The 45,789-nt window shown below is 62.6% G+C and carries 38 protein-coding genes and 1 tRNA gene; 18 read left to right on the top strand and 21 right to left on the bottom strand.

The genetic code is table 11. From position 1 onward, the window contains the following. On the top strand, positions 1-182 hold a 182-nt coding region (locus J8G26_RS16390; RefSeq protein ID WP_210570217.1), incomplete at its 5' end, for a hypothetical protein. An 18-nt stretch (positions 183-200) separates the two neighbouring features. Here the strand turns inward: J8G26_RS16390 and J8G26_RS16385 are convergent. Both J8G26_RS16385 and J8G26_RS16380 read right to left on the bottom strand, forming a co-directional pair. Then, positions 201-959, bottom strand: coding sequence for a 3-hydroxyacyl-CoA dehydrogenase (locus J8G26_RS16385; protein WP_087745041.1), 759 nt, complete (start codon positions 957-959; stop codon positions 201-203). 139 nt (positions 960-1,098) lie between these two features. Continuing rightward, entirely contained in the window at positions 1,099-2,151 is a 1,053-nt protein-coding gene (locus J8G26_RS16380) for an extracellular solute-binding protein (protein WP_087748230.1), read from the bottom strand. Positions 2,152-2,367: 216 nt separating this feature from the next. Between J8G26_RS16380 and J8G26_RS16375 the strand changes: the two genes are divergently transcribed. The 5 genes from J8G26_RS16375 to J8G26_RS16355 all read left to right on the top strand — a co-directional run bounded on the left by J8G26_RS16375 (position 2,368) and on the right by J8G26_RS16355 (position 8,994). Next, complete coding sequence (locus J8G26_RS16375) at positions 2,368-4,827, top strand: DEAD/DEAH box helicase family protein (RefSeq protein ID WP_210570215.1); 2,460 nt, start codon at positions 2,368-2,370, stop codon at positions 4,825-4,827. Between the two features lie 89 nt (positions 4,828-4,916). Beyond that, positions 4,917-6,377 carry a class I SAM-dependent DNA methyltransferase gene (locus J8G26_RS16370; RefSeq protein ID WP_210570213.1) on the top strand — a complete coding sequence of 487 codons (1,461 nt, stop codon included), beginning with the start codon at positions 4,917-4,919 and terminating at the stop codon, positions 6,375-6,377. A gap of 24 nt (positions 6,378-6,401) precedes the next feature. Then, the gene (locus J8G26_RS16365) at positions 6,402-6,704 is read left to right on the top strand and encodes a type II toxin-antitoxin system MqsR family toxin (RefSeq protein ID WP_210570211.1); all 303 of its coding nucleotides are present in this window, start codon (positions 6,402-6,404) and stop codon (positions 6,702-6,704) included. Position 6,705: 1 nt separating this feature from the next. Continuing rightward, positions 6,706-7,104, top strand: coding sequence for a type II toxin-antitoxin system MqsA family antitoxin (locus J8G26_RS16360; RefSeq protein WP_087745049.1), 399 nt, complete (start codon positions 6,706-6,708; stop codon positions 7,102-7,104). A 162-nt stretch (positions 7,105-7,266) separates the two neighbouring features. Then, positions 7,267-8,994 (top strand): restriction endonuclease subunit S, encoded by a 1,728-nt coding sequence (locus J8G26_RS16355; protein WP_210570209.1) that lies wholly within the window; start codon positions 7,267-7,269, stop codon positions 8,992-8,994. 85 nt (positions 8,995-9,079) lie between these two features. Here the strand turns inward: J8G26_RS16355 and J8G26_RS16350 are convergent. Further along, a tRNA-Arg gene (locus J8G26_RS16350) sits at positions 9,080-9,156 on the bottom strand. A 160-nt stretch (positions 9,157-9,316) separates the two neighbouring features. Here J8G26_RS16350 and ybaL point away from each other — a divergent pair. After that, positions 9,317-11,050, top strand: coding sequence for a YbaL family putative K(+) efflux transporter (gene ybaL, locus J8G26_RS16345; RefSeq protein ID WP_210570207.1), 1,734 nt, complete (start codon positions 9,317-9,319; stop codon positions 11,048-11,050). Between the two features lie 109 nt (positions 11,051-11,159). On the opposite strand, the gene J8G26_RS16340 is transcribed toward ybaL, so the two are convergent. After that, on the bottom strand, positions 11,160-13,019 hold the full coding sequence (locus J8G26_RS16340) for a M14 family metallocarboxypeptidase (RefSeq protein ID WP_210570206.1): 1,860 nt from the start codon (positions 13,017-13,019) through the stop codon (positions 11,160-11,162). 286 nt (positions 13,020-13,305) lie between these two features. Continuing rightward, the gene (locus J8G26_RS16335) at positions 13,306-15,066 is read right to left on the bottom strand and encodes a DEAD/DEAH box helicase (RefSeq protein WP_210570204.1); all 1,761 of its coding nucleotides are present in this window, start codon (positions 15,064-15,066) and stop codon (positions 13,306-13,308) included. Between the two features lie 243 nt (positions 15,067-15,309). On the opposite strand from J8G26_RS16335, the gene ettA reads away from it, so the two are divergent. Together ettA and J8G26_RS16325 are read left to right on the top strand one after the other, a co-directional pair. Continuing rightward, entirely contained in the window at positions 15,310-16,971 is a 1,662-nt protein-coding gene (gene ettA / locus J8G26_RS16330; RefSeq protein ID WP_087745059.1) for an energy-dependent translational throttle protein EttA, read from the top strand. Positions 16,972-17,031: 60 nt separating this feature from the next. After that, positions 17,032-19,221, top strand: a complete 2,190-nt coding sequence (locus J8G26_RS16325; RefSeq protein ID WP_210570202.1) for a DUF1631 family protein — start codon at positions 17,032-17,034, stop codon at positions 19,219-19,221. Positions 19,222-19,292: 71 nt separating this feature from the next. On the opposite strand, the gene J8G26_RS16320 is transcribed toward J8G26_RS16325, so the two are convergent. The 11 genes from J8G26_RS16320 to J8G26_RS16270 all read right to left on the bottom strand — a co-directional run bounded on the left by J8G26_RS16320 (position 19,293) and on the right by J8G26_RS16270 (position 29,886). After that, the gene (locus J8G26_RS16320) at positions 19,293-20,615 is read right to left on the bottom strand and encodes a TAXI family TRAP transporter solute-binding subunit (protein WP_210570200.1); all 1,323 of its coding nucleotides are present in this window, start codon (positions 20,613-20,615) and stop codon (positions 19,293-19,295) included. A gap of 53 nt (positions 20,616-20,668) precedes the next feature. Further along, positions 20,669-21,673, bottom strand: a complete 1,005-nt coding sequence (locus J8G26_RS16315) for a P1 family peptidase (protein WP_210570198.1) — start codon at positions 21,671-21,673, stop codon at positions 20,669-20,671. 44 nt (positions 21,674-21,717) lie between these two features. After that, entirely contained in the window at positions 21,718-23,919 is a 2,202-nt protein-coding gene (locus tag J8G26_RS16310; RefSeq protein WP_210570196.1) for a copper-translocating P-type ATPase, read from the bottom strand. Positions 23,920-23,960: 41 nt separating this feature from the next. Then, positions 23,961-24,353 carry a copper-binding protein gene (locus tag J8G26_RS16305; RefSeq protein ID WP_210570195.1) on the bottom strand — a complete coding sequence of 131 codons (393 nt, stop codon included), beginning with the start codon at positions 24,351-24,353 and terminating at the stop codon, positions 23,961-23,963. Continuing rightward, a complete protein-coding gene (locus J8G26_RS16300; RefSeq protein ID WP_210570219.1) occupies positions 24,350-24,808 on the bottom strand; it encodes a DUF411 domain-containing protein in 459 nt (152 codons plus the stop codon). Before J8G26_RS16300 ends, J8G26_RS16305 begins: the two co-directional genes overlap by 4 nt. Before the next feature lie 121 nt (positions 24,809-24,929). After that, a complete protein-coding gene (locus J8G26_RS16295; protein ID WP_210570194.1) occupies positions 24,930-25,427 on the bottom strand; it encodes a cupredoxin family protein in 498 nt (165 codons plus the stop codon). Positions 25,428-25,448: 21 nt separating this feature from the next. Beyond that, positions 25,449-26,831 carry a copper oxidase gene (locus tag J8G26_RS16290; RefSeq protein ID WP_210570193.1) on the bottom strand — a complete coding sequence of 461 codons (1,383 nt, stop codon included), beginning with the start codon at positions 26,829-26,831 and terminating at the stop codon, positions 25,449-25,451. A gap of 1 nt (position 26,832) precedes the next feature. After that, entirely contained in the window at positions 26,833-28,257 is a 1,425-nt protein-coding gene (locus J8G26_RS16285) for a TolC family protein (RefSeq protein ID WP_210570192.1), read from the bottom strand. After that, positions 28,254-28,649: a hypothetical protein gene (locus J8G26_RS16280; RefSeq protein ID WP_087745079.1), complete on the bottom strand. Its 396-nt coding sequence runs from the start codon at positions 28,647-28,649 to the stop codon at positions 28,254-28,256. The genes J8G26_RS16285 and J8G26_RS16280 overlap by 4 nt, the downstream gene beginning before the upstream one ends. 88 nt (positions 28,650-28,737) lie before the next feature. Continuing rightward, the gene (locus tag J8G26_RS16275) at positions 28,738-29,154 is read right to left on the bottom strand and encodes a hypothetical protein (RefSeq protein WP_087745081.1); all 417 of its coding nucleotides are present in this window, start codon (positions 29,152-29,154) and stop codon (positions 28,738-28,740) included. A gap of 87 nt (positions 29,155-29,241) precedes the next feature. Then, complete coding sequence (locus J8G26_RS16270) at positions 29,242-29,886, bottom strand: YitT family protein (RefSeq protein WP_210570186.1); 645 nt, start codon at positions 29,884-29,886, stop codon at positions 29,242-29,244. A gap of 303 nt (positions 29,887-30,189) precedes the next feature. Between J8G26_RS16270 and J8G26_RS16265 the strand changes: the two genes are divergently transcribed. From J8G26_RS16265 to J8G26_RS16255, 3 genes are read left to right on the top strand one after another with little or no spacing between them, the layout of a single operon-like run. Beyond that, positions 30,190-30,990, top strand: coding sequence for an ABC transporter permease (locus tag J8G26_RS16265; protein ID WP_087748232.1), 801 nt, complete (start codon positions 30,190-30,192; stop codon positions 30,988-30,990). 34 nt (positions 30,991-31,024) lie between these two features. Then, on the top strand, positions 31,025-32,026 hold the full coding sequence (locus J8G26_RS16260; protein ID WP_087745085.1) for an MlaD family protein: 1,002 nt from the start codon (positions 31,025-31,027) through the stop codon (positions 32,024-32,026). After that, the gene (locus J8G26_RS16255) at positions 32,023-32,715 is read left to right on the top strand and encodes a hypothetical protein (protein ID WP_210570185.1); all 693 of its coding nucleotides are present in this window, start codon (positions 32,023-32,025) and stop codon (positions 32,713-32,715) included. The genes J8G26_RS16260 and J8G26_RS16255 overlap by 4 nt, the downstream gene beginning before the upstream one ends. Before the next feature lie 87 nt (positions 32,716-32,802). On the opposite strand, the gene J8G26_RS16250 is transcribed toward J8G26_RS16255, so the two are convergent. Next, complete coding sequence (locus J8G26_RS16250) at positions 32,803-32,985, bottom strand: hypothetical protein (RefSeq protein ID WP_087745089.1); 183 nt, start codon at positions 32,983-32,985, stop codon at positions 32,803-32,805. Positions 32,986-33,460: 475 nt separating this feature from the next. Here J8G26_RS16250 and J8G26_RS16245 point away from each other — a divergent pair, with 475 nt between their 5' ends. The 6 genes from J8G26_RS16245 to J8G26_RS16220 all read left to right on the top strand — a co-directional run bounded on the left by J8G26_RS16245 (position 33,461) and on the right by J8G26_RS16220 (position 40,030). Continuing rightward, complete coding sequence (locus J8G26_RS16245) at positions 33,461-34,690, top strand: site-specific integrase (RefSeq protein WP_135149251.1); 1,230 nt, start codon at positions 33,461-33,463, stop codon at positions 34,688-34,690. Between the two features lie 337 nt (positions 34,691-35,027). Then, positions 35,028-35,597: an AlpA family phage regulatory protein gene (locus tag J8G26_RS19650; RefSeq protein ID WP_349238330.1), complete on the top strand. Its 570-nt coding sequence runs from the start codon at positions 35,028-35,030 to the stop codon at positions 35,595-35,597. Positions 35,598-35,611: 14 nt separating this feature from the next. Next, complete coding sequence (locus J8G26_RS16235; RefSeq protein ID WP_210570184.1) at positions 35,612-37,093, top strand: hypothetical protein; 1,482 nt, start codon at positions 35,612-35,614, stop codon at positions 37,091-37,093. Between the two features lie 210 nt (positions 37,094-37,303). Further along, positions 37,304-38,572 carry a phage/plasmid replication protein gene (locus J8G26_RS16230; protein WP_135149878.1) on the top strand — a complete coding sequence of 423 codons (1,269 nt, stop codon included), beginning with the start codon at positions 37,304-37,306 and terminating at the stop codon, positions 38,570-38,572. 86 nt (positions 38,573-38,658) lie between these two features. Next, a complete protein-coding gene (locus J8G26_RS16225; RefSeq protein ID WP_196995831.1) occupies positions 38,659-38,886 on the top strand; it encodes an AbrB/MazE/SpoVT family DNA-binding domain-containing protein in 228 nt (75 codons plus the stop codon). Positions 38,887-39,310: 424 nt separating this feature from the next. After that, positions 39,311-40,030: a glyoxalase superfamily protein gene (locus J8G26_RS16220; RefSeq protein ID WP_210570183.1), complete on the top strand. Its 720-nt coding sequence runs from the start codon at positions 39,311-39,313 to the stop codon at positions 40,028-40,030. Between the two features lie 226 nt (positions 40,031-40,256). Here J8G26_RS16220 and J8G26_RS16215 read toward each other — a convergent pair whose 3' ends face one another. From J8G26_RS16215 to dndD, 4 genes are read right to left on the bottom strand one after another with little or no spacing between them, the layout of a single operon-like run. Next, entirely contained in the window at positions 40,257-41,468 is a 1,212-nt protein-coding gene (locus J8G26_RS16215) for a DGQHR domain-containing protein (RefSeq protein WP_210570182.1), read from the bottom strand. A gap of 15 nt (positions 41,469-41,483) precedes the next feature. Continuing rightward, positions 41,484-42,011, bottom strand: a complete 528-nt coding sequence (locus J8G26_RS16210) for a hypothetical protein (protein WP_210570181.1) — start codon at positions 42,009-42,011, stop codon at positions 41,484-41,486. Between the two features lie 21 nt (positions 42,012-42,032). After that, the gene (locus J8G26_RS16205; protein ID WP_210570180.1) at positions 42,033-43,574 is read right to left on the bottom strand and encodes a DNA translocase FtsK; all 1,542 of its coding nucleotides are present in this window, start codon (positions 43,572-43,574) and stop codon (positions 42,033-42,035) included. After that, positions 43,571-45,640 (bottom strand): DNA sulfur modification protein DndD, encoded by a 2,070-nt coding sequence (dndD, locus tag J8G26_RS16200; RefSeq protein WP_210570178.1) that lies wholly within the window; start codon positions 45,638-45,640, stop codon positions 43,571-43,573. Before dndD ends, J8G26_RS16205 begins: the two co-directional genes overlap by 4 nt. Between the last annotated feature and the right edge of the window lie 149 nt (positions 45,641-45,789).

Genomic DNA, 45,789 nt, shown 5'->3' with positions numbered 1-45,789 from the left:
ACGCCGGGGGTCGCGGGTTCGAGTCCCGTCCACTCCGCCAGATCAAAACCGCTGCAGTCGCAAGGCTGCAGCGGTTTTTTTTATGGGCAATTTGTTCAACAAAGATCCCGCAGCCTTTGCAGCTCCAGGATTTGAACCAAATACGCTTGCAGCGCTTTATGGGTAAGCGCTGGCAGCTATAAATACAGTAGCATTTGTGTTCAGCGAGGAGCCAGACGAATGGCACCATCCAGACGAATTACCTCGCCGTTGAGCATGTCGTTTTCAAAGATGTGCTGCACCAGCTTGGCATAGTCCTGCGGCGTGCCCAGGCGGCTGGGGAAGGGCACGCCAGCGGCCAGCGCGTCCTGCACTTCCTGCGGCATGCCAAACAGCATGGGCGTGCCGAAGATGCCGGGGGCGATGGTCATGTTGCGGATGCCGCTCCTGGCCAAGTCGCGGGCGATGGGCAGTGTCATGCCCACCACGCCGCCCTTGGAGGCGGAATAAGCGGCCTGGCCAATCTGGCCGTCATAGGCCGCCACGCTGGCGGTGGAAATCAACACACCGCGCTCGCCGGTGGCCTCGGGTTCGTTCTTGCACATGGCCTCAGCGGCCAGGCGGATCATGTTGAAGCTGCCAATCAGGTTGACCGTGATGGTCTTGCTGAACACGGCCAGCGCATGCGCGCCGTTCTTGCCAACGGTTTTCTCGGCGGGGGCGATGCCAGCGCAGTTCACCAGGCCCATCAGCTTGCCCAGCGATACCGCCTTGGCTACCACGGCCTGGCCGTCGGCCTCGTTGCTCACATCGCACTTCACGAAGGCGCCGCCAATTTCCTGGGCCACGGCCTCGCCTTTTTCTGCCTGCATGTCGGCAATGACCACAGTGCCGCCCTGCGCGGCCAGCATGCGCGCCGTGCCTTCGCCCAAGCCCGACGCGCCGCCGGTCACGATGAATACCTTGCCCTTGATTTCCATGTTCTGTCTCCAGTGAGTGACGTTGACGTTCACGTCAATTATCACCGAAGGATTCACGCCCCGACGGGCAAAAAAATGCCCGGGCAGTGCCGGGCAGGATTCGAATGCCCCTCAAAAGGGGGTGTTCGCAGGGGCTGGTTTATTGAAAACCCACGCGGTCCAGCATTTGCTGCACCTTGGTGATGTTGGCACCCACCGCGCTGATCGGAATGGTTTCGCTCTTGAAAGGCTGGCCCTGCGTCATGGCCTTGAGCGCCGGATTTTCGATGTTCAGCCCTTTGGCTGCAGGCCATTCATTGTTGCCATTGGCAAAATAATTTTGCGCATCGGCGCTGGCCAGGTATTCAAGAAACTTCACGGCGTTGGCCTGGTTCTTGGCATGGCGGGCCACGGCGCCGCCGGCAATGTTCATGTGCGTGCCCCAGGACTGCTGGTTAGGAAACACCACGCCCACCTTGTTGACCACGGCCACATCTTCGGGCTTGTTGGAGCGCATCATGCGCGCCAGGTAATAGCTGTTGGTGACGGCAATGTCGCACTCACCAGAAGCCACGGCCTTGATCTGGTCGGTGTCGCCGCCCTTGGGCGCGCGGGCCAGGTTGGCCACCATGCCCTTGAGCCAGGCCTCGGCCTTCTGTTCGCCAAGGTGTTCTGTCACGGCGCCAAACAGGCTCAGGTTGTAAGGGTGCGAACCCGATCGAATGCACAGCTTGCCCTTGTTCTTGGGATCGGCCAGTTCTTCATAGGTATCCACATCGCTTTTTTGAACCCTGACCTTGTTGAACACAATCAGTCGCGCACGGGTGGACAGGCCAAACCACGAGATGCCGCCATCGGCGGCCGGCAGGCTGCGCAAGTTGGCGGGAATGGCGTCTTCGAGCACCTTGGAGCGGATTGGTTGGAACAGGCCGTCCATTTCTCCCCGGTAAAGCCGGGCTGCATCCACCAGCAGGATCACATCTGCGGGCGATGCCGAGCCTTCTGCTTTCAGCCGCGCCAGAATGCCCGCATCGTCCGCGTCCACCCGGTTGATCTTGATGCCGGTGGCCTTGGTAAAGCCGGTGTACAGGGCTTCATCGGTGGAATAGTGGCGCGCCGAGTAAAGGTTGACCACCTGTTCCTGGGCGATGGCGGCACCCGCTGCAGCAGCCAGGGCACAGGCGGTGAGCAGGGCTTTGACGGTCTTCGACATGGAATACATCTCTGGAGGTTGGAAACGATGGATGTTAAGGCAAACGCGAATTATTCGCAATAATCCATGCTCCGAGTCAGTGCATACCTAGCCGGAGCAGGCCTGGCCCCCGTGGATGCGCAGGCTACGGGTCTTCGGGTTGCCACGCGGTGGCGGTAGTATCCGGTAACAACTCAACGCCTTCCTTGCTTGCCCGAGGTGAGTGCGCACTGCCGAATGGACAAGACAAACCTCTCCGAAAGCGACATCTGCGACAAATTCATCCGGCCCGCCATGGTGGACGCGGGATGGAGCGGTCAGGACCAGATCTTCCGTGAATACCCCTTGCGCGCCGGGCGTGTCGTGGTGCGCGGCAGCAAGGCCTATCGCGACAAGAGCACGGTGCTGCGCGCCGACTACGCGCTGTTCTACAAGGCCAACATTCCGCTGGCTGTCGTTGAAGCCAAAGACAACAAGCACGCCATTGGTGCCGGCATGGGGCAGGCCCTGCAATACGCCCAGTTGCTGGATGTGCCATTCAGCTTTGCCAGCAACGGCGACGGCTTTGTGTTCCGCGATGCCACCCTGGCCACCGGCGTGCTGGAGCAAAACCTCAGCCTCGAAGAATTCCCCTCGCCGCAAGAGCTGTGGCGCCGCTACTGCGCCTGGAAAGGCTGGACTGCCGAGCAAAGCCGCGTCGCCGGTTTTGACTACGCCCCCAACAAAACCCCGCGCTACTACCAGCTCAACGCCGTCAACCGCGCGGTCGAAGCCATTGCCGCAGGCCAAAACCGCGTGTTGCTGGTCATGGCCACCGGCACGGGCAAAACTTACACCGCCTTCCAGATCATCTGGCGCCTGTGGAAGAGCGGCGCCAAAAAGCGCATCCTGTTCCTGGCCGACCGCAACATCCTCATCGACCAGACCATGGTCAACGACTTTCGCCCCTTCAAGGGCGCCATGGCCAAGCTCAGTCCCCATGCCAAGGGCGTGGAACGCGTCGATGCGCAGGGCACCGTGTCGGTTGAAGACGTTCAGCTCGCCGTCAACAAAACCACCAAACTGGTGGACAAAAGCTACGAGATTTACCTCTCGCTCTACCAGGCCGTCACCGGCACCGAGGAAGAGCGCAACATCTACAAGCAGTTCAGCCCCGACTTTTTCGACCTCATCGTGGTGGACGAATGCCACCGAGGCAGCGCCGCCGAAGACTCTGCCTGGCGCGACATCCTCACCTACTTTGCCAGCGCCACGCAAATCGGCCTGACCGCCACGCCCAAGGAAACCAAGGACGTTTCCAATACTGATTACTTTGGTGAACCCGTCTATACCTACAGCTTGAAGCAAGGCATTGAAGACGGCTACCTGGCCCCCTACAAGGTCATCCGCGTCGATCTGGACAAAGACACCTTCGGCTGGCGCCCCACGGCGGGCATGACCGACAAACACGGCCACGCCATCGAAGACCGCATCTACACCGGCGCCGACATGAACCGCAAGCTCGTGCTGGAGCAGCGCGACATGGCCGTGGCCGCCAAGATCACCGAATATTTGAAGGCCACCGACCGCTACGCCAAGACCATCGTGTTTTGCGAAGACATCGACCATGCCGCCCGCATGCGCCAGGCCCTGAGCAACGCCAACGCCGACCTGTGCGCCACCCAGCCCAAATACGTGGTGCAAATCACCGGCGACAACACCGAAGGCAAGCTGGAGCTCGACAACTTCATCGACCCCGAAAAAACCTACCCCGTCATCGCCACCACCTCCAAGCTCATGAGCACCGGGGTCGATGCGCAAACCTGCAAGCTCATCGTGCTCGACCAGGGCATCAAGTCGATGACCTTGTTCAAGCAGATCATTGGCCGTGGCACCCGCCTGCGCGAAGACCTGGGCAAAACCTGGTTCACCATCCTCGACTTCAAGCGCGCCACCGAGCTGTTTGCCGACAAAGACTTTGACGGCGAGCCCGTGCAAATCTACGAACCCGGCAGCGGCGAGCCCGTGGCCCCGCCCGATGCGCCCGCGATCTCCGATCCATCCCAACCCGTTCAGCCTGTCGAAGGCCCGGCGCACGACCCGCTGGGCCCCTTCGCGGGCGGCAGCGGCGCAGCGGACGGCCCCAAAAAATACATCCTCGGCAACAACGTCACCGTGATGATTGCCCGAGAGCGCGTGCAATACCTCAACGCCCAGGGCCAGCTCATCACCGAAAGCCTGCGCGACTACACCCGCATCAACCTGAAGAAGCGCTTTGACTCGCTCGACCAGTTTTTGCAGGCCTGGCAGCAGGCCGACCGCAAGGCCGCCTTGCTGCAAGAACTGGAAGGGCAGGGCGTGCTGCTCGAAGCCCTGGCCGACGAGGTGGGCAAAGACTTGGACCCCTTCGATTTGCTGCTGCACGTCGCCTACGACCAGCCCCCGCTCACCCGCCGCGAGCGCGCACGCCGCGTGCAAAAGCGCAACGTCTTCACCCAATACGGCCCCGTGGCGCGCAAGGTGCTGGAGGCGCTGCTCGACAAATACGCCGACGAAGGCATCGCCACCATCGAGAGCAACGACGTCTTCAAGATCCAGCCCTTCTCCGACCTGGGCAGCCCCTCGGAACTGGTGCGCAGCTTTGGCGGCCGCCCGCAATATCTGAGTGCGCTACAAAACCTGGAGCGCGAGCTGTACGCTACACCCCCGGCTGCTTGACCGTGGCAGCCTAATCACTCTGTTTTTGATAGCTGCTAGCGCTTATCCCATAAGCGCTAGAGCCCATTTTTGCTCAAAGTCTGCAACCCATGTCCAACCTCACCCCCGTCATCAAATCCATCCAGGACATCATGCGCCAGGACAGCGGCGTCGATGGCGACGCCCAGCGCATCAGCCAACTCACCTGGCTGCTGTTTTTGAAGGTGTTTGATGCGCTCGAAGAAGAGCTCGAACTCACGCGCGACCACTACCAAAGCCCCATCCCCGAGGCCATGCGCTGGCGTGCCTGGGCCGCCAACCCCGAAGGCATCACCGGCGATGCACTGCTCGATTTTGTCGATAACCAGCTCTTTGCCACCCTCAAAAGCCTCAGCGCCGACCCCGCGCGCAACCCGCGCGGCTACGTCGTGCGCGGCGTGTTTGAAGACGCCTACAACTACATGAAAAGCGGCCACCTGCTGCGCCAGGTGGTCAACAAACTGGGCGCCATCGACTTCAACCGCCAGTCTGAACGCCACCAGTTCAACGACCTCTACGAAAAAATCCTCAAAGACTTGCAAAGCGCCGGCAACGCGGGCGAGTTCTACACCCCCCGCGCCGTCACCCAGTTCATGGTGGACATGGTCAACCCGCTACTCGGCGAGGTGGTGCTCGACCCGGCCACGGGCACGGGCGGCTTTCTCGTCTGCGCCATCGAGCATTTGCGCAAGCAGGTGCGCAACGCCGACCAAGAGGCGGTTTTGCAAAACAGCATTCGCGGCGTCGAGAAAAAGCAGATGCCCCACATGCTGTGTGTCACCAACCTGCTGCTGCACGGCATCGAGGTGCCCAGCAACATCCGCCACGACAACACCCTGGTGCGCCCCCTGCGCGACTACACCGCCGCCGACCGCGTGGACGTGGTGCTCACCAACCCGCCCTTTGGCGGCGTGGAAGAGCCCGGCATCGAACAAGGCTACCCCGCCGACGTGCGCACCAAAGAGACCGCCGACCTGTTTTTGGTGCTCATCAAGCACATCCTCAAAGCCAACGGCCGCGCCGCCCTGGTGCTGCCCGACGGCACCCTGTTTGGCGAAGGCGTCAAAAGCCGCATCAAAGAGCAACTGCTGCAAGAGTGCAACCTGCACACCATCGTGCGCCTGCCCAACGGCGTGTTTGCGCCCTACACCGGCATCAAAACCAACCTGCTGTTCTTCACTAAAGGCCAGCCCACGCAGCACGTCTGGTACTACGAACACCCGTACCCGCCGGGCGTCAAAAACTACAACAAGACCAAACCCATCCGCATCGAAGAATTCGACGCCGAGAAAGCCTGGTGGGGCAGCGAGGCCGATGGCTTTGCCGCCCGCGTGGAAAACGAGCGCGCCTGGCGGGTCAATCTGGAGCAAATCAAGGCCGCCAACTGGAACCTCGACCAGAAGAACCCCCACGTCGGCGAACAAACCAGCCACGACCCCGAGGTGCTGCTGGCCGACTACGCCCGCCTGCAGGCCGAGGCCCAGGCGCTGCGCGACGAACTCAAGGGCATCCTGGCGCAGTCGCTGGGTTGAAAATAACCAAGTAGGTTAAAATTCATGGAAAAGAGCACACCGCATTGCAAGCTGACCGTCGTTCAGGGTTTGGTTCAGGCCGGTGCCGTGCGTGCCACGGGTAGCGCATTTGTCGGTGCGCGTGAACTGGGCATCAACGACCTTGCGGGCATGTGCGCCGTGGTCATGTCGCTGACCAGTGCCGACTTTTACAAAAGCATGACGACCCATGCAGGCCACCGAATCTGGCAAGACGTGTACCGCGCACGCACGGCCTGGGGCCAGGCGGTGTATCTGAAACTGACCGTCATTGACGATGTATTGATTGTTTGCTTCAAGGAGCTCTGACATGAAATGTCCCGTGTGCGGCGCCGCCGAACTGATTCATGACACCCGTGACGAAACCTATACCTACAAAGGCGAAACCACGGTGATTCCGGCCGTCACCGGTGATTACTGCCCCGCGTGCAGCGAGGTTTTGCTAGACCGCGAGCAGGGCGACCGCTACAGCGAACTGGTGGGCGCTTTCCAGCGCCAGGTCAACGCGGCCTTCGTCGCCCCCGGCTACATCACCGAGGTGCGCAAAAAACTCGCCCTCGACCAGCGCGAAGCCGCCGAAATATTTGGCGGCGGCGTCAACGCTTTCTCGCGCTATGAAACCGGCAAAACCAAGCCCCCGCTGGCGCTGGTCAAGCTGCTGAAAGTGCTGGACCGCCACCCGGAACTGCTCGCCGAAGTGCGGTCTTGAAGCAGTGGGGGGCCACAACACGTTTCCAATGAAAAACAGTCGTTTCTCATTTGAAAACATCCCCGTCGCTTTCCGAGCTGCTGCTCCCCCAGCAATAGCGGCGCAAGGTGCTGGCGTTTGTTTTTATGCAAAATCGGGCTCTAGCCCATACAGATCAAGCGCATGCTGCTATCAAATTTAGATTTACTGGCCACCGCCCCCGGCGGCGTGGCGCGTCTGCGTGAACTCATCCTGACCCTGGCCGTGCAAGGCAAGCTGGTGCCGCAAGACCCGGCCGATGAACCGGCGGGTGTGCTGCTGCAGAAGATTCGGGCGGAGAAGGATCGGCTGATTGCCGAGGGGAAATCCAAGCGGGACAAGCCGCTGGCGGAGATTGCGGAGGAGGAAAAGCCGTTTGAATTGCCGCAGACATGGGAGTGGGCACCGCTCGGCGAGGTAGTGGAAATAGTTCGAGGAATTACTTTTCCGGCCAATGAAAAGACCAAAGAAGAAGCGCCTGGTCGAATTGCCTGCTTGCGAACAGCGAACGTTCAAGAGCAGATTGAATGGGATGACCTGTTGTTCATCGCTGAATCGTTTGTTGGCCGAGAAGACCAAAAGCTTCAATTGCATGACATCGTTATGTCGATGGCGAACAGTCGTGAGTTGGTCGGCAAAGTGGCATTGGTGAAGCAAATTCCGCATTCCCAGGCAACTTTCGGCGGTTTTCTTGGGGTGTTGCGCCCATGGCAGCTGGAGCCACGTTTTGTCATGGCCTTATTGCGCACACCGTATGCGCGTTCGACGTTAATCGACAGTGCAAGCCAAACAACCAACATTGCCAACGTTTCGCTTGGTAAGTTGCGGCCTCTCGCTTTTCCAGTCCCACCCCTCGCCGAACAATCCCGCATCGTCACCCGCGTCGAAGAACTCATGCGCCTGTGCGATGCGTTACAGGCCAAGGGCCAGCTGCAGGCCACGCAACACGCCCAACTGGTCAGCACCCTGCTGGGCACGCTCACCGCCAGCGCCACGCCCGAAGAGCTGGCCGAAAACTGGCAGCGCGTGGCCCAGCACTTTGACCTGCTGCTGGACCGCCCAGAAGCCATCGACGCCCTGGAGCAAACCCTGCTGCAACTGGCCGTGCGCGGCCTGCTCGTGCCCCAAGACCCCACCGACGAACCCGCCAGCATCCTGCTGGCCCGCATGTGCACCGAAAAAGACCGCCTCATCGCCATCGGCCAGATCAAACGCGACAAACCCCTGCCGCCCATCACCGACGAGGAAAAGCCGTTTGAGTTGCCGGTGGGGTGGGAGTGGGTGAGGTTGGGTGAAATCGTGCTGATATCCAGCGGCGTGACATTGGGTCGTAAGACTGCAATCCCTTCGCCTGTTTCATTGCCGTATTTGCGCGTGGCGAACGTTCAGCGCTGGCACTTGAATCTATCGTCCATGAAGGAGGTCGTTATAGACCAGAGCGAGTTGGCCCGCTTTCAGCTTCTCAACGGCGATTTGCTCATCACGGAGGGGGGTGATTGGGACAAAGTGGGGCGCACTGCCATCTGGCGTGACGAGCTGCAAACATGTTTGCACCAAAACCATGTGTTCAAGGCGCGAGGGATTTCTACAGTCTGGAACCCTATATGGGCCGAGTTGTATTTGAATTCAGCGGTTGCGCGTGCCTACTTTGCTTCATCTGCGAAGCAAACCACAAATCTGGCTTCCATCAACATGACGCAGTTGAAGGATTGCGCGTTTCCTGTGCCTCCCTTGGCCGAACAATCCCGCATCGTCGCCCGCGTCACCGCCCTGCGCCGCCTGTGCGCCGACCTGCGCCAGCGCCTGGCCGAGCGCGAGGCCGTGCAGGCCCGTCTGGCCGAGGCGCTGGTGCACGAGGTGTCTTTGGCGTGAGACAGCAACAATAAAACCCGCCACGCCACGAAGCGTGCGGGTTTTGCGGTGTTTGGAGGCGGGCTGAAGCGCGGCGCCGATTTTTTGGCCTGCCCGGAGGGACTCGAACCCCCGACCTATAGCTTAGAAGGCTATTGCTCTATCCAGTTGAGCTACGGGCAGATGGATGTGGTGCAGGGCGCCTGGGCAGCGCCCCGAGGGGGTGAATCATACCCGGCGTGGGGCCTGCTTTATGCGCGGGGCCGCGCACATGGCCGGGGGGCGGTGATTGCAGTTATAACGATGCATCCATCCACCGCTGGCGACTTTCGCCCCATCAGCCATGCCGCACAGCCTGAACCTGATCAACACCATTGCGTCCGCGCTGGGCCTGGCGCTGGTGTTGGGTTTTCTGGCCACGCGTGTGCGGTTGCCGGCGCTGGTGGGCTACCTGTTGGCGGGTGTGGTGATTGGCCCGTATACCCCCGGTTTTGTGGCCGATGCCGCCATGGCCAGCCAGCTGGCCGAAATCGGCGTGATGCTGCTGATGTTTGGGGTGGGCCTGCATTTCTCGCTGGGCGACCTGCTGGCGGTGCGCAAGATTGCCGTGCCTGGCGCGGTGGTGCAGATCATGGTGGCAACCGCCTTGGGCATGGCGGTGGCTTGGGGGTGGGGTTGGAACCTGGGCGGCGCGCTGGTGTTTGGCATTTCGCTGTCGGTGGCCAGCACGGTGGTGCTGCTGCGCGCGCTGGAAACCCTGGGCATTCTCGACACCTACACCGGGCGCATCGCGGTGGGCTGGCTGGTGGTGGAAGACCTGGCCATGGTGCTGGTGCTGGTGTTGCTGCCGCCGCTGTCGGGTGTGCTGGGCGGCAATGCTGCCGCAGCCACGTCGGCCAGCATCTGGCAAACGCTGGGGTGGACGCTGCTGCAGGTGGGCGGGTTTGTGGCGCTGATGCTGGTGGTGGGGCGGCGGGTGTTTCCGTGGGTGCTGTGGCAGGTGGCGCGCACGGGTTCGCGTGAGTTGTTCACGCTGTGCGTGGTGGCGGCGGCGGTGGGCATTGCGTTTGGCTCGGCCGCGCTGTTTGGGGTGTCGTTTGCGCTGGGGGCCTTTTTTGCGGGCATGGTGATGCGCGAGTCCGAGTTCAGCCACCGCGCAGCGCAAGAGTCTTTGCCGCTGCGCGATGCGTTTGCCGTGCTGTTTTTTGTGTCGGTGGGCATGCTGTTCAACCCTTCGGTGATGTGGGAGCGGCCGCTACAGGTGCTGGCGGTGGTGGCCATCATCATCGTGGGCAAGTCGCTGGCGGCGGCTGCGCTGGTGCTGGTGTTTCGGTATCCGCTGCACACGGCGCTGACGGTGTCGGCCAGCCTGGCGCAGATTGGGGAGTTTTCTTTCATCCTGGTGGGGCTGGGTGCCTCACTGGGCTTGTTGCCGCCCGAGGGCGCCAGCCTGGTGCTGGCCGGTGCGCTGATTTCGATTGCGCTCAATCCGCTGGTTTTTCGGGCCATAGCGCCCTTGCAGAAATGGCTGCTGGCGCGCTCGGCCTTGGCGCGGCGGCTGGAGCAGCGCGACGACCCGCTGGCCGAGTTGCCCACCAGCACGGACGAGCGCTATCTGGCGCGCCAGGTGGTGCTGGTGGGCTATGGCCGCGTGGGGCGGCGCGTGGCCAGCGCGCTGGCCGCGCACGATATTCCGCTGGTGGTGGCCGAGCAAAACCGTGAACTGGTGGAAAAGCTGCGCGCACAGGGCATGGCGGCCGTGTTTGGCGACGCGGTAGACCCTGCGGTGTTGATCCAGGCCCACATCGCTCGCGCCTACATGCTGGTGATTGCCACGCCCGACACGCTGAATGTGCAGCAGATCATTGCCACGGCGCGCATGCTCAACCCCACCATCGAGACCGTGGTGCGCAGCCACGGCGAAGAAGAGGCGCACCGGCTCGAAAAAGAATGCGGCAGCACGGTGTTTCTGGGCGACGAAGCCCTGGCCCAGGCCATGGCAGGCCATGTACTGGCCCGCGCGGTTGCCCGGGGATTCAGTGCAACGGCGCCGGGGGCGCTGCATGAATCGGCTTGACTTGGCTGGATTTATAGCAAAATTGGCCTGTAGCGCTTGTGTATTAAGCGCTAGATGCTATCTTTTTTGATGTGGTTGCTGTCTGCCAGAGCGCGGCGTTTCAACACCCTTATTCGTCGCTGTCTTCAAAAACCAGTGAAGGCACCGTCATGACGCGGGCCGTGCTGGCCAGGTCGTCGATCAGGCGGTTGGCGAAGAAGCTGCTTTGGGTGTCGGGCTCCAGGGCCGCCACGGCCAGGTTGGCCAGGCCCTGGTTCAGCGGCACATAGAAGCTGCCGGCGGGCACGTCGATGGCGCGGCGCACGGGGGTTACCTGGATGCGAATGGTGCCGTCGCTGCCCGCGACGGTGCCGCGCACATCGGCGCGTTCGGTGGTTTCGCGGGCGGTTTCGCTGTAGGTGTCGGCCAGCACACCACCGGGTTCGGCGATGCGCAGCACCTGCACACCCAGCAGTTGCAGCCGCTCGACCGCCATGGTGGCGCTGGCCGCCAGCCAGTAGCCGCAAGGCCGGGCGCGTGTTTTCACGGGCTGCAGGGTGAGCGATGAATTCCAGTCCACCTTCAGGGTGCGGTCGGCGCCGGTTTCGGGGTCGAGCATGGTCAGCTCGCGCTGCGTGGGCGTGGCCTGCGCTTCCACCACCACCTGGCCTTTGCAGGCCTTGGAGGCGGTGTCGCGCACCACGAATGATCGCACTTGTTCCAGGTTGGCGGCACGCTCTGCGGTGCTGCGCAGGGCGCTGGTGATGGCGGTGACCTGGGTGTGCACGCGGCGCTGGATGTGCATGCGCCCCAGGCCCACGCCCCGGGTTTCAACCAGCAGGCTGACGCTGTTTTTCAGGCCATTGACGTTGCGCCCAGTGTCGGGCTGCGCGCCGCCCATGGAGATGCGCCTGTCGTCCGGCTGGGTGGAGGTGGTGTAGTACCAGTCGCTCGACAGGCCCTGGGACTGCAGCGCACCGAGCATGGGCTGGTGAAACCACTCCAGCGAGGCTTTGGTCAAAAATTCGGGGTAGTTGGCCGTGGTGGTGTATTGCAGCAGGGCGTCATAGCGCTGGATGGCATTGAACTTTTGCAGGTAGCGCCCGGCGGCGGTGAATTCGTGCGCATCCAGGACCACGATGGGGCGGTAATCGCGCACCACGCGCGCCAGTGCCCGGGCTTCGGGGGTTTGCAGCAGCAGGTGGTCGCGGTTCATGTCCACGCCGTTGGCCGTGGTGCGATTGCCGCTGGCCGCGCCATCGGGGTTGGCCCGGGGGATCACCACCACGTTGAGGCGATCGAGCAGGGGCTCCAGCAGGCCCTGTGCGAGTTCCCGGGCAACCACCAGCAGGGCTTCGCTGCTTGCGGGCTCGTCGCCGTGCTGCTGGCCGATGAGCACCACGGTGGAGCGGCCATTGGCCTCCAGGCTGGCGACATCGGTGCCTTTGGCGTGGGTCAGGAGCAGGCCCAGAATGGGCTCGCCGTGCTGCGACGTGCCAAGACTGAGAACGCTGGCCGTTGTTGACCCCCGTGGCGTGGCGCTGGCCACTTCGCGCAGCCACTGCCCCACTTCGGCGTTGGTGGTGAAGCTGCGCCGCTCGGGGGCAAGCCCGGGCGTGCTGTATTGGGTGGCAGGTTCGGCAAACCGCGCGGCCACGGCAGGGCCATAGGGCGCGGCCGACGCAGCGTCTGCGGCAGCCAGCGCGGGCGCGCTGGGCTGCAATGGCGTGACCACCACGTTCTCGCGCGGCTGCCCCAGCGGCGGCGGCACCACGGTGCCACGCTGCACACGCGGCACGGAATCCGGCGCACGGGCGCGTGTCGTGGCGGGCGTGCCGGGCCAGGGCGGCAGTGGCGTGCTGGCACAGGCGGACAGCAGCACGGCCAAAAGGGCCAAAGAACTGCGCCATGGCGTGCGGCGTGCAATCAACGGCGTGGACCGCGCGGCGTGGGCGGTGGCTGAAATGGATAGAGCGGGGCGCTGGGTCATGGTGTGCATTGCCTGAGAGCCGGTAGGACTGGCGCGATGTTAACTGCGAGTCTTACAGCGGGTGTGTCAGCGTACACCGCGCCACCCTGGCTGGGGGGCTCTCAGCGAATTTGCAACGCCACGCGCCCAAAAGCGCGGTTTTGTGTGCCGCATAGCGTCAGATACTGCACCAGGATCGTGGGCACGGATCGGACAGCGCCTGCACACCGGTCGTCCTTGCTGCATGGCAGCAGGCGCGTGGCGCCCCGCTGCATGCAGGCTATGGCTGGGCGTGACGGGAGCGCGCTCAGCGGCCGAAAGAGCCGCGATTGCCACCGGGCCCGCGAGACCCGCCGCCCCGGCCGCCAGCGCCACCCGTGCCACCGCCATAGCCGCCACCGCCGCCCGAGTTGCCCCGGTAACCACCACCGCCACGGCGGCCGCTGCCGGCCATGCTGTCCACGCTGGTGCGCATCGGGTCAGGCTGGCCGCCGGCCGAATGGCCCGCGTTGCGCTGTCCCGGGTTGCTGTGGCCCATATGCGTGCCCAGGTGGGCGTTGGGGCGGGGCGGTTGTGCGTCGTCGTAGCGGTTGCCGCCGCCTTCATAACCGCCGCCACCGGCGGGGCGGGCGCGGCCGCGTGCCGGCGCTTGGGCACCGCCACGGGCGCCGCCGCCCTGGCCACCACCGCCACCACGGCCGGAGCGGGGGGCATTGCCGCCGCCACCGTTACCACCCTGGCGTGGGCCGCGGTCGCCGCCACCGCCGCCGCCACCCTGGCCGGCCTTGTTGGTGCGGATGCGTTCCATCATCTCGCTGCGCGCCGCCTTGGCCGCAGCCTGCATGACATCGCGGCTTGGCGGTTTGCCTGCGCCGCCCCAGATGGTCTGGCGGCCCATGGCGATGGGCTCGGCCTTTTCGCCGGCGTCGGGGCCAAAGCCTTCGATGACCTGCACGGGAATCTGCTGCTTGGTGAAGCGCTCGATGTCCATCATGAAGCCTTCCTCGTCCATGCAGACCAGGCTGACGGCTTCACCGCTGTTGCCCGCGCGGCCCGTGCGGCCGATGCGGTGCACGTAGTCTTCTGACACGTTGGGGATTTCGTAGTTGACGACGTGCGGCAGCTCGTCAATGTCGATGCCGCGCGCCGCGATGTCGGTGGCGACCAGGGCGCGGATGTCACCGCTCTTGAAGCCGGCCAGGGCCTGCGTGCGGGCGCTCTGGCTCTTGTTGCCATGCAGGGCCATGGCGTTGACGCCGTTCTTGGTCAGAAACTCGGCCACGTTGTTGGCGCCAAACTTGGTGCGCGTGAACACCAGCACCTGGCTCCAGTTGTGCTGCTGGATGATGTGCAGCAGCACCTGCTTTTTCTTGCCGCGGCCCACGGGGTGGATCACCTGCGTGATGCGCTGCACCGTGGTGTTGCTGGGCGTGACCTGGATGCTTTGCGGGCTCTTGAGCAGGGTGTTGGCCAGCTCGCGGATTTCGTCGCTGAAGGTGGCCGAGAACAGCAGGCTCTGCTTGTCCTTGGGCACCAGGGCCAGCACCTTCTTGACGTCGTGGATGAAGCCCATGTCCAGCATGCGGTCGGCTTCGTCGAGCACCAGCACCTGCACGGTGGACAGGTCCAGGAAACCCTGCTGCTGCAGGTCAAGCAGTCGGCCGGGGGTGGCCACCAGAATGTCCACGCCGCGCTTGATGCGGTCGATTTGCGGGTTCATGCCCACACCGCCGAAGACGACGGTGGAGTTGATATCGAGGTATTTGCCGTATTCGCGGACCGACTCTTCCACCTGGGCCGCGAGTTCGCGGGTGGGGGTCAGCACCAGGGCGCGGATGCCCTTGCCGCCAAACTTGTTCTTGGGCGCCGTGCCTTGCGACAGGCGGTGCAGCATGGGCAGGGTGAACGCGGCGGTCTTGCCGGTGCCGGTCTGGGCGCCGGCCAGAAGGTCGTGGCCCGCCAGTACGGCCGGAATGGCCTGTGCCTGGATGGGCGTGGGGGTCTCGTAGCCTTGTTCGAGCACAGCCTTCAAAATGGCAGGAGCCAGATTCAGTTCTTCAAATTTCATGTCAATGGATGCACCCGTCCGGGGCGCTGGGTATCGGCCTGTCGTGGCAACCGGTGGGTTGCCGAGCCAGTCTTAGGCAGATGAGGTTCAAGGGTGGGAGCCCGGAAGATGCGCTTCCTTCGTCCCCAGCAGACTGCTGATGTGGCGGGCAACTGGAGCCCGCAACGCCGCGTATTGTCGCATGGCCCGATAATCGCGGTTTGTACGCAGAATTTCTGCCCACTTTTGCAGGTTAGACAACGAATGGCCCAATACGTATTTTCCATGAACCGTGTCAGCAAGACCGTGCCGCCCAAACGGCAGATCTTGAAAGACATTTCCCTGAGCTTCTTCCCCGGCGCCAAGATTGGCGTGCTGGGGGTCAATGGCTCTGGCAAGTCCACTTTGCTCAAGATCATGGCGGGCGTGGACAAGGAGATCGAAGGCGAGGCCATCGCCATGCCGGGCATCAAAATTGGCTACCTGCCCCAGGAGCCGCAACTCAACCCGGACCACACGGTGCGTGAAAGCGTCGAGGAAGCCATGGGCGAGGTGTTCGCTGCCAAGGCCAAGCTCGAAGAGGTGTATGCCGCCTATGCCGACGCAGACGCCGATTTCGACGCACTGGCGGCCGAGCAGGCCCGCCTGGAAGCCATCATTGCCACCGCCGGCACCGACTCCGAGCACCAGCTGGAAATCGCCGCCGACGCGCTGCGCCTGCCTGCCTGGGACGCCAAGGTCGGTGTGCTGTCGGGGGGCGAAAAGCGCCGCGTGGCGCTGTGCCGCCTGCTGCTGTCCAAGCCCGACATGCTGCTGCTTGACGAGCCCACCAACCACCTGGACGCCGAATCGGTGGACTGGCTGGAGCAGTTTTTGCAGCGCTATCCCGGCACCGTGGTGGCCATCACCCACGACCGCTACTTTCTGGACAACGCGGCCGAGTGGATTCTGGAACTCGACCGGGGCCATGGCATTCCGTACAAAGGCAATTACAGCGACTGGCTGACCCAGAAGCAGGCCCGCCTCGAATCCGAGCAAAAGGGCGAGGAATCGCGCGCCAAGGCCCTGAAGAAGGAGCTGGAATGGTCGCGCCAGAACCCCAAGGCCCGCCAGGCCAAGAGCAAGGCCCGTCTGGCGCGGTTCGAGGAACTGTCCGATTTCGAATACCAGCGGCGCAACGAGACGAACGAAATCTTCATTCCTGTGGCCGACCGCCTGGGGACCCAGGTGATCGAGTTCAAGAACGTCACCAAGTCGTTCGGCGACCGTGTGCTGATCGACAACCTGACCATGAACGTGCCGGCCGGCGCCATCGTCGGCATCATCGGCCCGAACGGCGCCGGTAAGTCCACGCTGTTCAAGCTGATCGCCGGCAAGGAAAAGCCCGACAACGGCGAAGTCGTCATTGGCTCGACCGTGAAGATGGCTTTTGTGGACCAGCACCGCGATGCGCTGTCGGATGACAAGACCGTGTGGGAAGACATCTCCGGCGGTCTGGACATGATCAACATTGGCAAGTTCACCATGGCCAGCCGCGCCTATGCGGGCCGCTTCAACTTCAACGGTGGCGACCAGCAAAAGAAGGTGGGCATGCTCTCGGGCGGCGAGCGCGGGCGCCTGCACCTGGCCAAGACGCTGATCTCCGGCGGCAACGTGCTGCTGCTTGACGAGCCCTCCAACGACCTGGACGTGGAAACCCTGCGCGCCCTGGAAGATGCGTTGCTGGAATATGCCGGCACGGTGCTGGTCATCAGCCACGATCGCTGGTTCCTCGACCGCATTGCCACTCACATCCTGGCCGCCGAGGGCGATAGCCAGTGGACGTTCTTTGACGGCAACTACCAAGAGTACGAGGCTGACAAGAAGCGACGCCTGGGCGAAGAGGGCGCCAAGCCCAAGCGCATGCGTTTCAAGGCACTGAAGTAAGTCTGAGGGTTTCCGGTCAACTTGCTTTGCCACCGGAAACCTTTCTTTCCTCCTTCCTGCATGTCTGTCACTGCGCACCAATCGAGAACGGTCTTCCGTGCCTGCGTTGTCCACGCGGTGCGCGGGGGCGAAGCCCTGATGGGGCAGCTGGTGCAGGTCGCCAAGGGCGCGTTGGAGAGGGCGGAGTCTTTCACCCGCGACATTCAACAGCGCTCTCTGGTTGGCGACGCCTGGCGGTTGCTCAAGCAACACGAGCCATCGCTGGTCAAGGCTTACCCCATGGCCTTGCTGGAAATTTTTGCCCAAGGGCCGTCCAAATCGGGCGATCGCACGGTGACTGACACGGGCATGGATTTCGGCGAGCTTTCGCTCATGGACGAAACCGAGATGCAGGACCAGGTGGAACTGTCGCGGGCCCAGCAATTGGCAGCCCATGCCACCGACGCGGTGCTGGCGGAACTCAACACCCTGGTCAGCTCCGCCCAGGGATTGCGCAGTGTTCAGCCCGAACGCAACCCCTTGCGCCCGGAAAACTACATCCGCGCCTTGCTGAGGGTGGTGGCCGAGACCGGGGTGGAGCCACCCGTGCGGCAACTTTGGATGCAGCACATGCGCGAAGTGCTGGGCCAGTTGCTGGTCACCGAATACAAAAGTGCTGCCGCCAATCTTCGCGAGCATGGCATCGAACCGGTGGGATATGCCGTGCTTGGCATGCCCTCCGGCGGTCGCAGCGGCTCCGGTGCGCTCAATCCGAGCAACGGCTATAGCGGGGGCTACTCGACCGGTTACGGCGGGCACTCCTTGGGTGCACCCGTCAGCGCGCACGGCGCCCCGGCAGCCTATGGCGGCCGGGGTGTGGACGGTTTTGCAGGTTGGCAAGGCGATTCGCTGCAGGCGCCCATTTCCTCGGCGGCCGAGGAAGCCTTGTTGACCGTGGGTATCCTGCGCCAGATGCTGGCCGGCGGTTCAGGCTGGCACGACCCCGGCGTGGCGCCGGTCGTGTATGCGGCTCCCTATGTGGGGCCGGTGGATGACCCGGCGTATTCGCCGGTGGTCGCCATGGAAGTGGTGGGCCGCATGATGGACAACATTGCGCAGGACCGGCGCCTGCTTGCTCCGGTTCAGCGCGCGGTGCAAAACCTGGAGCCGGCAATCAAGCAGCTGGTGCGGCATGACGGGCGCTTTTTCACCGATGAGGCGCATCCGGCCAGGAAGCTGCTGGACGAACTGACCCAGCGCAGTCTCGCGTTCAAGACGGAGAGTGCAGAGGGCTTTGACCAGTTCATGCGGTTGCTGAACGAGGCGGTTGGGCATCTGGCTGCCACGAATATTCACGATGCCGGGCCTTTTGACACGGTGCTCAAGGCGCTGCAGGCGGCCTGGGACTCGCAGGAGCAAAGGACCAAGTCGCAACACGATGGCAAGGCAAAAATTCTGCTGCAGACCGAGCAGCGTGAAATGCTGGCCGATAAGATCGCGGCCGACATTCGCAAGTTGCCGGATCTGGAACAGGTGCCCGCAGACATCCTGGACTTCGTTACCGGCCCGTGGGCCGATGTGGTGGCGCTGGCCCAGGTGACGCAGCCCGAGGGCCTGAACGGTAGCGAGGGCGATCCTGGCGGGTATCTGGCACTCGTGCCCCTGCTGCTGTGGAGCGCGCAGCCCGTATTGACGCGCGCCGAACCAGACCGCCTCACCAAGGCCATCCCCGGCATTTTGGCCAAGGTGCGCGCAGGGCTCAAGACGATCCAGCACCCACCCACCCAGGCCAGCAGCTTCATGCAGCGGCTCGTGGGGCTGCACCAGGCAGCTTTCGAAAAGCCGGCCCAGGCCCCGGTGGTTGTGCAACCAGAACCACCATCCGAGATCGAGCCTGAGCCCGCATCTCACGAAGCCCCACCCACGGACGAACTGCCGGTAGCGGCGGTGGCTGCAACCGAGCCCCCCGATAGCGCGCTTGCAGTGCCTGTGGACGACAGCCTTTATGCCGAATTTGTGGTGGGTGTCTGGGTGGAGCTGATCACCAACCGCCGTGCAGTGCGCACCCAGCTGACCTGGGCCAGCCCGCGCGGAACCCTGTTTTTGTTCACCGCGGCCGACGGCAGCACCCAGTCCATGACGCGGCGCATGCGCGACAAGCTGGCATCCGAGGGCTCTCTGCGTGTTCTACCCGGTGCATCACAGGCGGCCCGCACCCCGGATGCAAAGGTGGCAACGCTGCAGGCAAAAAGGCCTGGCCAAACCCGCTGAACAGACCAGCCCAGGTCAAGTCCAGGTCAAGTCCAGGCAGGAATGCCGTCTGCCTTGCGGCAGGTGCTCCCTCAGGTGCGCAAGAGTTTTCGGCGCACCAGATGGATGTGGTTGCGCAGCGCATACAACTCGTCGGCATACGACAGCGGCACGCTCACTTTTTCGACATGGGCCTCCAGCGTGTCGAGCGCCACCAGCAGGTCTTGCGGCAGGGCCTTGCCCGATTCGAGATCGTTTTCGATTTCGCGCAGACGCCCGTACCAGCGGAACACGCGTGAGCGCACCCTGAACTGGTAGATCGGTGGCACCACCCGCGACAGCGGCAGCATCACCGCCAGCAAGATACCCAGCACCAGCCACATGCGCTCGATCAGGTTGGCAATCCAGAACGGCAGGTAGCGCTGCAGCAGCGGCACCGGTTCGTTGATGGCGCGCTCGCCCTCCTTGGCCATGGGTAGTTCGCTGTGCCGGGTGCTGGGAAACTCGCGCGCCCGGTTGAACCAGCCCGCGCCACCATGCAGCGTTTGCGCATTCTGGGCAAACAGCGTCAGCAGCGCGGGGTGCGTGCCCTCGCGGGCCAGCAGCGACGTAGTGGATGCCACCAGCCGCACATCGTGCGCGGGCACATTGCCCGCCAGATCCACCACCCCACGGGGCAGTGTCACGGGGGTGAGAAACGGAAACTTGCGGCCATAGGCCTCGTGCTGGGCAAAGTCCATGAGGTGCACGCCGGGCGTCTGCAGCAGCATCTGCACCATGAGCGATTCGGGCGCCGACGCAAACACCAGCGCATCGAGCTTGCCCGCCAGAAAAGCCATGGTGGCGGGCGTTTGCTCCAGCCGCGACAGTTTCACCTGCCCCTTTTCCACGCGGTTCGCATCGAGCAATCGGTCCATCAGGGTGGGCACGCCACTGCCTTCCGAGCCCACGTTCACGCGCAGGCCGCGCAGCTGGCGCAGGCTGTCGAGCCGCCCGCTGCGGTGGATCTTCAGGGCGGAATCGGCGCGATAGAACAGCCACACCGGTTCGACAAACAGGCTGCCCAGCGACACCAGCTGCTCGCGGTCGTCTGGCTGCAACTCAGCCGTTCCGCCCTGCACAAAGGCCAGGTCGGCCTTGCCATCGCGCAGCAGCTGCAGGTTGGCCGACGAGCCCTCGCTGGGCAGCAGCACCACCTCAATGCCGTCGGCGGCCAGGGCTTTCTGGTAGCGCTTGCCAAACTCTTCGTAGGCGTTTTGCGCGGGGCCGGTGGCCAGCGTCACCTGGTTGGGCGGGTTGGGGTTCAGCCACCAGTAGGCGGCCACCACCAGAGCCAGGGCCAGAAAGGCCAGCGGGCCGGCAGAGACGATGAGGTCGCGCAGGGTGAGCAGGGTGTTGCGAAAAGCCTGGGGCATGGGTCTTGTGGTCAATGGCACCGAGGGTGCGAGTCAGTCAGCCTCTCAGCCTCTCAGGCCAGATCAGCTGCGCAGGGCAGGTGCAGTCCGTCTGCTGTGGTCAGGCCCTGTGCGGCGCGCACGGCGCGAGCCGTGGCAATGGCCGTGGCTTCGGCCGCCATGGTGGCCAGCACCAGCATGCCAAGGTGTTGGCCCGAAACGCCGGTGCCCAAGGTGAACAGTGTGTCGCCATCGGACAGGGTGTGCACCGGGTTGATGCTGCGCGCCAGCCCGTCATGGGCGGCCACGGCCAGCCGATGGGCCTGCACCTTGGTGATGACCGCATCGGTGGCCACCACGCCGATGGTGGTGTTGGTGCCGGCCAGCAAGGGTTGTGGAGGCTCGCCGCGCAGCAGGGCGCGGCGGGTGTCGAGCAGATGCAGGCCGTCTGTGGTGCGGGCGCCGGCAATCAGCTGGGCGGTGTCGGGGTCGAGCACATCGCCCAGGGCGTTGCAGGCGATGAGGGCACCCACGGTGACGCCACCCACGGTGATCGACGCGGTGCCCACGCCGCCCTTCATGGCCCGCTGCATGCCAAAAACCTTGCCGACGGCGGCACCGGTGCCGGCGCCCACATTGCCCTCGGCCGGGTCTGCGGTGGATGCGGCAGCGCAAGCGGCATAGCCCGCAGCGGCGTCGGGGCGGATGCGCATGTCGCCCACCAGCAGGTCAAACAGCACGGCGGCGGGCACGATGGGCAGGCGGCCCACCGCCACGTCAAAACCCACGCCGCGTTCCTCCAGCCAGCGCACGGCGCCGGTGGCGGCGTCCAGCCCCCAGGCGCTGCCGCCGGCCAGCATGATGGCGTGCACCTTTTCGACCAGATTGCACGGGTCGAGCAGATCTGTCTCGCGCGTTCCGGGCGCTGCGCCGCGCACATCGACGCCGCCCACGGCACCTTCGCGCGCCATGACCACGGTGCAGCCCGTGGGGCGGCGCGTGTCGGTGAAGTGGCCTACCTCGATGCCGGCCACGCGGGTGATGCTGCCAGCGTCGCTGGCGGGAAGGCGTGCGTTCATGGCCGGTGATTATGGTGCCCGGCGCGGCACCCTCCGTTGTGGGATCAGAGGATCTTCGCCCGGCGCAGCCGCAGCGCGTTGCCGATCACCGAGACCGAGCTCAGGCTCATGGCCAGTGCCGCGATCATGGGCGACAGCAGCCAGCCGGTAAACGGGTACAGCAGGCCCGCGGCCAGCGGAATGCCGAGCGCGTTGTAGACGAAGGCGAAGGCCAGGTTCTGCTTCATGTTGGCCACGGTGGCCACCGACAGCGCGCGTGCCGTGGCAATGCCGCGCAGGTCGCCCTTCACCAGGGTGAGCTGGGCGCTGTTCATGGCCACGTCGGTGCCGGTGCCCATGGCGATGCCGACATCGGCGCGCGCCAGCGCCGGGGCATCGTTGATGCCGTCGCCTGCCATGGCCACGGTACGGCCCTCTTTTTGCAGGCGCTCCACCAGCGCCAGCTTGTCGGCGGGCTTGACCTCGCCATGCACCTCGTCAATGCCCAGCCGCTGGGCCACGGCGCGCGCCGTGGTCAGGCCGTCACCCGTGGCCATCACCACGCGCAGGCCGGCGGCGCGCAGGGAGGCCAGGGCTTCGGGCGTGCTGGCCTTGACGGGGTCCGACACGGCCAGCAGCCCGGCCAGGCGCCCGCCTGCCGCCAGGTGCATCACGCTGGCGCCCTGGCCGCGCAAGGCCTCGGCCTGCGTGGCCAGCGGCGCCACGTCCACGCCCGATTGCTGCATCAGCACGGTGTTGCCCAGCGCCAGCGCCTGCCCGGCGACGATGCCGCGCACGCCGATGCCGGAAGCGGAGTCGAACTGCTCGGGCTCGGTCAACGGCAGGCCGCGCTCGCGCGCCGCCTTGACGATGGCCGCTGCCAGCGGGTGCTCGCTGCCCTGATCCAGGCTGGCGGCCAGGCGCAGTACGTCGTCTTCGGCAAAACCGGCTGCGGCCACTGCGCGCTCGAAGGCCGGGCGGCCCTCGGTCAGGGTGCCGGTCTTGTCCACGATGAGGGTGTCGATCTTGCGCAGGTTCTCGATGGCCGCCGCGTCGCGGAACAGCACGCCATGGGTGGCGCCGCGCCCCGTGGCGACCATGATGGACATGGGCGTGGCCAGGCCCAGCGCACAGGGACAGGCGATGATGAGCACCGCCACGGCGTTGATCAGGCCATACACCCAGCTCGGCTGCGGGCCAAAAAATCCCCAGCCAAAAAAGGCGAGCAACGCAGCCGCCACCACCGCCATCACAAAGTAGCCGGCCACGGTGTCGGCCATGCGCTGCATGGGCGCGCGCGAGCGCTGGGCCTGCGCCACCATCTGCACGATCTGCGACAGCACCGTGGCCGCGCCGACATGCTCGGAGCGCATGACCAGCGCGCCGCTGGTGTTGAGCGTGGCGCCGATGAGCTTGTCGCCCACGCGCTTGGTCACGGGCAGCGGCTCGCCGGTAAGCATGGATTCGTCGAGCGCGCTGCTGCCTTCCTCCACCACGCCGTCCACGGGCACCTTCTCGCCGGGGCGCACGCGCAGCCGGTCGCCCACATGCACATGGGCCAGGGGAATGTCCTCCTCGGTGCCATCGGGCGCGATACGGCGCGCCGTCTTGGGCGCCAGGCCGAGCAAGGACTTGATGGCGGCCGAGGTCTGCGAGCGCGCCTTCAGTTCCAGAATCTGCCCCAGCAAGGTCAGCGAGATGATCACCGCCGCTGCTTCAAAGTACACCGCCACCCGCCCCATGGATATGAACGAGTCGGGGAACACCTGGGGCGCCACGGTGGCCACCACGCTGTAGCAAAAGGCGGCGCTGGTGCCCAGGCCGATCAGCGTCCACATGTTGGGGCTGCGGTTCACCACCGACTGCACTCCGCGCACCAGAAACGGCCAGCCCGCCCACAGCGCAATCGGCAGCGTAAGCACCAGCTCGATCCAGCTTTGCACGGCCATGTTGAACCAGCCCAGCTGGTGGCCGAACATCGCCAGGAAGGTGACCACCACGGTGAGCGGCAGCGTCCACCAGAAGCGGCGCTGAAAGTCCACCAGCTCGGGATTCGCTTCCTCGGTCAGTTCGGGAATCAGCGGCTCCAGCGACATGCCGCACTTGGGGCAATTGCCGGGGTGGTCCTGCCGGATCTCGGGGTGCATGGGGCAGGTGTAGATGGTGCCAGGGGCCGCAGGGGCCTGTGCCGATGGCGATTGCGGGCCATGGCCGTGGTGCGTGGGGCCATGCGCGTGGCCTGGCGTGGCGGTATCGGACGGGTTCATGCGGGCCTTTCTGGGTGGATGGGCTGGTGCGGTGCGCGTCTTTAGCGTGCGGCTTCCATGCGGGTGACGAAGTAGCCGCCACTTTGCCGCTCGACCCGGAACAGCACCTTGTCGCCCGGCTGGAAGGGCGTGAGCATGCTGGCGTCGTTGACGCGGAACACCATGGTCATGGGCGGCATGCCCAGGTTCTTGATCTCGCCATGGCGCAGCGTGACCTTGAGCGTGCGCGGGTCCCAGCGGGTGATTTCGCCTTCGCTCAGCGCACCCTGGTCGGCCGATGTGCTGTCAGTGGCTTCCTGTGCGGTCGGCGCGGTGGGAGCGACGGCAGGGTGGTGGCCTTCGTGCTCGTCCGCAGGCGCGGGGGCCTGCGCCAGGGCCGAGCCCAGTGCGCTGGCGAGCAGCAGGGCGGCGGTGGAGTGGGCGAGTGTTTTCATGACGAGGCCTTCTGGTGGTAGCTTTTGAAAACGCGGGTGCCGCCATCGCGTGCCACCAGCAGCACATCGAAGGGGTCGCGGCGGTTGCCGTACACCGCGCCATCCATGCCGGGCGAGCCCACGGGCATGCCCGGCACCGTGAGGCCCAGCGCCTTGGGCTTTTGCTGCAGCAGCGCGCGCACATCGCTGGCGGGCACATGGCCTTCGATCAGGTAGCCGCCCACCAGCGCGGTGTGGCACGAGCCCAGCTTTTGCGGCAGGCCCAGGCGGGTGCGCACCGCGTTGTTGCCGGTGTCGTGGATGGTGAAGCTGAAACCGTTGGCCTCCATGTGGGCGATCCAGTCGTGGCAGCAGCCGCAGCTGGGGTCTTTCCAGACCTCGATGGCGGTGCCGGTGGCGGCGCGCACGAGGCGCGGCGCTATGAGGGCTGCGCCGGCCAGGGGCAGGGCCGCCATCAGCAGGTGGCGGCGGCTCAGGCCGCTGTGGGTGGTGGTGGTGGTGGTGGCGGCAGAAAAATCAGTGGTTTTGAACATGGTGGAGTCCTTCGATGTGAATGGAAAAACTTGCTTGGGCAGCTCAGCGGCTGCGCGGCCGCACGGTGATGGTTCCGGTCATGCCGGCCTCGTAGTGGCCGGGGATCAGGCACGCAAAGTCAAAAGTGCCGGGCCGGTTGAAGTGCCAGACGATGTCGCCGCGCTGGCCTGCGCGCACATGGGCCATGTAGGGTGCGTCGTGTTCCATGTCGGGAAACTTCTGCATCATCTGCGCATGCTGGTCGAGTTCGGCCTTGCTGCCCAGCACGATCTCGTGCAGCGCTTTGCCCTTGTTCTCGGCGCGCAGGCGCACGGTGTCGCCTTCCTGCACTTCAATGTGGCTTGGCGTAAAGCGCATGTCGTCGCTCATGCGCAGGGTGATGGTGCGGCGCACGGCTTTGGCATCGCCCGCAATTCCCCAGTCCTTTTGCTCCTTGGCCACGGGCGCACCCGAGGCATGGTGGGGCATGCTTTCATGGCCAAAAGAGGTGCTGGCGCTTATGAATAAAGCGCAAGTAGCTATCAATTTAATAGTTTTCATGGTATTTGAGGAGGGTGGGGTTTAGTGCTGGTGGCCGCTGGGTGCGGGCTTGCGCGCGGTGGCCGCGCCCGGGGCGGTGCCCGGGGTGTCGGTGCGCGCGGGGCGTGGGGTGCTGGCGGGCGCGCCCTGCCATTCATAGGCCACGGTGCCCGCAGGGTGCTTGAAGTCACCCGGGTCGCGGTAGTCGCCCGCGCTCTGGTTGGCGCGCACCTTGAAGGTGGTGAACATGCCGCCCATCTCCAGCGGGCCAAAGGGGCCGGTGCCCGTCATCATGGGGAAGGTGTTGTCGGGCAGCGGCATCTCCATCGCGCCCATGTCGGCCATGCCACGCTCGCCCATCACCATGTAGTCGGGCACGATTTTCTGGATCTTTCCCACCAGGCCCCGGTGATCCACGCCAATCATGGTCGGCACGGCGTGCCCCATGGCGCCCATGGTGTGGTGGCTCTTGTGGCAGTGCAGGGCCCAATCGCCGGGCTCGTCGGCAACCAGCTCGATCTGGCGCATCTGGCCCACGGCCACGTCGGTGGTCACCTCGGGCCAGCGCGCGCTTTTGGGCACGGGGCCGCCGTCGGTGCCGGTCACTTCAAATTCGTGGCCGTGGATGTGGATGGGGTGGTTGGTCATGGTGAGGTTGCCCACGCGGATGCGCACGCGCTCGCCCTGGCGTGCCACCAGCGGGCTGATGGCGGGGAACACACGGCTGTTCCAGCACCAGATGTTGTGGTCCAGCATGGTGTTGACCTTGGGGGTCATGCTGCCGGGCTCCACGTCAAAGGCGTTGAGCAAAAAGGCGTAGTCGCGCTGCACCGTGGCAATTTGCGGGTGCGCGGCCTTGGGGTGCGTGATCCACAGGCCCATCATGCCCATGGCCATTTGCACCATCTCATCGGCATGCGGGTGGTACATGAAGGTGCCGGGGCGGCGCGCCACAAACTCGTAGACAAAGGTCTTGCCCGGCTGGATGGCCGGCTGGTTGAGCCCGCCCACGCCGTCCATGCCGTTGGGCAGGCGCTGGCCGTGCCAGTGGATGGTGGTGTGTTCGGGCAGGCGGTTGGTGACGAAGATGCGCACACGGTCGCCCTCGACCACCTCGATGGTGGGGCCGGGGCTTTGGCCGTTATAGCCCCACATATTGACCAGGAAGCCGGGCGCCACCTCGCGCACCACGGGCTCGGCGACCAGGTGGAACTCTTTCACGCCGGCGTTCATGCGCCAGGGGGTGGTCCAGCCATTCAATGTGACCACCGGGTTGTAGGGGCGGCCCGTGGGCGGGTGCAGCGGCGGCGCGGTGTCGGCGCTGGTCTGCAGGGCGGGCTCGGGCAGCGCGGCCAGGGCCACGCGGCTGACAGAGGCGGCAGCCACAGCTGTGGCCGCACCGGAGAAGAAATTGCGGCGGTTCATGTCAGTGGCCTTGTGGGGTGGATGTGGCTGCGGCGCCGGATGTCAAACCTTGCAAGGCGCCTGGGGATGTGCCGGTGAGTGCGAGTTGCAAATCCGTCTCGGCCAGCCAGAAGTCGCGCTGGGCTTCGATGGCGCCCGCCACTGCCTGGGTGCTGGCGCGGGCTTCGGCCAGCAGCTCCCACACGCTGGCCAGCATGCCGTTGTAGCGCAGGGTGGTCTCCTCGGTGATGAACTGGCGCAGGGGCACCACCTCGGCCTGCTGCTGGCGGGCCAGGTCGAGTGCGGTGCGGTAGGTGAGCCACGCGGCGCGCACCTCGCTGCGTGCGCGCACGGCGGTGTCTTGCAGCTGGGCGGCGCTTTGCTCTACCTCGGCCTGGGCGCGGGTGCGGGCGGCACCGCCCCAGTCGAACAGGGGCAGGGGCAGGTCCAGCTCCCAGCCGCGCTTTACGTCGCGCTCGCCCGTCGCTCTTTCGGTCGTGGTGTTGCGGGTGTAAGCCAGGCCGATATCGCCAAACACGGCCCCCACACGGCTCCAGCCTTGTCGGATGGCCTGGGTGTCGAGCTGGCGGCGGGCAGCCTGCACATCGAGGCGCTCGCGCAGCGCGGTGGCTTCGATGCCGTCCGCAGGCAATGCAGTGGCGGGCAGGGCGGGTAATTGATCTGCCAGGCGGTACTGCGCCTGCAGGCCCCAAACGCCCAGACGGCGGCTGAGCTGCTCGCGCTCTGTGGCGGCGGCCAGGCGAGCGCGGGCCAGCTGGGCGCGGGTTTCGTGCAGCACGGCCTGTTCGCGCGCCAGTTGCAGGCGGCTCCAGTTGCCCACGCGCGCCATGCGGCGGGCCAGCTCGGCACCGGTTTCGGCGGCCTCGGCCATGCGCTCGTGCGCGGCGGCCACCTGCTCGGCAGCCACGGCACGCAGCCAGGCGCGGCGCGTGTCGGAGGCCAGCGTGACCACTTCTTGTGCGGTTTGCAGCGTGGCAACCTGCATGCGCTCGGCCTGCCGGGCGGTGCGCCAGGGAAGGGTGACGAGGTCCAGCAGGCTGAAGCTCAGGGTGCGCTCGATTTCGCGCTCCTGGCTGTTGGTGAATCGCCCCAGCGCCAGGTGCGGGTTGGGTAGCGTGATGGCCTGCACGCGCTCGGCATCGGCCACGCCCAGTGCGGCCAGCCTGGCGTGCAGGCCGGGGTTGTTGAGCAGCGCAATGCGCACGGCAGCGTCTTGCGTGAGGGGCTGGGCCAGCCAACCCTGGATGGATTGCTGCGCCTGGGCGCGGGCGGCTGGGTCGGCAGCGGGCAGGGCGGCTTGTACACCACCGGTGCGGCCCGCCGTGAGCGCAGCCACGTCGCCGCGCAGGCCGTCGGGCGAAACGCTGGCACAGCCGGCCAGGAAGGCGACAGCGCCCAGCAGGGACAGGCGATGGATGGCGCTCATGGCTTGCTCCCCTGCATGGGCATGTGCTGGTGCGGTTGCATGGGCTGGGCGCCATGGCCTGAATGCGGCGGGCTGCCAGTAGATGGCGGCGCACTGGTCGGGGCCAAGGGTGGCTTGGCTGCCGATTGCTGCTCCCACGCCAGGATGTCGGCGTGGCCGCGCGGGAAGGCGGCGACCGCGTCATGGGCCTCGCGCCAGGCGTTGGGGCTGGGTGCGTCGTTCCCCAGCGGCATGGGCGTCATCCCGAGGTGAACCAGCGGGGCGCCAGGGGCATCGGGGTTGGCCGCATCCCGCATGGAATCGGGGGCCTGGGCTAGCGCGATCAGCGGCGTCAGCAGCGCCAGACATGCCGCATGTCGGGGCGAAAAAATCAGTGAATCAGGGGCGCGCATGGCGATCTCCAGACAACGAACAAAACGTTGCGCTACCGCCCGATGCGTACGCATCAGGCCATGGCAGACGCACTTCGGGCGTCGGAGATCAGGCGATGGGTGGTTTGATGGTGCGCGCCGCTTGCACACTGGCAAACGGGACGCTATTGGCAGACCGCACCGCACCACGCAGGTGCAGGGGCTGCGCTGGCAGCGTGGGTGGCGCCAGCATGGCCGAATGGCAGATGTCGCAGTCAGCGCAGGCTGGGCTGTGCTCGTGCGGGTTGCATCCGTTGGCGGGCGTGTCGTGGCAGCTGGCCGGGGCTGCTGCCTGATGGGCATCGCCATGCTCTGCGTGCAATGTGTGTTCCGCGTGGCTCTCGGCTGAGCTCGCTTGCATCTGCAGCATGGCACCCTGCACGGCTTGCACCGGCAGTGTGGGCATCACCCCGGCGGCCATGGCAGTGCCCATGAGACCCCGAAGGACCAGCATGACCACCAAAGCCAGGGACAGGATGCGACGCATGGGTGAATGATAGGCGCAAGCGCGAAAAGGTTCCGTGGTGCTGGGGGGCAGCCCTTGTTGCGTTGGGCTGGTGCCGCAATCCAGCGGCTACACCGCCATGTAGCGCCCGGGCCGGTGGTTCATGGCCAGCACCAGGTTCAGCGCCACGGCGCCGGCAATGGACCAGAGCACGCGCACGGGCTCCACCGACCACAGCGCCAGCAGCACGATGCAGCAGTCCACGGCCATTTGCACCTTGCCAGCGCGCCAGCCGTAGCGGTCCTGCAGATACAGGGCCGCAATGCCCACACCGCCCAGGCTGCAGCGGTGGCGAAACAGCACCAGAAAGCCCGTGCCCGTGATCAGGCCGCCAGCGATGGCGGCATACAGGGGTTGCAGCTGCGAGAACTGCAGCAACTGCGCCTGCAGCTCGGTCAGTACCGACAGCAGCAGCACGGCGGCAAAGGTCTTGAGCGTGAACTCACGCCCCAGCTTGCGCAGGGCCAGCCAGTAAAACGGCAGGTTGAGCACGAAGAAAATCTTGCCAAAGCCGATGCCCGTGGCGTAGTGCAGCAAAAAAGCCAGCCCGGCCGTGCCACCCGTCAGCAGCCCGGCACTGGTGAAAAACGCCACGCCCACCGAGATCAGCAGCACGCCGGTGAACATCGCCACCGCGTCTTCGGTGGCGGTGTGCGGCACGCTGGCGGCGGGCGGTGTCGTAGTGGGGGCGGGGGCAGTGGTCGGGCGGGTCATGGCAGTCGGGCGGGGCGGGAGTGGATTGGAGCATGCAAGGGCGGTGCCCGGCTTGCTTTGCGTCAACCCTGGGCGTGTCGGGTGGGCTGAGTTTGCAATGAAATTGATAGCTGCTAGCGATTATGTAGTAAGCGCTTGAGCGTGTTTTGTGCAGTGAAAAGATCTTTCTGGTGACGCAGGCCGGGGCCATCTGGCAAAACCCTGAAACGCTACTGAAGTGATAGCTGCTTGCGCTTTGCAGTCAAGCGCTGGATCGGTATTTTGTTTCAAATGCCGCGGTGGCGCGGACGCTATGATCCGCCCATGCTCTCCCACCTGCCCGGTTATTCGTTGCCCGAGCGCCTGTGGCGCACCGCACGGCGCTGGGCGCTGGCCTGGGGGCGCATCGTGTACCTGGGTGCCGTGGTTCTGGTATTGGTGCTGTCGCCATCCAGTTACACCCGGGCGGCCCGCCGCACGCTGGCGCGCCATATCTACCTTGATACAGCGCCCATCCTGATGGGGTTCACGGTGCTGGCAGCATTGCTGGCCCTGGTCATCACCCGCATTGTGGTGGTGACGGCGCTGAGTTATGGCTTGTCGCGCTATGCGCTCGAAATGGTGATCCGGGTACTGGTGCTTGAACTCATTCCGCTCACGGCCACGCTGTTCGTGGCGATGCGCTGCACCATTCCCCAAGGCACGCAACTGGCGCTGCTGCGCCAGTCGGGCCACTTTGACGCGCTGCGGGCCCAAGGTGGCGACCCGGTGCGCATGGAGCTGCTGCCGCGCGTGGTGGCCGGCGTTTTTGCCAGCATCACGCTGGCGGCGCTGTCGTGCGTGGTGGCGCTGGTCATGGCCTACCTTAGCGTGTATGGCTTCAACCTGGCGGGCCTGCCCAGCTACACGCGCATGTTCGGCCATGTGTTCTCGCCGGCGGTGACGCTGGTGTTTGTGCTCAAGACGCTGTTTTCCAGCCTGGCCGTGGCCTTGATTCCCACCACGGCCGGCATGTACGACGCGGGCGACGGCGCCGCGCCCGACTCCGAGCTGGGCGGCCTCGCGCGCATGTTTGCCGTGCTGCTGCTGATCGAGGTGGGCTCGCTCGTCGGCAACTACTATTGATATCGATGGCCTTACCGAACCCTTGCAGCGCTCCATGACAGAACCAACCCCTTCTTCACCGCCGCCGCAGCAGCCCCCGCTGGTGGAGCCGCTGCGCCCGGTGGCCCATCTGCAGATCAAGGCAGCGGCGTTGCTGTTGTTCACGCTGGCGCTCATCGTGGGCTCGGGCCTGTACCTGCTGTATGCGCGCGGCGCCTTCGAGCCCACGCAAACGCTGGTGCTCACGGCCGACGACTCCGAAGGTGTGGTGGTGGGCATGGACATGACGTTTTCGGGCTTTCCGATTGGCCGCGTGCGGCGCATCGAACTGTCGGACGACGGCAATGCCCGCATCGTCGTGGACGTGCCGCGCAAGGACGCGCACTGGCTGCGCCAGTCGAGCGTTTTCACGCTGGTGCGCGGCATCGTGGGCGGCACCAACATCCGCGCCTACACCGGCATGCTCAACGACCCGCTGTTGCCCGATGGCGCCGTGCGGCCCGTGTTGCGCGGCGACGCCACGGCCGAAATCCCCCAGCTCATGGCAGCGGCACGCGAGCTGCTGGGCAACCTCAACACCCTCACGGCCCAGGACGCCGCACTGGGCAGCAGCCTGGGCCAGCTGCAACAACTGGCCGCGCGGCTCAATGGGCCGGGCGGCGCGCTGGGCGTGCTGATGGGCAACGAAGCCGACGCCAAAAAAATCGTGGCCACACTGGACCGCACCAATGCCTTGCTCGCCCGCCTCGACGGCATGGTGGCGCGCGCCGACCGCCAGGTGTTTGGCCAGGATGGCAAGGACGCCCTGGTGCCCGAGGTGCGGGCCACCGTGGTGCAGCTCAATGGCCTGCTGGCAGAAACCCGCGCCAGCCTCAAGAAGGTGGACGCGGTGCTGGTCGAGGCGCAGGCCATTGGCGCCAACGCGCGCGAAGCCACCACCGACCTGGGCGCCTTGCGCGCCGAGGTGGAAAGCAGTCTGCGCAAAGTGGAAAGCCTGGTCAACGAAATCAACCGCAAATGGCCCTTTGCGCGCAACACGGAGCTGCAACTGCCATGACCATTGCCGCCGCATGGACGAAGGGCGCTTTCCGCTGGGGCGTGCTGTGCCTGGGCCTGGCCCTGGCGGCCTGTGCCAGCGGCCCGCCCACCCCCGAATGGCAGATGAACGCCCATGGGGCAGCGCAAAAGGCCCAGAACGCCTACCTGGCCGGCGACAACCGGGTCGAGCAGCTGGAATGGAACCGCGCCCGCGAAGCCTTGGCCCGCACCGGTCGCCTGGACCTGCTGGCGCGGCTGGAGCTGCTGCGCTGCGCCGGGCGCGTGGCCAGCCTGGTGTTTGAGCCGTGCGCAGGGTTTGAAGCGTTGCGCCAGGATGCCGCTGCGCCCGAAAAGGCCTACGCCGATTACCTGGCCGGCCAGCTGGCCGCGCTGGACGCGGCGCAATTGCCCGCCGCCCAGCGCAGCGTGGCCCAGGCCGTGCAAACAGATGCTGGGGCTCCGCTTTCCGGCATCGAGGACCCCCTGTCGCGCCTGGTGGCAGCGGGCGTCTTGCTCAAAACAGGCCGCGCCACGCCGGCCACCCTGTCGATCGCGGTGGAAACGGCGTCGGCACAGGGCTGGCGCAGGCCCTTGCTGGCCTGGCTGATGGTGCAGGCGCAGCGCGCGCAGGCCGCCGGTGATACCGAGGCCGTCGCCAGATTGCAGCGGCGCATCGCCATCGTGGAGCGCGGTGGCAGGCCGGATTGACGGGGGTGCTGCTGGCGGCGGATGCCGTCGCCAACGGGGTTGCTTCAATACGTCTGGTCAAGTCCGCCACAGCGGGAGTGGTATGGCTTATTCGAACACCCCGGTCAGCAACAACTGGTCCAGTTGGCTGGGCAAGTGCGTCGTGGAGTCGGCCGATTGCACTACAAAGTCGGGCAACAGGCCCAGCACAGCAGCCAGCACAGCCAACACCACCGTGAGGGTGAATGCCACGATGGCGCGGGTACCTGGTTGAAAGTGGCGGCGGTTCATGGCGCGAATCCTCAACAAAAGAAAAGGATCCGGAGGTCCCAATGACCCCCAGCGAACTTCAATGGCTTTTCGGTGAGATTTCAACAAGCCGTGTCGGTTCCGTCTGTAAGACAACGGCGAAACCTGTGACTACAGAGGTGAAGTTACGTGAGGTTGCAAACCCGGGCACGTAAAGCGAGTGGCTGACTGACCTGGACGTCTGCCCTGCAGGATCTTATTGGCAGCAACTGCGGGATCGGCGAAAAGAAAAACGGGCCAAAAGGGCCCGTTTTTACTGTATCAATGGCGGAGAGGGCGTCACTGAATTTTCATTCCGCCATTCTCCAAAACAGCTGCGTATTCAATGAATTCAACGGGTTACGCCGAGGCGTTCGTCCGCCATTCTCCGCAGGATTCCGCGAGGTAGCAGCTGATTTTGATATGCGAGTTGATAGCTAAGGGGATTCATCAACCCTTCCTGACTCACAATTCCAGCATGGCTATCCACAAACTTACTGACCTCAAGATCAGAGCCAAGATCCGAGAGATCGAAGAACTCGCTTTCAGCACCCCCAAGAACGCACTGCTTGGCGATGGTCAGGGCCTAACCCTCGCGATTGCCAAGAATGGCAGCGCAAGTTGGCTTTTCAGGTACATGGATCATGGCAAGGCCAAGTCGGTAGGCCTCGGAGCCTACCCTGCAACTTCTCTCAAAACGGCCCGAGAGAAAGCCCAGGCCCTACGCGATGCCCGCGCGAACGGTACTGACCCAGCTGCAGCCAAGCGGCAGGAGGCCCGAGAGCAGCAACTTCAGCAAGCCAAGGCCAAGACATTTGAGGCCTGCGCCACTGAGTTCATCGAGTTTTCCAAGCCTGCCTGGAAAAACGCCAAGCATGCCCAGCAGTGGACCAACACCCTGACGCAGTACGCCTACCCGGTGATCGGCCAGTGTGCCATCGGAGACGTGGACTCCGATCACATCGTTGAGATCCTCTCACCCATCTGGCAAAGCAAAACAGAAACTGCTACCCGGCTGCGCGGACGCATCGAGGCTGTACTCGACTGGGCAACAGTCAAAGGATGGCGCAAGGGCGACAACCCCGCGCGGCTCAAGGGTCACATGGAATATCTGTTGCCTAAGGTGCGTATCGGAACCAAGAACCACCACGCCTCGCTGCCCTATGAGGAACTACCGAGCTTCATGGCAAAGCTGCAAGGTGAGAGCGGCATGGCCCGCTACGCACTGGAGTTCCTGATCTTGTGCGCCTCGCGGACCGGTGAAGTCGTCGGCGCGCGCTGGGATGAAATCGACCTCGCCAAAGCTATCTGGACCATCCCCGGCGAGCGCATGAAGGCTGGCAAGGAACACCGGGTGCCGCTGGGCAAGCGCGCGCTGGAAATCCTCGCCACGGTCAAGCCATTCTCGGGCAAGCAGTTCATCTTTATTACCGGCAAGAAAGACGTGGCTATGTCCACCATGGCGATGTCGATGCTGCTGCGCCGCATGGACCATGGGCATGTCACGGTCCACGGCATGCGCTCGACGTTCAGGACCTGGGCCGGCGAGCGTTCCGGCTATCCCTTCGAGGTGTGCGAGCACGCGCTGGCACACCGACTCTCTGATGCCGTCGCAGCTGCGTACCTGCGCTCGGACTTTTTTGCCAAGCGCACATTACTGATGGCTGATTGGGAGAAGTACTGCTTTTCTGCTTGCACGCAGGATTGACAGCTCTTGCGAGGCAGTAATTTGCCGCGCTAGAATTCAGTCACTTTCAAGAGGGCGCCGGTAGCAACTGGCGGGCACTGGCTGCAAGGCCGGAGTCGGTTCTGAGAAGGCATCAGCCTGATATTCCCCCAACTGTGCCCGTGACATGTCATGGGTGAACGGTGAGCCAAACGACTTGGTCGTTTGCCAGCAGAGCCCGGTCAATTTCCTGACCGTCTGACTGGTGCTAGCAGCGGCAGATGCTTGAGGTACGAGTACGAATTCAACGTTGCATGGAAGCCTGGCAAGGCTTCGATGCTTGTTCGCAGTTTCGTCTTTCGCACCCAAGGAGTCCCCTGTGAGAAATCCCCCCAAGGCAGAACGCCTCCAAGCCTATTTGCGCGCGTTGCGCCAGCCCTGCACGGTGCTGGTCAGCGCGTCGCACGCAAGCTTCTTCAAGCCCGCCCCCCGGGACGCACACGCCTACATCGTTCAAGATCCGGCACGGCCGTGGGTGCACCACTGGACGCGGCGCGATGGCACGCATGTTGTCTTGGACAAAAAGCAGTCGCAGCGTTGCCCTGGCTTCTCCGGCAAGGTCGCTGTGCACATCAAAGATCTGACCGGCAAGGCAAAGAAGAAGGCGCCACGCTATTCGACGTTGCTCACCGTAGGCGTTCCCATCGAACGCGAACCGGAGGATCCACCCGCCATTCGACTCATCGGAATCGAGCGGGTCATGGCGATCGTGGGATTCCAAAAATCTTTCATCTACGCGCAGCCGGACTTCCCCGAGCCTGTGCGCTTGGGGCCTTCTCGTCGCTCAGCAGTCCGTTGGGTTGAAGCGGAGGTTCTGGCCTGGTGCGAAAAGCTCATTTCTCGCCGCAGTACAGCGGCTAAGCGTGTCCCCAGCCTATCGCAACTTTGATGAAAGAAATACAAATGACCTCGCCGAAAAATGAATGGAAGCAGATCTCCATGTACAACACCCACACTTGGGCCGAAGCGTCCAAATGGAAGCTTCGTGAGCGTCGATTCCTGATTCCTTACCTGATTCCGGAAGCTGAGACCATCTTGTTCTTGGCTGACCCTGACGTGGATGTGCAGACGTTTGCAAACCTGCTTGCGTTCAGAACCTCGCTGGGCTTGCCGGTGGAGCCGTTTACTTCGCCCAAGGCATCTCCTGTACTGGCCATTTATGGGCCCAGACAGGATCTTGAACAGGCAATGAAAACTCTGCACCGCATCGACAAGGCCTGTGCCTGCGCAAGCAGTGATGTATCCAACAAGGACGCGCTGGGGAACTTTCGTTTTTATCACGCAGAGGCAGAAGCAGACGAAGCAACTTACCTTGACACGTCTACCGGGCAGGCAGCGTTACTCGCATCCATCCCCAAGGGCTGCAAGCTCATCGTGATTACTGATCTCGCTACTTGCTTGTCACCGAACGTCAAGGACCGGGACAGCAGTCTGTCGGTACTGACAAAAAAGCTCAACAGTGCAGGAGTGGCCGTGGCCATCTTCGAGTCTGCTCTGCCTCGCACGAGCATCGGTGCTCAGTTTGTTACCAAGTCCAGTTGCATCGTTCGTCTCATGTATGACGAGGCGGCGCCGGCCGAGGTGGGCGGAGGTTTTCATCTCGTGCGTAAGAAATTCGACCCATACGACACCGCTGATGTGATCCCCACCCGGATTCAGTTCTGGTCGACCACTTTGGGTGGAAAACTCGAATGGGGTTGGACCTTCCGTGATGAGCAGAATCAGCAAAGCAGCAAGCAGGTGGCCATCATGGAGCGACGGATCAAGGTTGCAAACCTGCTGGCAGCCAAGAAGGAGCAGAAGGAAATCGCAGCTCTGTTGGATGTTCATGCGGCCACGATCTGCCGTGATGTTGCTGTAATTCAAGCCCAAGAGGGCACGTCGTTGGTGTCGCCTGTACCTGTTGAGGCACATCCAGTCGCAAATGATGGTGGCCTTTCAGCGTTGGAGGAGGAATGGGGCGCGCGCACTGGTCAGACGCTGGCCGTAGACCATGCGGGGCATGCCCCTTTGCCGGTTGAGAGAGAAGCTCCTCCGCTTCAGCGGCGTCAAACTGGACGAGGCATTGGCATGGCGCCGATCAACCTCAAATGCGATGAAAGTATTGAGTCCGAGTTGACTGCGCGTGAGCATGACCAACCTCATCGGACGATGGCAACTCAGCGTCCACGTCCTGCGCGGCTTGCCAATTCCGCACCGCCTTTTTTCGGAGCTAGGCCCTCGCGCCGTCGCCCGACCCGCGGCGTTGGCACAACTCCCATCAATCGCAATGGGGATGAGAGTTTGGACTCTGAATTGACATCGTCGGGTGCGCCGTTGCCCCAATCTGAAAGTCAGGTGCAAGGGGGAGAGGGCCATCAAACCTCCTCTAACGACTCTGAATAGAGAAGGGGAGATGCGTGCTTTGCAGGCCTGCAATTTTGCAATTCTGCAATCCGGGTGAGGGCGCTGTTGGCTGGAGAGATGCCGGTTGCGGGGTGCACGAGTGAGGAGACCGTATAGCGCCTGTAAAGCTAGTCAGTCGCTATACGAGCCGACATTTGTTCGCAATTTGACAGCTCACCAATCAACCAGTCGCCCTGGACTGCTTTCACCATGAATCCCCAGCATCGCGTCAATACCATCATCCCATCAAAGAGCTTCGTAGCACAGAGCTTCAAACCGCCCACCTCCACATCGGAGGCTCAGGACCGCCCGCTTTGCAGCCCCCACTTTGATCGTATCGCCGTCTTCGGCGGACTGCATCACAAGCCAATTGGGGAACTGTTCTACAAGCTATATGAGGACGAGCCTGTTGCCGTGGGATCGGCTGCATTCAAGCCCAACCGCAGCCGCGCGCCGGATGACGTGTACATCCGTTCACGCGATATCGAGGGGCGCAGCAACCCCATGGCCAACAAGCTAGAGTTCAACTGTTGCCCACCGCAAATCCTTCAGGGGCACAACTTCTTCGGCCATAACTCACTGCAGGATTACGTGACGGCGATCTTCGAGCAGCAGGTCGACAAGTTCAACCTGCGCCCCAGCGCCGAGGAACGGCATCGCTGGCATTATGGTGATGTGGATCTCAGCCATGTGCACCTCTGCGCAAACTTCTGGTTTCCAGAAGGCTCGCAGCGCATGGCCATCGACGCGATAGATGCCAACAACGTCGAAGGCAAGCACCGGGACGACGAAACCTGCATCAGTCTGGGCTACAACGGTGATTCTCGCTCCGAGTACCGTTCCGTCACGGCGTATGACAAGCATGTTCTGCTGTCCAAGCTGTGGAAGAGGCCGGGGCACTACCAGTCCCGCATTTTGCGCACTTCCCGCCGCTCGTTTCGCGTCGAGATCAAGTTGTTTCGCCGCCTGCTCAAGGAACAGGGGCTTGCCAAGGTACGCGACTGGCGCAATCAGGACGTGTCCGCGCTGTACTTCAAGTATCTGGCGGCGTTCAATATTGCCAACTCGTTCCAGCCGCTGCTGACGCCGGATGAATGCACGGGGCTGAAGCGAGGAGCGTTGAGGGCCTACACGCTCTGGCTCAACGGTGAAGACCTTTCGCGTCACTACGGGCGCACCACTGTTGCCAAGTACATCAAGGAAGTTCGGGGCACGATTGGCATTGACATGGCGGCCCATCGCCGACCCGAGAAGCTGCCGCCGCTGAACCTGGCTGAACTCCTGGTACCGGAGAACGTCGTGCCGGTGCCGCGTTGGGGCATAGAGAGTGGCCGTTACTGGTGGCCCGGTCGCGCCGAAGAGGAGTACGGCGCGCGCTTGTTGCTGCCTGACGAAGCTGCGCCCGAGCCACCACAAATCTGGACGCCCGACGCGGGGGACTTCGTGTACGACGAAGAGCTTGACCGGCTGGCACTCTGATCGCTTAGTCGCTGCTGAATCGGCACTGGATGACCTCCACGCAATTTGTTGATCGTCATTGGCTATCAACAACAAGGAGGTCCATCATGTCCGTTCGTCTATGTCGTTGGGGCAACTCAGTTGGCCTGCGGTTGCCCAAATCTTTGCTGCAAACGGCAGGGCTGGCCGCTGGGGGCTACGTCTCTTTGCGCGTCCTGGATAACGGGGATATTCGCGTGCGGTCGATGAACGGCAGTGTCCCAGCAGAGGCCATTGCTGAAACTCCCGCCCCGCAGGCGGCCGATGCTGGCGACGGCTGGGGTGACCAATGGTGAGGGTGTTGCTTCGCGTCTTCGACGAGCCCGGGGGCCGACTGTGGATCATCGGACAACCCGTCAACGTCGCCCTGCGTGACCTTGGGCATTTGCTTGTGCGGGCTACTTTGCTGAGTACCGGCACCGCTTGCTTGTAATCCTGATGCAACGTTAGCAGCTGTGACGCTATGTACCTCGTTGGCACCTCTGCAATTTCACTTCCGAGTACCGCATTCAGACACCCCCACTTACCGCTGTACAGACATCAGCAGCTTCAATAGAATGGGAGTTGGTCGCGCGTCGGCCAGCCCGCTCACACTGGCGAAGCCGTTTCGGCAACGTGTTCCGCAGCAATTGCGGAATGGCCTCGTTGGCAGCCTTGTTCTGCCATGCAGACTCATTGTGTGGGCGCATTGATGTCGCATGGCATAACCAAGGAGCCAATATGACGGCCTCATTTACCATTGCCCAAGTTGAACGTTTCAAGCGCGAAGCCAAACGGCTACATCGCGACACCAATATTTCTCATAGCCAAGCATTGGATCAAATAGCAAGTGCCAATGGCTATCGCAATTGGTCATTGCTTGCGAAGCACAGCGATGCACACGGTACACCCAAAGCGAAGAATGCGCGTCCGCCGTTCCGATTTATTCGCACGCCGGAAATAATGCGTTTGGCCCTGCTCAAGGTGCCAGAGCCTCGCGGCTGGGGTCACCCCACCAGGACCGATTACGCACAGCAGCAAGTAGAAGATCTTTCGTCAGCCTTCACATCTCCGCAGAATGCAGTTGAGTTCGCAATCGACTACGTGACCTGCCTGCTAACAGTCCCGCGCTTTAAGCTCTACTCAGCAGCTCCTGCCTACTGGGAGATGCGGTCATGGTTACCCTATTCCTGTCATTCTGTTGACGATGGCACGCACATCCTCGTGAATCGCAGCTATAAGCCGGTAGGGCAAGTAAGTAAGGAGTGGGCGAACTATGCGGAATTCCCAAACCTTCACGCTCACTTCGCGAACGATCTCCGCAGTAACTTCACAGCCCAAGGCTCTAGCGATGGATATCTTTTCAACGACGGTTGTCCCCCTTGGCATTCCCGAGTTGATGCGACCGCCTACTTGGATCGTCTCCGTGTCCTAAATCAAGTATTGAATAACTACAACTGACAAGATCAATCACCTGTGTTGGTGAGATTCACCAACACAGGATTGGACTCGTAATTGGCTACGGTGCGCGAGTCAACAGCCATTCGCTAACTATCGACAAGTGCGTGTTATCGATAGTCAGCGGTGATATCAGGTGCACAGGCCTGCGACGACAATTACCGCGCGCTATGAGCAGTTGCCGAGATGGTGAATCTGATGGGGTATGGCTGCAAGCCCCGAAATGATGCTACAGCCCGCAGGCCGTCACCAAGGCGCGCTTTATGGTTGTCCTTCCGGCGCCACTTGCATTCTTAAAAGCGTCGGCGGCGAAATCAATATTTTTCGCTGACTTAAGAATCCCCTCAAAGCGAGATACCGATATATCACGATCTTCATTCGCCTTCTTGGCTACGAGTTTCAGAATATCCAACAGCGCCTGGATACCGACAGTCTTCGTAATATAGGAGTCTTTGGGAGCATTTCTCCAAAAAATATTCTCGCATGCGTCAAGATAGTTGCGCGTCAATATGTAGAGCACCTCATCCTGGCCGGCAAGATATAGATCTCGTAGCACCGAGCGATCAACCCGGCCTTGGGCGAGAACAGAGCGAGGTTTACGGCTGCCTTCTAGCATAGCAGCTGTGTCACGCTTCGGGTTGCTACTTATCAGACGGAGAACACCGTCAACAATTACAGCCGTGGATACTCTCCAATCCGCATCTGCCCCCAAGGCCTTGAGCTCTTCATCCGTCTCCGCAGCGATTACAACGCGCCCCTTAATAGGTGATTCGGGGTCCGTGCCAAGCCTGCGAGCAATGAAAACAGCAAGCTTATCCGGACTCCACTCCTCTGGGTCTTCGTCCTCAAGGTTATAGCCAAACAATTCATATGTCTGACTTTTGTCAACGGCCTTCTGTGTGGAGTTGATAGTGGCAAAAAGTTGGGCCTGGAACGGCTTTGGCAAACCAAGGAACACAGAGCAAATCAACTGCATTTTCATGCGCTCAGGATCTTTGACCTGCGTAAAACCAAGTAATCGGTGTTGTCCGTCGATGATTGCCGCTAACTTTTCATTTGTTGGGATCGTTAAGACCGCGCTTCCATTGGCACCATCGGCAATGCTCCACCGTGGATCAGGTGTATCTATTTTTGCTGTCTCGTCAGGACCTGATTCAATCAGACCATCCTCCTGCCGAAAGTTTGCTGCTAGGATAATAGTGTTAGGAAATGCTGAGTCTGCACGAGCTATGTACTCTGCGATTTGCTGAAAGCGTTTCTCCTGCAATGGGCGTTGCGTACCCTCAAGAACATAGATACTGCGTTCTGCTTCCCACTTGGCGGTTAGCTTGTCGCTGTACGAGACTTGAAGGAGAACTTCGGCGGGTATAACCGCAACGTAGTACACGCCAATTGGCTGAACCACTCGAAGAGCCGGCACACTCAATGGAAATGTGACCATGTTGTCCTCTCAGCGTTACTTTGTCTTGTAATCGGCGAGATTGCCCGGTAGTGTCTTAGTCACTGCGCCACCGGTTGGGGCGTCGGGATCCCTCAGTCCCGGAGACTTGGCGTTGGCTAACCACCATACCACCAAGGCTGCAACGGATGCGAATGTCCAGGGCCAGATGCCCGCCTGACCGGAGCCTACGCCAGCGGTCGCAAGGACGGCGCCGACGAAGGCTAGAAACAGAACGAATTGAGCCAATGCGCGCAAGGCTTTGCTCTCCGACTCTTCGATAATGAGCTGAGTACATGATGTGCCCACTAGCGCGAAGAAAAAGGTAATGAGCGATGTGATAAGTCCGTCAAGCGGGTCTGGCGCTCCTTGTGGTCTAGTAAGCTTGAAAAGTTCGACCCACGTTCCAACGCCACCCACCCCAACAACTATCGCTAAGAAGAAGATGACAAAGGTAGGGTGCTCGATAGGCTCAACCGCACGTAGAGCTAATTCACGTCGCAGCGCCGCCCAGCGCCGAGTCCAAGCTTTCGATTCCGTTTCCACGGCATCCCCTCATTGTTGGTTCTATATATTCTTACCAATTGCGGTCACAGTTTGTTCCGGCTTCAGGAAAACTCCATGTGCGCGGCGCAGCAGTTCACCCGGCAGCTTTATAAGCATATCGCCTTGCCCCAGCAGGTTCTCAGCACCAGTTTCATCCAAAATAATGGTGGACTCAGTCCCCTTCTGAACCGTTAAGGCAATCCGCCCTGGGATATTGCTGCGAATGAGGCCCGTGAAGATTTTCGCGTCTGGTCGCTGCGTGGCGAGCACTAGGTGGATGCCTGCAGCTCTGGCTTTCTGCGCTAAGCGGGCGATAAGCGGTTCAATGCTCTGATCTTGCATGACCAAGTCGGCCATCTCTTCAATGCACACGACGATGTAGGGTAGTGCCTGGCCCTTGCGACGCGCATCGCCAATGCTGTTAACGCCGAGACGGTTGAACATGCCATAGCGCGTGTCCATCTCTACTACCAGTTCCTCAAGCATCTCCCGTGCCGCAATCACCTCGGTCGCGATTTCATCGCGATAAAGATTCGGAAGCTTGGCATACGGCCGAAACTCCACCTGCTTCGGATCGATGAGCGCAAGCTGAAGGGTGTCAGGCGTATGACGTAACAGAAGAGACAACAGCAGCGAATGTAGGCAAACGCTTTTGCCTGAGCCCGTCGTTCCACCAACCAGTAAGTGCGGCGCAGTAGCCAGATCAAAGCTGAGGTCTTCGCCGGTGACTGAAACGCCAACATAGACCATCAGCTGATTCGGGTCATACGCGCCGGAATGCGCCCATTCGCGTAGCCGCTCAACGCCGACAGTCTTCCACGTGTTCTTTGAGCGAGGAAGGTCGATAAATACAGTTTTTGCTTCGTCGCCGTTAGCAACAGTCGGCAGAGCCTCGCCCAAATTCATGGCCAGGCCCAGCTGCGACATACTGCGCTTTAACTTCGCGGAATCGGACAGATTCATAAGCAGCACGCGATAGCGCGTGATTCGAGGTCCATGGATGGCATCTTTGACCTGAACCTTGATGCCCAGCTCGTCAAGCGCCTTCACCAAGGTCGTCGACGCATCTTCCGGGGCCTTTCCGCCATTGACGTTCGCATCTTCGCGTGTCTTCATAGGCTTGCGGCTCGAAACCTCCGGCATGTCCGACCGACGCTCAACCAGCGTTTCAATGAACTTGTCGTAGCTCTCATCGCTTGCCTTCCAGTCCGACCAAAGCGAAAGCGCACCTCGATGCCAGTGAGCTCTGATTGCTAGGCGAAGCCCATCCATGGAATCAACAACGGATCCGCCGTGAACCTGGGATTGGGTCACAATCAAGCCCACCCACGCGCCGATGTTCTCGGGCGTGAAGAGTGAGGAGGCCGGGATGTCGCGGCCTTGGCCATCAATAGTTGAATCGGGTAGCTTACCCATCGCCAGAGAGCGCCCGATTGCCAGTCGCGCTACCTGAGCCTTGGTCTCGAGGGCAAGGTGTTGTCGAAGTTGATCTGTGTAGCCGTCAGCTTCAAGGCTGGTCTTGTACCGAGAGCTAAGCGCCTGCTGGAGGTCCAAGTCGCTCATGCGGCACCTCCAAAATACTTGTTCGGAATCACAGTCGTTCTTCCCATGCCGTCGCCAACGTCTTCGTGCATAAGAAGGAAGGTTGCGCTAACGTGTTTCTTGATGCGCTTGAAGAAGTCCGAATCGATCTCCTCGTCTTGGGACAACAGGATGACCTGCCGACTTTTATTGCCAATCCAGAAATTCAAGATGTTTTGACGGTGTTTGCTGTCCAAGCGTCCCAGCGGCGTATCAACCACCAGCGGAGCCTTAACCTTCGATACTTCGGCCAGGCCGGCGATCAACGCTGTGGCGAAGATTTGGTTCTCGCCCGCAGACCTGTCGAACGAAATCTCTGTGTTGGTCTTACTGAGGACGCGCGTCGTGCCGTCACCGTCGATGACGATGCGGGACACCTGCGTCTTATGGGCCAACTGCTTGTACACCCGGGTCATTGCGTCGGAAAGCGCCTTAACCTTGAGCGGGAACAGCGCGGGAATGACCTCGTCGATTACTGCACGCACGCGCTCGGACTTATTTAGCAGTTGACGGACGGGACTGGTCTCATCGCGTCGCTTGGTCTCCTGCTGATACCGAGAGCGAGTATTGTTGACCGTGACTTCAAGGCCAATCACTTCGCGGTCGTCGTCGCGGATGTGAGCCTCCATATCGTCGATCTCCTTCGAGACACGGTTCAGATTCTTCTTCAACTCGGCAAGAGTGCCGTCACGGTCGATGCCCTCGACCCGGGAAATCTTGCGATTGAGTTCTTCGATGCGGGAATTTAGGTCGCGCTGCTTGCCCAAGAGCTCAAGCACTTCTTGTTGACCCACATCGATGGAGTCGAGAAATGACAGAGCCCGTTCGCGCAGGCTCTCATGTAAATAGCTATGAGTGATTTCGTCCGCGCAGTTCGATGGTGGCGGATGAAATAGCGAAGCCCAAGCGGTTTCGATACGGCCCTTGATAGCTGAAACCTGTGCGTCGGTCAGGTTCGGCGAGATTTCAGGCGTGCTCACGCCAAGGAACGCATTCTCGAACTGGGCGCGCTTGGGCTGCAAAGCCCGGCACTCGGCCTGCCAATCTGTAAGGGCCACTTCGCGCTGCAGCTGCGAGCGGAAATCCTGCAGGAGGCTCTTGGGCATCAGATGGAAGGGCAGCTTGTCAGCCAAAATGCGTTCCAACGCCCTCTGTACTTCGCGCTGACCACCGCGCAACTGCTCACGCTCTTCGACGAGATCCTTGACTGTCGCAATATCGCCACCGCCACCGCCGGCAGCCGTGATGCGCTCGAAAAACGAGCTGCGCTCGGCCTTCAGTTCTTCAAGGCGCTGTCGGCTTTGTTCCGCATCGGCTCGTAACCCATCCAGCTTGGCTTCGTCCGCGGTTAGAGCTTCCAGCATGCGTTCGATGTTCTGGTCATCGACATTGGCAATGCCTGAACGCTTGCTGCTTTCGAAGCCTTTGAGGCGCTCGGCCAAGTTGCGCAGCAGTACGACGCCCAATAGACCTTCCAGACCTTGCTTAACCTGCTCGACACGGTTCTGATCAGCTAGCTTCTTGACCTCTTCACCGTCGAAAAAGAAGAACGGCGCCACATGTGCCGGTACGAAATGATCGTCCAGCATGTCAGACAACAGGAAACCGGCCTTCCCGTCAGTTTTAGGGAGGCCGGGTATGCCACGCGTGACTTCCCGAACGACGGTCTCATCCTCAAGCCAGACGCCCGTGGATGTTCGGAAATACCAGCGACGCAGGATGTCGATGCCCTTGGTCTTTGTCTTCTGTACGACCACACGTACGGACATGACATCTTCGCTGTCACGGCGGGCTTCGCCATTAAAGGCGCGCTCAAGGAAGGACGGGTATCCCTTGAATGCGTCGGTCTTGAGGCCGGCGCGGGCCAGGTGGACTATGGCGTCTTTGCCATAGAGGCATAGATACAGCGCCTCCAGCACGGAGGTCTTCCCATATCCATTAATTCCCCCGATCAGAACAATGTTCTGTTCGCCTTCAGGCTCGGGGAAGCTAAATTCGGCGTGCCGATAACTCTTGAAGTTTGTCAGCTCAATCTTTGAAATCCACAAAGCACAGCCTCCCTCTATTTTTTATTCCATGGCGCCTAGAATTTCTTCAAAGCGCCCGTTAATGCCCGCCGCTCGTTCTTGGTGCTGACGCTCTCGTTGGAGCGCAACTAAGGATCTATCCGTAAATTAAACTATGTTCCTGAGTCGCC

The sequence above is a fragment of the Acidovorax sp. JG5 genome (assembly GCF_017939685.1).
Taxonomy (GTDB): Bacteria; Pseudomonadota; Gammaproteobacteria; order Burkholderiales; family Burkholderiaceae_C; genus Acidovorax.
The sequence above is the reverse complement of the archived record's forward strand: the minus strand, read 5'-3'. Positions and strand labels throughout refer to the sequence as shown.

Bases quoted from the DNA above. Each gene is read 5' to 3' on its own strand.
- J8G26_RS16355 (WP_210570209.1), top strand. From the start codon at position 7,267: ATGCTGCTATCAAATTTAGATTTACTGGCCACCGCCCCCGGCGGCGTG.
- J8G26_RS16280 (WP_087745079.1), bottom strand. From the start codon at position 28,649: ATGCGCGCCCCTGATTCACTGATTTTTTCGCCCCGACATGCGGCATGT.
- J8G26_RS16305 (WP_210570195.1), bottom strand. From the start codon at position 24,353: ATGAAAACACTCGCCCACTCCACCGCCGCCCTGCTGCTCGCCAGCGCA.
- J8G26_RS16255 (WP_210570185.1), top strand. From the start codon at position 32,023: ATGACCATTGCCGCCGCATGGACGAAGGGCGCTTTCCGCTGGGGCGTG.
- J8G26_RS16300 (WP_210570219.1), bottom strand. From the start codon at position 24,808: ATGGCGGCCCTGCCCCTGGCCGGCGCAGCCCTCATAGCGCCGCGCCTC.
- J8G26_RS16290 (WP_210570193.1), bottom strand. From the start codon at position 26,831: ATGAACCGCCGCAATTTCTTCTCCGGTGCGGCCACAGCTGTGGCTGCC.
- J8G26_RS16205 (WP_210570180.1), bottom strand. From the start codon at position 43,574: ATGAGCGACTTGGACCTCCAGCAGGCGCTTAGCTCTCGGTACAAGACC.
- J8G26_RS16380 (WP_087748230.1), bottom strand. From the start codon at position 2,151: ATGTCGAAGACCGTCAAAGCCCTGCTCACCGCCTGTGCCCTGGCTGCT.
- J8G26_RS16220 (WP_210570183.1), top strand. From the start codon at position 39,311: ATGACGGCCTCATTTACCATTGCCCAAGTTGAACGTTTCAAGCGCGAA.
- J8G26_RS16260 (WP_087745085.1), top strand. From the start codon at position 31,025: ATGACAGAACCAACCCCTTCTTCACCGCCGCCGCAGCAGCCCCCGCTG.
- ybaL (WP_210570207.1), top strand. From the start codon at position 9,317: ATGCCGCACAGCCTGAACCTGATCAACACCATTGCGTCCGCGCTGGGC.
- J8G26_RS16310 (WP_210570196.1), bottom strand. From the start codon at position 23,919: ATGAACCCGTCCGATACCGCCACGCCAGGCCACGCGCATGGCCCCACG.
- J8G26_RS16245 (WP_135149251.1), top strand. From the start codon at position 33,461: ATGGCTATCCACAAACTTACTGACCTCAAGATCAGAGCCAAGATCCGA.
- J8G26_RS16370 (WP_210570213.1), top strand. From the start codon at position 4,917: ATGTCCAACCTCACCCCCGTCATCAAATCCATCCAGGACATCATGCGC.
- J8G26_RS16250 (WP_087745089.1), bottom strand. From the start codon at position 32,985: ATGAACCGCCGCCACTTTCAACCAGGTACCCGCGCCATCGTGGCATTC.
- J8G26_RS16385 (WP_087745041.1), bottom strand. From the start codon at position 959: ATGGAAATCAAGGGCAAGGTATTCATCGTGACCGGCGGCGCGTCGGGC.
- J8G26_RS16235 (WP_210570184.1), top strand. From the start codon at position 35,612: ATGACCTCGCCGAAAAATGAATGGAAGCAGATCTCCATGTACAACACC.
- J8G26_RS16365 (WP_210570211.1), top strand. From the start codon at position 6,402: ATGGAAAAGAGCACACCGCATTGCAAGCTGACCGTCGTTCAGGGTTTG.
- J8G26_RS16230 (WP_135149878.1), top strand. From the start codon at position 37,304: ATGAATCCCCAGCATCGCGTCAATACCATCATCCCATCAAAGAGCTTC.
- J8G26_RS16325 (WP_210570202.1), top strand. From the start codon at position 17,032: ATGTCTGTCACTGCGCACCAATCGAGAACGGTCTTCCGTGCCTGCGTT.
- J8G26_RS16265 (WP_087748232.1), top strand. From the start codon at position 30,190: ATGCTCTCCCACCTGCCCGGTTATTCGTTGCCCGAGCGCCTGTGGCGC.
- J8G26_RS16335 (WP_210570204.1), bottom strand. From the start codon at position 15,066: ATGAAATTTGAAGAACTGAATCTGGCTCCTGCCATTTTGAAGGCTGTG.
- ettA (WP_087745059.1), top strand. From the start codon at position 15,310: ATGGCCCAATACGTATTTTCCATGAACCGTGTCAGCAAGACCGTGCCG.
- J8G26_RS16285 (WP_210570192.1), bottom strand. From the start codon at position 28,257: ATGAGCGCCATCCATCGCCTGTCCCTGCTGGGCGCTGTCGCCTTCCTG.
- J8G26_RS16360 (WP_087745049.1), top strand. From the start codon at position 6,706: ATGAAATGTCCCGTGTGCGGCGCCGCCGAACTGATTCATGACACCCGT.
- J8G26_RS16225 (WP_196995831.1), top strand. From the start codon at position 38,659: ATGTCCGTTCGTCTATGTCGTTGGGGCAACTCAGTTGGCCTGCGGTTG.
- J8G26_RS16315 (WP_210570198.1), bottom strand. From the start codon at position 21,673: ATGAACGCACGCCTTCCCGCCAGCGACGCTGGCAGCATCACCCGCGTG.
- J8G26_RS16295 (WP_210570194.1), bottom strand. From the start codon at position 25,427: ATGAAAACTATTAAATTGATAGCTACTTGCGCTTTATTCATAAGCGCC.
- J8G26_RS16320 (WP_210570200.1), bottom strand. From the start codon at position 20,615: ATGCCCCAGGCTTTTCGCAACACCCTGCTCACCCTGCGCGACCTCATC.
- J8G26_RS16215 (WP_210570182.1), bottom strand. From the start codon at position 41,468: ATGGTCACATTTCCATTGAGTGTGCCGGCTCTTCGAGTGGTTCAGCCA.
- J8G26_RS16340 (WP_210570206.1), bottom strand. From the start codon at position 13,019: ATGACCCAGCGCCCCGCTCTATCCATTTCAGCCACCGCCCACGCCGCG.
- J8G26_RS16270 (WP_210570186.1), bottom strand. From the start codon at position 29,886: ATGACCCGCCCGACCACTGCCCCCGCCCCCACTACGACACCGCCCGCC.
- J8G26_RS16375 (WP_210570215.1), top strand. From the start codon at position 2,368: ATGGACAAGACAAACCTCTCCGAAAGCGACATCTGCGACAAATTCATC.
- J8G26_RS16275 (WP_087745081.1), bottom strand. From the start codon at position 29,154: ATGCGTCGCATCCTGTCCCTGGCTTTGGTGGTCATGCTGGTCCTTCGG.